50 protein-coding genes (2 of these 50 running past the window's edge) are annotated in these 57444 nt (G+C 65.6%); 29 read left to right on the top strand and 21 right to left on the bottom strand.

Features of this window, described 5'->3' with window-relative positions; all coding sequences use genetic code 11:
• The 3 genes from AN401_RS19040 to rarD form a co-directional block, all read right to left on the bottom strand.
• Positions 1-496, bottom strand: the 5' portion of a protein-coding gene (locus AN401_RS19040) for a LysE family translocator (RefSeq protein ID WP_096780210.1). It extends 134 nt beyond the left edge of the window; only the first 496 of its 630 coding nucleotides appear in the window; it begins with the start codon at positions 494-496; the stop codon falls past the left edge of the window.
• Positions 497-557: 61 nt separating this feature from the next.
• Positions 558-1346: an AraC family transcriptional regulator gene (locus AN401_RS19035; protein WP_096780209.1), complete on the bottom strand. Its 789-nt coding sequence runs from the start codon at positions 1344-1346 to the stop codon at positions 558-560.
• Positions 1347-1350: 4 nt separating this feature from the next.
• Complete coding sequence (gene rarD, locus AN401_RS19030; RefSeq protein WP_094039435.1) at positions 1351-2271, bottom strand: EamA family transporter RarD; 921 nt, start codon at positions 2269-2271, stop codon at positions 1351-1353.
• Positions 2272-2592: 321 nt separating this feature from the next.
• Between rarD and recQ the strand changes: the two genes are divergently transcribed.
• A complete protein-coding gene (gene recQ / locus AN401_RS19025; RefSeq protein ID WP_096780208.1) occupies positions 2593-4419 on the top strand; it encodes a DNA helicase RecQ in 1827 nt (608 codons plus the stop codon).
• A gap of 45 nt (positions 4420-4464) precedes the next feature.
• On the opposite strand, the gene AN401_RS19020 is transcribed toward recQ, so the two are convergent.
• Positions 4465-4764, bottom strand: coding sequence for a c-type cytochrome (locus tag AN401_RS19020; RefSeq protein WP_094039433.1), 300 nt, complete (start codon positions 4762-4764; stop codon positions 4465-4467).
• A 119-nt stretch (positions 4765-4883) separates the two neighbouring features.
• Between AN401_RS19020 and AN401_RS19015 the strand changes: the two genes are divergently transcribed.
• The 3 genes from AN401_RS19015 (at position 4884) to AN401_RS19005 (ending at position 7422) form a co-directional block, all read left to right on the top strand.
• Positions 4884-6317 carry a protein adenylyltransferase SelO gene (locus AN401_RS19015; protein ID WP_096780207.1) on the top strand — a complete coding sequence of 478 codons (1434 nt, stop codon included), beginning with the start codon at positions 4884-4886 and terminating at the stop codon, positions 6315-6317.
• A 2-nt stretch (positions 6318-6319) separates the two neighbouring features.
• Entirely contained in the window at positions 6320-6586 is a 267-nt protein-coding gene (locus AN401_RS19010; RefSeq protein WP_096780412.1) for a DUF3630 family protein, read from the top strand.
• 176 nt (positions 6587-6762) lie between these two features.
• Positions 6763-7422 carry a 7-cyano-7-deazaguanine/7-aminomethyl-7-deazaguanine transporter gene (locus tag AN401_RS19005; RefSeq protein ID WP_094039431.1) on the top strand — a complete coding sequence of 220 codons (660 nt, stop codon included), beginning with the start codon at positions 6763-6765 and terminating at the stop codon, positions 7420-7422.
• A 226-nt stretch (positions 7423-7648) separates the two neighbouring features.
• On the opposite strand, the gene elbB is transcribed toward AN401_RS19005, so the two are convergent.
• Positions 7649-8296 (bottom strand): isoprenoid biosynthesis glyoxalase ElbB, encoded by a 648-nt coding sequence (elbB, locus tag AN401_RS19000; RefSeq protein ID WP_096780206.1) that lies wholly within the window; start codon positions 8294-8296, stop codon positions 7649-7651.
• Positions 8297-8605: 309 nt separating this feature from the next.
• Between elbB and polA the strand changes: the two genes are divergently transcribed.
• From polA to mnhG, 9 genes are all read left to right on the top strand, one after another.
• Entirely contained in the window at positions 8606-11347 is a 2742-nt protein-coding gene (gene polA, locus AN401_RS18995; protein WP_096780205.1) for a DNA polymerase I, read from the top strand.
• Between the two features lie 537 nt (positions 11348-11884).
• Positions 11885-12715 carry a bifunctional hydroxymethylpyrimidine kinase/phosphomethylpyrimidine kinase gene (thiD, locus tag AN401_RS18990; protein WP_096780204.1) on the top strand — a complete coding sequence of 277 codons (831 nt, stop codon included), beginning with the start codon at positions 11885-11887 and terminating at the stop codon, positions 12713-12715.
• Between the two features lie 294 nt (positions 12716-13009).
• On the top strand, positions 13010-15307 hold the full coding sequence (locus AN401_RS18985; protein WP_096780203.1) for a putative monovalent cation/H+ antiporter subunit A: 2298 nt from the start codon (positions 13010-13012) through the stop codon (positions 15305-15307).
• Positions 15304-15747, top strand: coding sequence for a Na+/H+ antiporter subunit B (locus AN401_RS18980; RefSeq protein WP_096780202.1), 444 nt, complete (start codon positions 15304-15306; stop codon positions 15745-15747). The genes AN401_RS18985 and AN401_RS18980 overlap by 4 nt, the downstream gene beginning before the upstream one ends.
• A complete protein-coding gene (locus tag AN401_RS18975; RefSeq protein ID WP_094039425.1) occupies positions 15747-16094 on the top strand; it encodes a Na+/H+ antiporter subunit C in 348 nt (115 codons plus the stop codon). The genes AN401_RS18980 and AN401_RS18975 overlap by 1 nt, the downstream gene beginning before the upstream one ends.
• Positions 16091-17593: a Na+/H+ antiporter subunit D gene (locus AN401_RS18970; protein ID WP_096780201.1), complete on the top strand. Its 1503-nt coding sequence runs from the start codon at positions 16091-16093 to the stop codon at positions 17591-17593. The genes AN401_RS18975 and AN401_RS18970 overlap by 4 nt, the downstream gene beginning before the upstream one ends.
• Complete coding sequence (locus tag AN401_RS18965) at positions 17590-18063, top strand: Na+/H+ antiporter subunit E (RefSeq protein WP_096780200.1); 474 nt, start codon at positions 17590-17592, stop codon at positions 18061-18063. Before AN401_RS18970 ends, AN401_RS18965 begins: the two co-directional genes overlap by 4 nt.
• Before the next feature lie 4 nt (positions 18064-18067).
• Positions 18068-18343, top strand: a complete 276-nt coding sequence (locus AN401_RS18960) for a monovalent cation/H+ antiporter complex subunit F (protein WP_096780199.1) — start codon at positions 18068-18070, stop codon at positions 18341-18343.
• On the top strand, positions 18333-18713 hold the full coding sequence (gene mnhG / locus AN401_RS18955) for a monovalent cation/H(+) antiporter subunit G (protein ID WP_198401775.1): 381 nt from the start codon (positions 18333-18335) through the stop codon (positions 18711-18713). Before AN401_RS18960 ends, mnhG begins: the two co-directional genes overlap by 11 nt.
• Positions 18714-18755: 42 nt before the next feature.
• Here mnhG and AN401_RS18950 read toward each other — a convergent pair whose 3' ends face one another.
• The 3 genes from AN401_RS18950 to yihA form a co-directional block, all read right to left on the bottom strand.
• Positions 18756-19910: an HDOD domain-containing protein gene (locus tag AN401_RS18950; protein WP_096780198.1), complete on the bottom strand. Its 1155-nt coding sequence runs from the start codon at positions 19908-19910 to the stop codon at positions 18756-18758.
• 105 nt (positions 19911-20015) lie between these two features.
• Entirely contained in the window at positions 20016-20702 is a 687-nt protein-coding gene (gene rsuA / locus AN401_RS18945) for a 16S rRNA pseudouridine(516) synthase RsuA (RefSeq protein WP_096780197.1), read from the bottom strand.
• Complete coding sequence (yihA, locus tag AN401_RS18940; RefSeq protein WP_094039419.1) at positions 20702-21352, bottom strand: ribosome biogenesis GTP-binding protein YihA/YsxC; 651 nt, start codon at positions 21350-21352, stop codon at positions 20702-20704. Before yihA ends, rsuA begins: the two co-directional genes overlap by 1 nt.
• Positions 21353-21494: 142 nt before the next feature.
• Between yihA and AN401_RS18935 the strand changes: the two genes are divergently transcribed.
• From AN401_RS18935 to hemN, 5 genes are read left to right on the top strand one after another with little or no spacing between them, the layout of a single operon-like run.
• The gene (locus AN401_RS18935; protein ID WP_094039418.1) at positions 21495-22112 is read left to right on the top strand and encodes a c-type cytochrome; all 618 of its coding nucleotides are present in this window, start codon (positions 21495-21497) and stop codon (positions 22110-22112) included.
• A 50-nt stretch (positions 22113-22162) separates the two neighbouring features.
• Positions 22163-22825 (top strand): class I SAM-dependent methyltransferase, encoded by a 663-nt coding sequence (locus AN401_RS18930; protein WP_096780196.1) that lies wholly within the window; start codon positions 22163-22165, stop codon positions 22823-22825.
• Positions 22822-23358 carry a Der GTPase-activating protein YihI gene (gene yihI / locus AN401_RS18925; RefSeq protein WP_096780195.1) on the top strand — a complete coding sequence of 179 codons (537 nt, stop codon included), beginning with the start codon at positions 22822-22824 and terminating at the stop codon, positions 23356-23358. The genes AN401_RS18930 and yihI overlap by 4 nt, the downstream gene beginning before the upstream one ends.
• 11 nt (positions 23359-23369) lie before the next feature.
• Positions 23370-23813 carry a DUF2489 domain-containing protein gene (locus tag AN401_RS18920; RefSeq protein WP_176442030.1) on the top strand — a complete coding sequence of 148 codons (444 nt, stop codon included), beginning with the start codon at positions 23370-23372 and terminating at the stop codon, positions 23811-23813.
• Positions 23814-23828: 15 nt separating this feature from the next.
• Entirely contained in the window at positions 23829-25199 is a 1371-nt protein-coding gene (hemN, locus tag AN401_RS18915; protein WP_096780194.1) for an oxygen-independent coproporphyrinogen III oxidase, read from the top strand.
• 52 nt (positions 25200-25251) lie between these two features.
• On the opposite strand, the gene AN401_RS18910 is transcribed toward hemN, so the two are convergent.
• Positions 25252-27177, bottom strand: coding sequence for a S8 family serine peptidase (locus AN401_RS18910; RefSeq protein ID WP_096780193.1), 1926 nt, complete (start codon positions 27175-27177; stop codon positions 25252-25254).
• A gap of 90 nt (positions 27178-27267) precedes the next feature.
• Entirely contained in the window at positions 27268-28302 is a 1035-nt protein-coding gene (locus AN401_RS18905) for a LacI family DNA-binding transcriptional regulator (RefSeq protein WP_096780192.1), read from the bottom strand.
• A 340-nt stretch (positions 28303-28642) separates the two neighbouring features.
• Between AN401_RS18905 and AN401_RS18900 the strand changes: the two genes are divergently transcribed.
• Genes AN401_RS18900 through AN401_RS18890 form a run of 3 tightly spaced genes read left to right on the top strand, consistent with a single transcriptional unit; the run spans position 28643 to position 32173 of the window.
• Positions 28643-30001, top strand: coding sequence for a uracil-xanthine permease family protein (locus AN401_RS18900; protein ID WP_094041196.1), 1359 nt, complete (start codon positions 28643-28645; stop codon positions 29999-30001).
• 49 nt (positions 30002-30050) lie between these two features.
• Positions 30051-31469, top strand: a complete 1419-nt coding sequence (locus AN401_RS18895; protein WP_096780191.1) for an amidohydrolase family protein — start codon at positions 30051-30053, stop codon at positions 31467-31469.
• The gene (locus AN401_RS18890) at positions 31466-32173 is read left to right on the top strand and encodes a sulfite exporter TauE/SafE family protein (RefSeq protein ID WP_094041193.1); all 708 of its coding nucleotides are present in this window, start codon (positions 31466-31468) and stop codon (positions 32171-32173) included. The genes AN401_RS18895 and AN401_RS18890 overlap by 4 nt, the downstream gene beginning before the upstream one ends.
• 76 nt (positions 32174-32249) lie before the next feature.
• Here AN401_RS18890 and add read toward each other — a convergent pair whose 3' ends face one another.
• The 3 genes from add to glnL form a co-directional block, all read right to left on the bottom strand.
• Positions 32250-33254, bottom strand: coding sequence for an adenosine deaminase (gene add, locus AN401_RS18885; protein ID WP_096780190.1), 1005 nt, complete (start codon positions 33252-33254; stop codon positions 32250-32252).
• An 83-nt stretch (positions 33255-33337) separates the two neighbouring features.
• Positions 33338-34765, bottom strand: a complete 1428-nt coding sequence (gene glnG / locus AN401_RS18880) for a nitrogen regulation protein NR(I) (protein ID WP_096780189.1) — start codon at positions 34763-34765, stop codon at positions 33338-33340.
• A 9-nt stretch (positions 34766-34774) separates the two neighbouring features.
• A complete protein-coding gene (gene glnL / locus AN401_RS18875; protein ID WP_096780188.1) occupies positions 34775-35812 on the bottom strand; it encodes a nitrogen regulation protein NR(II) in 1038 nt (345 codons plus the stop codon).
• 252 nt (positions 35813-36064) lie between these two features.
• Between glnL and slyA the strand changes: the two genes are divergently transcribed.
• From slyA to AN401_RS18860, 3 genes are read left to right on the top strand one after another with little or no spacing between them, the layout of a single operon-like run.
• Positions 36065-36511, top strand: a complete 447-nt coding sequence (gene slyA, locus AN401_RS18870) for a transcriptional regulator SlyA (RefSeq protein ID WP_094041185.1) — start codon at positions 36065-36067, stop codon at positions 36509-36511.
• Between the two features lie 4 nt (positions 36512-36515).
• Complete coding sequence (locus AN401_RS18865; protein ID WP_096780187.1) at positions 36516-37565, top strand: HlyD family secretion protein; 1050 nt, start codon at positions 36516-36518, stop codon at positions 37563-37565.
• Between the two features lie 10 nt (positions 37566-37575).
• Complete coding sequence (locus AN401_RS18860; protein WP_096780186.1) at positions 37576-38592, top strand: DUF2955 domain-containing protein; 1017 nt, start codon at positions 37576-37578, stop codon at positions 38590-38592.
• Positions 38593-38711: 119 nt separating this feature from the next.
• Here AN401_RS18860 and glnA read toward each other — a convergent pair whose 3' ends face one another.
• Positions 38712-40121: a glutamate--ammonia ligase gene (gene glnA / locus AN401_RS18855; protein WP_094038684.1), complete on the bottom strand. Its 1410-nt coding sequence runs from the start codon at positions 40119-40121 to the stop codon at positions 38712-38714.
• 334 nt (positions 40122-40455) lie between these two features.
• Here glnA and typA point away from each other — a divergent pair, with 334 nt between their 5' ends.
• From typA to AN401_RS18830, 5 genes are all read left to right on the top strand, one after another.
• Positions 40456-42282 carry a translational GTPase TypA gene (gene typA / locus AN401_RS18850; RefSeq protein WP_094038685.1) on the top strand — a complete coding sequence of 609 codons (1827 nt, stop codon included), beginning with the start codon at positions 40456-40458 and terminating at the stop codon, positions 42280-42282.
• A 153-nt stretch (positions 42283-42435) separates the two neighbouring features.
• Positions 42436-43338, top strand: a complete 903-nt coding sequence (locus AN401_RS18845; protein WP_094038686.1) for a virulence factor BrkB family protein — start codon at positions 42436-42438, stop codon at positions 43336-43338.
• On the top strand, positions 43338-44297 hold the full coding sequence (pip, locus tag AN401_RS18840) for a prolyl aminopeptidase (RefSeq protein ID WP_094038687.1): 960 nt from the start codon (positions 43338-43340) through the stop codon (positions 44295-44297). The genes AN401_RS18845 and pip overlap by 1 nt, the downstream gene beginning before the upstream one ends.
• A complete protein-coding gene (gene dtd / locus AN401_RS18835) occupies positions 44294-44731 on the top strand; it encodes a D-aminoacyl-tRNA deacylase (protein ID WP_094038688.1) in 438 nt (145 codons plus the stop codon). The genes pip and dtd overlap by 4 nt, the downstream gene beginning before the upstream one ends.
• Before the next feature lie 69 nt (positions 44732-44800).
• A complete protein-coding gene (locus AN401_RS18830) occupies positions 44801-45691 on the top strand; it encodes a bifunctional GNAT family N-acetyltransferase/hotdog fold thioesterase (RefSeq protein ID WP_096780185.1) in 891 nt (296 codons plus the stop codon).
• A 49-nt stretch (positions 45692-45740) separates the two neighbouring features.
• Here AN401_RS18830 and AN401_RS18825 read toward each other — a convergent pair whose 3' ends face one another.
• From AN401_RS18825 to AN401_RS18795, 7 genes are all read right to left on the bottom strand, one after another.
• A complete protein-coding gene (locus tag AN401_RS18825) occupies positions 45741-47777 on the bottom strand; it encodes an AsmA family protein (RefSeq protein ID WP_096780184.1) in 2037 nt (678 codons plus the stop codon).
• A gap of 67 nt (positions 47778-47844) precedes the next feature.
• Positions 47845-49917 carry an ATP-dependent DNA helicase RecG gene (gene recG / locus AN401_RS18820; protein ID WP_096780183.1) on the bottom strand — a complete coding sequence of 691 codons (2073 nt, stop codon included), beginning with the start codon at positions 49915-49917 and terminating at the stop codon, positions 47845-47847.
• Positions 49918-50033: 116 nt separating this feature from the next.
• On the bottom strand, positions 50034-51383 hold the full coding sequence (gene pssA / locus AN401_RS18815) for a CDP-diacylglycerol--serine O-phosphatidyltransferase (RefSeq protein WP_096780182.1): 1350 nt from the start codon (positions 51381-51383) through the stop codon (positions 50034-50036).
• A 198-nt stretch (positions 51384-51581) separates the two neighbouring features.
• Complete coding sequence (locus AN401_RS18810; RefSeq protein ID WP_096780181.1) at positions 51582-53372, bottom strand: aminopeptidase P family protein; 1791 nt, start codon at positions 53370-53372, stop codon at positions 51582-51584.
• Between the two features lie 164 nt (positions 53373-53536).
• Positions 53537-54445: a DMT family transporter gene (locus tag AN401_RS18805; protein WP_096780180.1), complete on the bottom strand. Its 909-nt coding sequence runs from the start codon at positions 54443-54445 to the stop codon at positions 53537-53539.
• A gap of 75 nt (positions 54446-54520) precedes the next feature.
• A complete protein-coding gene (locus AN401_RS18800) occupies positions 54521-54739 on the bottom strand; it encodes a hypothetical protein (RefSeq protein ID WP_096780179.1) in 219 nt (72 codons plus the stop codon).
• Between the two features lie 102 nt (positions 54740-54841).
• Positions 54842-57444, bottom strand: the 3' portion of a protein-coding gene (locus tag AN401_RS18795; protein WP_096780178.1) for a multidrug efflux RND transporter permease subunit. Its footprint extends 475 nt past the window's final position; only the last 2603 of its 3078 coding nucleotides appear in the window; its start codon lies beyond the right edge, outside the window; its stop codon occupies positions 54842-54844.

The raw sequence follows: 57444 nt of genomic DNA, 5'->3' as shown, positions 1-57444 counted from the left end.
ACCAGGCCAGGGCCAGGAACCACAGCAGGCTGAGCAGGAACAGCTCCAGCACCAGCAGGCCCCGGGTCAGCCAGCCCACCTCGGGCCCGACCAGGGCGGCGAGCAGGCCGATAAAGAACACCAGCGCCTTGGGGTTGAGCAGATTGGTGCTGAAGCCGGCCCAGAAGCCCCGTTCCGGCAGCCCGGACGCAGCGGTGAGCCTGTTCGCTGCCGGTGTCAGGGATGCCTTAAGCGCGCCCCAGCCCAGCCAGCCGAGGTAGGCGGCGCCGGCCAGTCGCACCAGGCTGAACAGCAGCGGCTGGCCCTGGATCAGCAGGCTGATGCCGGTGAGGCTGAGCAGGCTGTGCACCAGTATGCCGGCGGCGATCCCGCTGGCCGCGCCCAGGGCGGCCCGGCGCCGGGCCGAGAAGCGCAGCATCAGCGCCAGGTCCGGCCCCGGGCTGGCCAGCGCCACCAGGTGAATGAATCCTATGGTGAGAAGAAGGGAGGTGTCCATGTGCGGCTCCGGTGAGATGATGCTCACAGCCTAGGGTGCTGGCGGGCCGCCGGCTTGTAACTTATTGCATCTGGGCGCGGAAGCGGGCCGGGGTGATGCGGTAGGCGGCCACGAAGGCGCGGTGGAAGTGGGCCTGATCGAAAAAGCCCACCGCCAGGGCGGTGTCGGCGACGGCGCGGCCCCGGGCCAGCTGTTTCTTGGCGGCTTCCAGCCGCAGCCGCCGGAGGTAGGCGTGGGGTGTCATGCCCACGGCCGCCTTGAACCGGCGCAAAAACTGGAAGCGCGAGAGACCGGCGTCGGCGGCGAGTTGCTCCAGGGGGTGGGGCTGGTCCAGCCCGGCCAGCAGCCGGTCGCGCAGCCGGCCGAGGGCGGCGGCCTCCAGCGGTCGTTGCTCCCGATAGGGGAAGAAGTCGGACAACAGGGCCAGCAGCTGGCTTTCGGCCTCCTCCGGGGCCAGCGCCCCTTGTTCCAGTTGCCGGTGCAGCGCCAGGCTCTGCCGGTAGAGCCGGGGCTGGTGCAGCAGGGGCCGGCCGAAGAAGGGCGGGGCCTGCTCCAGCTCCTCGGCCAGGGTGGCCATCAGCTCCGGGGCGAGGGAAAATACCCGTACCCGAAAGCCCAGCTCGCCGAAGCAGCTGCCGTCGTGGGCGATGTCCGGGTTGAGCAGCGACAACTGGCCCGGCGCCAGCGGCGCCGAGCTGCCCTGGTGGATGAAGTTCTGCGCCCCCAGCTCGACCAGGCCGAGATGGTAGTCGAGGTGGACATGGCGGCCGTAGCGAAAGGCCACATGATCCGCCAGGCACAGTTCCAGGCCGTCCAGGCCCGGGTATTTCCAGTATTTGACGTCGCTCATCCCGTTATTTTAGCGGCTCGGGGCCGCCGCTGTTTTGTAAAAGATTGCGCCGCCGCTGGCGCAGGCCGTCCAGGGTGTAGATCACCAGGGCGGTCCAGATCAGGGCGAAGGTGATCACCTTGTCCCGGGTGAAGGGCTCGTTGTAGAGCAGCACCGCCAGCAGGAACATCAGGCTGGGCCCCAGGTACTGGAAGAAGCCGAGGGTGGACAGCCTAAGCCGCCGGGCGGCGCCGGCGAACAGCAGCAGCGGCGCCGTGGTGACCAGGCCGGCGGAGATCAGCCAGAGGTTGAGGCTGAGCGGGTTCTCGCCCAGGTGGCTGGTGGCGGTGTCGGCAAAGCCCCACAGGTAGAGGGCGGCGGCGGGCAGCAGCACCAGGGTTTCCAGCATCAGGCCGGTAAAGGGATCCACCGGCACCTGCTTGCGGATCAGCCCATAAAGCCCGAAGGACAGCGCCAGCACCAGCGCCACCCAGGGCAGGCTGCCGAACACCAGCACCTGGATGAGCACGCCGGTGCTCGCCAGGCCCACCGCCAGCCACTGCAGGGGACGGAAGCGCTCGCCCAGGAACAGCATGGCCAGCACTATGTTGAACAGCGGGTTGATGTAATAACCCAGGCTGGCATCCAGCATATGGTCGTTGTTGACCGCCCAGATAAACACCAGCCAGTTGAGGCCGATGGTGACCGACGACAGCAGCAGCATCAGCAACTGGCGCGGCGCGCGCAATATGGCCCTGACCCGGGGCCAGTACCCGAGGGCGCTGATCAGCGCCAGCAGCAGCAGGAAGGACCAGATCACCCTGTGGGTGAGGATCTCGAAGGCCGGCACCGCCATCAACTGCTTGAAGTAGAGGGGGGCGATGCCCCACAGGAAATAGGCGCCGAGGGCGAACAGGGCACCCTGGGCGGCTTGGTCTTTTGCCATGGTCAAAAATCGGGTGATAGGATGGAAAACCAGTTTAGCCACAGGATGGGCCGCCTGGCCAGTAGCAAATGTAACTGGTTGGTACTTTCACGCCGGTGATTCAGCCCACCAGGAAGGTGCCGGTGCCAAAGGCGACATGCTCGCCCTGTTCGTTGTGCCGTTCCATGAGGGCCACGGCCAAGCTTGCGGGCAATGGCTTTTATAATGAATCTGGATCTGTTGCACCGGCCATGTCGCTGTATTGTTAACCCGGGCAAGCGCGGTTTATTGTTGCCGCCCCCTGCTTTACAATGCCCGCTTCCTTTCAGCTAGCGGATGCCCATGACTGCCTCGCCCGACCCCTCCGATGCCATCGCCATTCCCGACAGCCCGCTGGCGGTACTGCAGCAGGTGTTCGGCTACCAGTCCTTCCGCGACGGCCAGCAGGAGATTATCGAGGCGGTGATCGCCGGGCGCGATGCCCTGGTGATCAAGCCCACCGGCGGCGGCAAGTCGATCTGCTACCAGATCCCCGCCCTGCTGCGCCCGGGCCTCACCGTGGTGGTGTCGCCGCTGATCTCGCTGATGAAGGATCAGGTGGATACTCTGGTCGCCAACGGCGTGGCCGCCGTCTATATCAACAGTGCGCTGAGCCGGGAGGAGATGCTGCGCCACTTCGCCGCCCTGCGCCGGGGCGAGATCAAGCTGCTCTACGTATCGCCGGAGCGGCTGTTGCAGCACGAGTTCATGGAGCGGCTGGGGGAACTGGATCTCGGCCTGTTTGCCATCGACGAGGCCCACTGCATCTCCCAGTGGGGCCACGACTTCAGGCCCGAGTACGCCGAGCTGGGCCGGCTCAAGCAGTGGTTTCCCCATATTCCGGTGATGGCGCTCACCGCCACCGCCGACGAGGCCACCCGCCGGGACATGCTGGGCCGGCTCGACCTGACCGACCCCCTCATTCATATCGCCAGCTTCGATCGGCCCAATATCCGCTACACCCTGGTGGAAAAATTCAAGGGCATCGACCAGTTGCTGCGCTACGTGGCCGAGCAGAGCGGCCAGTGCGGTATCGTCTACTGCTCCAGCCGCAAGCGGGTGGAGGAGGTGGCCGAGCGGCTGCTGGCCCGGGGCCACCGGGCCGCCAGCTACCACGCCGGCCTGCCGCTGGAACTGCGCCAGTCGGTGCAGGAGCGCTTTATCCGCGACGATCTGGACATTGTCGTGGCCACCGTCGCCTTCGGCATGGGCATCGACAAGCCCAACGTGCGTTACGTGGTGCACTACGACATCCCCAAGAACATCGAGTCCTACTACCAGGAAACCGGCCGGGGCGGACGCGACGGCCTGCCGGCGGAAGCCCTGCTGCTGTACGATCCGGGCGATGTGGGCCGGGTACGGCGGCTGCTGGAAAACAGCGACAACGAGCAGCAGCTGCAGGTGGAGCTGTACAAGCTCAACGTCATGGCCGCCTTCGCCGAGTCGCTCACCTGCCGGCGCCAGGTGCTGCTCAACTACTTCGGCGAGTACCAGCGCGAGCCCTGCGGCAACTGCGATATCTGCCTGGATCCGCCCAAGCGCTACGACGGCACCGAGGACGCCCAGAAGGCGCTGTCCTGTGTCTACCGGGTCGGTCAGGGCTTCGGCGTCATGTACGTGGTGGAGGTGCTGCGCGGTGCGGCCACCCAGCGCATCCGCGATCACGGCCACGACCGGCTGTCCACCTACGGCATCGGCAAGGACAAGAGCCAGGAGCACTGGGTCAGCGTGCTGCGCCAGCTGATCCACTCGGGTTTGCTCACCCAGAACATCACCCGCAACATGGTGCTGCAGCTGACCGAGGCGGCCCGGCCGGTGCTGCGCGGCGAGGTGCGACTGGAACTGGCGGAACCCCGGCTGGCGCGGGTGCGTCAAAAGGACAAGGGCGAAAGCGGACTGAGCCGGGCCGAGGACAGGGCCTTGTTCAAGGAACTGCGGCAGCTGCGCAAGCAACTGGCGGAGGAAGCGGACGTGCCGCCCTATGTGGTGTTCAGCGACGCCACCCTCACCGAGCTGGCCCGCTATCGGCCCAAGACCGAAGCGGAGCTGCTGGGCATCAACGGGGTGGGCATGCGCAAGCTGGAGCGTTTCGGGGCGGCCTTCCTGGCGCTGTTGCGCCGGCAGGCTTGAGCAGTAACGGTGTTAAGGTCCGCGTAAACGCGGACCCGGCAGGCGTTACAGGCCGGCGTAGTAGGCGGCCAGATCCTCGATGTCCTGGTCGGACAGCGGCTTGGCCATGGGGGCCATCACGGGGTCGTTGCGCTCGCCGTCACGGAAGGCTTTCAGCTGCTTGACGGTGTAGGCGGCTTTCTGGCCGGCCAGGTTGGGGTAGATGTCCATGGCGGAAATCCCTTCGGCGCCGTGGCAGGCGGCACAAACGGCGGACTTGGCCTTGCCCGCTTCCGCATCACCGGCGGCAAAGGCAGGAGCACCGATCAAGGCCATCAGGGCGGCGGCTGTCATCAATTTCTTCATCATTGAACTCCGTTATTGTTGGTAGACGAATTGCTTCCGAGCTCCTTTACTGAGCCGAAGCAGTATAAGGTAAGCCAAGGTGAAAAATAAAACACGGCCGACGGCGGCAGGGTGAAAATGTGATATTAAGCAATCAATATGCAACTTTTGACTGGGCCGGCAGCCGGGTCGAACCGACGCCGCTGCAAGCACCCCGGCTGTTGCTGGTGAATTACCCCCTGGCCGAGGCGCTGGGCATGGCCTTGTCCGATCAGCAGTGGCTGGAGGTCACCAGCGGTACCCGGCTGCTGCCGGACATGGCGCCCTTCGCCCAGGTCTATGCCGGCCACCAGTTCGGCGGCTACAGCCCCCGGCTGGGAGACGGCCGTGCCCTGTTGCTGGGCGAGGTGGTGGCGCCCGACGGCCAGCGCTGGGATCTGCACCTCAAGGGGGCGGGCAAGACCCCCTATTCCCGCTTCGGTGATGGCCGGGCGGTGCTGCGTTCCTCCCTGCGCGAATACCTGGCCTCCGAGGCCTTGCATCACCTGGGCATCCCCACCACCCGGGCGCTGTGCCTGGTGGGCAGTGAAGAGCCGGTGTACCGGGAGCAGGTGGAGCCGGGGGCCGCCGTGCTGCGCGTGGCCCAGAGCCACCTGCGCTTCGGCCACTTCGAGTATTTCTATTACAGCGGCGAGGCGGAGCGCATTCCCGCCCTGCTCGACTACCTGATCCAGACCCAGTGGCCGGATCTGAGCCAGGACCAGGCCGGCTACGCCGCCCTGTTCGAGCGGGTGGTGCAGCGTACCGCCACCCTTATTGCCCGGTGGCAGGCGGTGGGCTTCTGCCACGGGGTGATGAATACCGACAACATGTCGATGCTGGGCCTGACCCTGGACTACGGCCCCTACGGTTTCCTCGACGGCTACAATCCCGGCCATATCTGCAACCATTCGGATCATGCGGGCCGCTATGCCTACGATCAGCAGCCCACGGTGGGCTACTGGAACCTGCAGCGGCTGGCCCAGGCGTTGTCGGGGCTGGTGCCGGTGGAGTCGCTGCGCCAGGCCCTGGACGGCTATGAATATGCGCTGTTGTCCAGTTTCTCCGAAGCGATGCGACAGAAACTGGGGCTGGCGGCCTGGGAAGACGAGGATCCCGCCCTGTTCCGGGACATGTTCAATCTGATGGCGGCCCAGCAGGTGGACTACAGCTGCTGGTTCCGCCGGCTGGCGCTGCTGGCGCCGGAAGGGCCGGTTCCCGAGCCGTTGCTCGCCCTGCTGAGCGATGCCGGCGCCTGGGACGACTGGTTCGGCCGCTACCAGGCCCGGCTGGCCCGGGAAGGCCGGGACCACGGCGACAAGGTCGCGCAGATGAACGCGGTCAACCCCAAGTACGTGCTGCGCAACCACCTGGCCCAGCAGGCCATCGAGCGGGCCGAGCGGGGCGACATGAGCGAGGCGGCGCTGCTGCTGCAGGTGCTGTCCCGGCCCTTCGACGAGCAGCCCGAATTCGATTACTACGCCGCCCCGGCCCCCGAGTGGGCCGGACAGATTTGTGTTTCCTGCAGTTCCTGATCATGAAGACATTGACCACCGACATTAGCCTGACCATGGAAAACTTTCCCGACTGGGCCGAGCGCCTGGTGCGGGAGCTGGAGCTCGACCTCGTCGAGCGGGAGGAGGGCGCCGATTACCACCAGTGGCTGGTGGCCTTTGAAGGCAGCCGGCTGCTGCTGTGTTTTCAGCACTACGCGGATGCCGCCTGGCTGCAGCCGCTGGGCGAGCAGGACCAGGAGGCGGCCGACTGGCTGACGGCACAGTGGAACCGGAGCCTTTCCCGTTAGGGAGATTTATCTTTAAATAAAGACAAATTTCCCGCCAGCGATTAAAATGGCGCCGCTTCGCATTCCGGTGCTTAAAAACAAGGCGGTTGTCAATTCACGGCGCGGCCTTATACTGCGGCCTGTCCAACCCGCACCGGGATGGGTTCCCTTACCCCATTGAACAAAAAGGTGAAAAAGTGATTTCTCCCGCTCAATACCAGACGGCGCTGATCCGGCTGTCGCTGTTCCACGTCGCCATCATCGCCGCCAGCAACTACCTGGTGCAGCTGCCCTTTACCCTGTTCGGCTTCCATACCACCTGGGGCGCGCTCAGCTTTCCCTTCATCTACCTGGCCACGGATCTGACGGTACGCATCTTCGGCGCCGGCATGGCCCGGCGCATCATCTTCTACGTGATGCTGCCGGCCCTGGCCACCTCCTATGTGCTGTCGGTGCTGTTCTTCGAGGCCCGCTACCAGGGCCTGGCGGCCCTGTCCGAGTTCAACCTGTTCGTGGCCCGCATCGCCCTGGCCAGCTTTATGGCCTATGTGCTGGGCCAGATCATGGACGTGTCGGTGTTCAACCGGCTGCGCCGGATCAAGGCCTGGTGGGTGGCGCCCACCTGCTCCACCATCTTCGGCAACCTGGTGGATACCCTGGCCTTCTTCAGCCTGGCCTTCTACCGTTCGCCGGATCCCTTTATGGCGGAGCACTGGGTGGAGATCGCCCTGGTCGACTACCTGTTCAAGCTGGTGTTCAGCCTGGCCCTGTTCGTGCCGGCTTACGGCCTGCTGCTCAAATACCTGAGCCGCAAGTTCCTGGGCGAGCAGGAGCCCCGGGTGCAAACCGGCTACTGAGGGCGGCACGGCAAGAACGGGCTCCGGTGACCATCACCGGAGCCCGTTTTATTTGCGGAAAAGCGGAAAAAAGATTTGCAATCACAAATGATAACGATTATCGTTAACTCGCTTTCCGAAGATGACTTCCACTTCTGCTAGGTGTAGGTGAAGACAGCTTGCGAAGGCACGACATTGCTCACATTGCTTCCAGAGTTTTCGGGCCGGCTTTATGCCGGCCCTTTTTTTACATCTCCAGCAGCCGCTTCACCAGCTTGCCGATGCCGGTATCCGCTTCGGCGATGTTCTCGGCCAGCATGTAGGCGGGGGTGGAGATCACCTTGTAGTGGCTGTCTTCCACCACGTCGGTCACGGCACAGCCGATGTGCTCGCCGCCCATGGCGGAGAAGGCCCCGGCCGTGCCCGGATCCGTGCCTATGGTGCCCTTGACCCCGGCCGGGTAGGCGTGGGGGATCAGGACGGGGGCGATGCAGCAGTAGCCGGCGGGCTTGCGGGTGGTGGCGAAGGCCTTGCAGGCGGCCAGCACCTGCGGATCCACCCTGGCCTCGGCACCCTTGAAGGCGAAGTCGCACAGGTTCTTGGCGACACCGAAGCCGCCGGGCAGCAGCAGGGCATCGAAGTCGTCGGCCTTCAGCTCGGACAGGGGCTTGATCTGGCCCCGGGCGATGCGGGCGGCTTCCTCCAGCACGTTGCGGCTGCCGGCCTGGGTTTCGCCGGTGAGGTGGTTCACCACATGATGCTGGGGCTTGTCGGGGGCGAAGCACTGGTAGCGGGCGCCGTGCCGGGACAGGTGCAGCAGGCACAGTACCGCTTCGTGGATTTCCGCTCCGTCATAGACGCCGCAGCCGCTCAAGATAACGGCAACTTTTTTCATATGGCTCTCCTTTTCGGCTTTTGAAATTTGTGATCTGGCTCGGATCGATCCGCTGGAACTATGCTAGCATTAATTCCGGTCAACAATTGTGCAGATCCTCCCCGCTGCCAATTTTCCACATCCCAAGATCACCTTTCCGGATCGATATTTAAATTATAAACCACTGATTAATATATGGTATTTGATTTTATCATGATCCGGCCCGGATCCCGTCTTCACAGAGTTATCCACAGACCTTTCCGGCTCCGCCGTGGTGTCCCCGGCCCGGCTGTGGCATGCTAGCGCCCAACGCATCAAAGAGAAGACGCCATGGTTGCCATTCCTGCCAAACCCCTGATCCTGGTCGATGGATCCTCCTACCTGTATCGTGCCTATTTCGCCTCCCAGCAGGCCGATCTGCGCACCAGCGACGGCCGTCCCACCGGCGCCATCCGGGTGGTCACCAACATGCTGCGCAGCCTGCACAAGCAGTTTCCCGAATCCCGGGTGGCGGTGGTGTTCGACGCCAAGGGCAAGACCTTCCGCAACGACATGTACGCCGACTACAAGGCGCACCGGCCGCCCATGCCCGACGATCTGCGCAGCCAGGTGGAGCCGATCCACGCCATTATCCGCGCCATGGGCCTGCCGCTGCTGATCGAGGATGGGGTGGAGGCGGATGACGTCATCGGTACCCTGGCGCGCCAGGCCACCGAGCAGCGGCTGGACGTGGTGATCAGCACCGGCGACAAGGACATGGCCCAGCTGGTGTCGGATCACGTGCTGCTGATGGACACCATGAAGAACAGCTTTATGGATCGGGACGGGGTGATCGAAAAGTTTGGGGTGCCGCCGGAACTGATCGTGGATCTGCTGGCCCTGGTGGGCGACAAGGTGGACAACATTCCCGGCATGCCAGGGGTGGGCGAGAAGACCGCTCTGGCGCTGCTGCAGGGGCTGGGCTCCATCGAGGATATCGCTGCCAGCCCGGAGCGGATCGCGTCCTTGGGTTTCCGCGGCGCCAAGACCTTCGCCGCCAAGTTCCTCGAGCACCAGGAGATGGTGCGCTTGTCCCGGGAGCTGGCCACCATCAAGACCGACGTGACGCTGGAATTCGGCCCCGCCGAGCTGCAGCCGGGCGAGCCGGATAAGGAGGCCCTGGCGGCCCTCTACCGGGAGTACGAGTTCAAGACCCTGCTGGAAGAGCTGGAGCGGGGGGAAGGCAAGGCCGAGTCCGCCGAGCCGGCGGTGCCGGCCCCGGAAACCGACTATCAGCTGGTGCTGGAGCCAGCCGAGCTGGATGCCTGGATCGAGCGGCTGCAGGCGGCGCCCTATTTTGCCTTCGATACCGAGACCACCAGCCTCAACTACCGGGATGCCCGGGTGGTGGGCGTGTCCTTCGCGGTGGAACCGGGCCGGGCCGCCTACGTGCCCTTCGGCCACGATTACCTGGACGCGCCGGCGCAGCTGAACGAAGCCGCGGTGCTGGGGGCGCTCAAGCCGCTGCTGGAGGACGAACAAAAGGTCAAGCTGGGGCAGAATCTCAAGTACGACATCAATGTGCTGAAGAACCACGGCATTGCGCTGAAGGGGGCCCTGCTCGACACCATGCTCGAATCCTACGTGCTCAACTCGGTGCAGACCCGGCACGACATGGACAGCATGGCGTCCTTCTTCCTCAATCAGGACACCATTTCCTTCGAGTCCATCGCCGGCAAGGGCGCCAAGCAGCTCACCTTCAACCAGATCCCCCTGGAGCAGGCGGGCCCCTATGCGGCGGAAGACGCCGACGTGACCCTGCGGCTGCACCACCACCTGGCGCCGAAACTGGCGGCCGAGCCCGAACTGCAGCGGGTGTTCGAGACCATCGAAATGCCGCTGGTGCCGATACTGGCGCGGATGGAATACACCGGGGTGCGTATCGACAGCCAGCTGCTGGCCATCCAGAGCGACGAGATAGCCAAACGGCTCAAGGAGCTGGAACAGGAGGCCTTCGACCTGGCGGGCGAGCCCTTCAACCTGAGCTCCACCAAGCAGCTGGGCGAGATCCTGTTCAACAAGCTCGAGCTGCCGGTGCTGAAGAAGACCCCCAAGGGGGCGCCGTCCACCGCCGAGGAAGTACTGCAGGAGCTGGCGCTGGACTATCCGCTGCCCAAACTGTTGATGGAATACCGTGGCTTAAGCAAGCTCAAGTCCACCTATACCGACAAGCTGCCGCTGATGGTCAACGAGCACAGCGGCCGCATCCACACCTCCTACCACCAAGCCAACGCCGCCACCGGCCGGTTGTCGTCGTCCGACCCCAACCTGCAGAACATCCCCATCCGCACCCCCGAAGGGCGGCGCATCCGCCAGGCCTTCGTGGCCGAACCCGGCTACAAGCTGGTGGCGGCGGACTACTCCCAGATCGAGCTGCGCATCATGGCCCACCTGTCCCGGGACCAGGGCCTGCTCGACGCCTTCGCCAGGGGGCTGGATATCCACAAGGCCACCGCCGCCGAGGTGTTCGGAGTGGCGGTGGAGCAGGTGACCGGCGAGCAGCGACGCCGGGCCAAGGCCATCAACTTCGGCCTGATCTACGGCATGAGCGCCTTCGGCCTGTCGCGCCAGCTGGGTATTCCCCGGGCCGAGTCCCAGGCCTACATGGACATCTACTTCGAGCGTTACCCGGGCGTGCTGCGCTATATGGAGGAAACCCGCACCCAGGCCGCCGAACAGGGCTATGTGTCCACCCTGTTCGGCCGCCGGCTGTACCTGCCGGAGATCAACGCCAAGAACGGTGCCCGCCGCAAGGGCGCCGAGCGGGCCGCCATCAACGCTCCCATGCAGGGTACCGCCGCCGACATCATCAAGCAGGCGATGATCCGGGTGGACGCCTGGGTCGCCGGTCTGCCGGCGGACGAGGTGCGCATGCTGATGCAGGTGCACGACGAACTGGTGTTCGAGATCCGCGAGGACAGGGTGGACGCCTACAAGGACGAAATCCGTACCCTGATGGAGCAGGCGGCGACCCTGGACGTGCCGCTGCTGGTGGAGGCCGGGGTGGGTGAGAACTGGGATCAGGCTCACTAAAATGACAGCTGACCAACAAAAATGTAAATATATTACGAAAGGCGCTTTTTTTATCCGCTCAGCTGATGTACAGTTGTCGGCGTAGGGTACAGAGGTAAGGCGTTATGTCTTACAGACCTTTTATTTCACGTAATTGAATATGGCTGGCTAGGCCGCCCCTGGGCATTCCCGGGGGCATTTTTTTATCCGCAATCCGTCGGCTTCCCCTGTTCACCCTCAAGGTCCTGGATGAAGATCCCGCACTTTTTGCCCGGCAGCCAAAGCGCCGGCTGCCTATGCGGGGTGCCGCTCCCGCGTCGAACATTGTATACAGGCAAACGTTTTATGTTGCTTAGTTACGTTTTTCTACCCTGATCCTTTCGTGCCCCTTTGTGGCTGGCATTTGCCGGTGGCCGTCGTTATTATCGGTCGGAGTCAGCTGGAAGCCCCGGAGCCGAGACGGCCTCGCCGGCCCCGCTGCACCTGTCAATGCCGGCGCAGGAAACCGACGGGCGGATCCCGTCCGGGTCTTTCGCGCCACGGGAGGACCATAAGGACATGCACAGCACCAAGCCCGTCATTCTCACCATCGCCGGCTCCGACAGCAGCGGCGGGGCCGGCATCCAGGCCGACATCAAGGCCATTTCCGCTACCGGCGGCTACGCCTGCTCGGTGATCACCGCCCTCACCGCCCAGAACACCCGTGGCGTCAGCGCCGTGCATCCGGTGCCGCAGCAGATGATCCGCGACCAGCTGGAGGCGGTGTTCTCGGACTTGCCGGTGGCGGCGGTCAAGGTGGGCATGCTCGGCGACGCCGCCACCATCCGTACCCTGGCCGAGGCGCTGCGCCGCCACGGTCCCGCCCATCTGGTGGTGGATCCGGTGATGGTGAGCGCCAACGGCGATCCCCTGCTGGCCGAGGAGGCGGTGGCCGCGTTGTGCGAGGAGCTGCTGCCCCTGGCGGAGGTGATCACCCCCAACCTGCCCGAGGCGGCCCGCCTCGCCAACTGTGCCCTGCCGACCCGGCTGGCCGAGGTGGAGTCCCTGTTCGCCGGCCTGGCCGAGCTGCACTGCGCCGCCGTGCTGCTCAAGGGTGGTTTTCTGCAGCGGGAGCCGCGCAGCCCCGACTGGCTGCTGAGCGGGGGCGAGGTGCGTTGTTTTGATGCGCCCCGGGTGATGACCCCCAACACCCACGGCACCGGCTGTACCCTGTCGGCGGCCCTGGCCTGCTACCTGGCCCAGGGGCTGCCCCTGGAGCTGGCGGTGGCCTCCGCCAAGCACTATATCGACAGGGCCATCGCCGCCGGCGCCGGGCTCCGGGTGGGCCATGGCCGGGGCCCGGTGGAGCATTTCTTCCGCGGCCTCGCTTCTGCCGAGGGTTCAGCCTGAAGCCGGTACCGGCGGCTTGTCGACGCGGCGCGGGCTGTCTCAAATGGGCAAGGTCCAGGCTCGGCAGGAAGGGCGAAAGCCGCGGCCTTCCCGGCTCTAGTCGGCCCGCCTTTGCTTGCCTTTTGCCTTGGCGGCTTGTAGTATCGGTCGCCGTGAAAACCCAAAAATAATCAATTAACTTCTTGAAAGTTAATCCAAAAACTTCCTTACTATAGCCTGCGTACAGTGTCGTTTCTCCCCTCTTTTAGCTGATCCTGTCGCCTGGAAAAGGCATTGAAAGGAGGCTTTTTGCCTATGCTTGTTGCAGTTATAGCGGGTTTTATCCTGGCCGCCCTGGTCCCCAGCCTGACACCCATCGCCGGTCGTCGCATCGGCTGGGTACTGGCCCTGTTGCCGGCCACGCTATTCGGATATTTCATCGGCTTCTGGCCCGAGGTGACCGACGGCGAGGCGGTGCTGATCGCCTACCCCTGGATCCCCAGCCTGGATATCAGCCTCAACTTCCTGGTGGATGGCCTGAGCCTGATGTTCGCCCTGCTGATCACCGGCATCGGCACCTTTATCCTGATCTACGCCGGCAGCTACCTCGAGGGCCACAAGGACATCCACAAGCTGCTGATGTACCTGCTGGCCTTTATGGCCTCCATGCTCGGCCTGGTGCTGTCCAACAACCTGATTTCCCTGTTCGTGTTCTGGGAGCTGACCAGCATCACCTCCTACCTGCTGATCGGCTTCAACCACGAGCAGGAGAAGGCGCGCAAGGCGGCCTTGCAGGGGCTCTTCATCACCGTGGGCGGCGGCCTGGCACTGATGACCGGCCTGATCATGCTGGGCTACCTGGGCGGCAGCTTCGAGCTCCACGAACTGCTGACCCAGGGCGATGTGCTGCAGAGCCACCCCCTGTTCCTGCTGATGATGATCCTCATCCTGGCGGGCACCTTCACCAAGTCGGCCCAAACCCCCTTCCATTTCTGGCTGCCCAACGCCATGGCGGCGCCGACCCCGGTCAGCGCCTACCTGCACTCGGCCACCATGGTCAAGGCCGGGGTCTACCTGATGGCCCGGCTGCAACCGACCATGGCCGGCAGCGAGGCCTGGCTCTACGCCCTGTCCCTGTTCGGCGGCGTCACCATGACGGTGGGGGCGGTGATGGCGGTGTGCAGCACCGATCTCAAGCGCATCCTGGCCTATTCCACCGTCATGGCCCTGGGTACCCTGACCATGCTGATCGGCATCGGTACTCCCTATGCGCTCAAGGCGGCCATGGTGTTCCTGCTGGCCCACGCCCTGTACAAGGGGGCGCTGTTTATGGCGGCCGGCACCATCGATCATGAAACCGGCACCAAGGACGTGCGTGAACTGGGCGGCCTGCGTGGCCTGATGCCCTGGACTGCCGCCTTCACCTGGGTGGCGGCCCTGGCCCTGGCGGGCATTCCGCCCCTGTTCGGCTTTATCGCCAAGGAGCTGATGTTCGAGGCGGCCCTGGGGGCGCCGGTGCTGTCCGGCCTGTTGGCCGGCCTGGCGCTGATCACCGCCGTCTGCATAGTGGCGGCCACCGGTCTGGTGGCAGTGAGGCCCTTCTTCGGCGCCCTCAAGCCGACGCCGAAAAAGCCCCATGAGGCGCCCCTGGCGATGCGCCTGGGCTTCAGCGTGCTGGCCTCTCTCGGCCTGCTGCTGGGGCTGCTGCCGTTCCTCGCCGAGCCCCTGCTGCGGGCGGCGGTGTCCGCCGTGACCGGCGCGCCCGTGCCCGATCTGGAGCTGGCCCTGTGGCACGGCATCAACCTGCCGCTGCTGCTGAGCCTCACCGCCCTCATCGTCGGTGCCCTGCTGTTCCGTCAGTGGGCGACCCTGCGCGCGCGGCTGGCCGCCCTGGCGGCGCTGCCGGGCTATGGCCCGGAGCGGGGCTACGACAAGATGATGGACGGCCTGGTGCGGTTGGCCAGGTGGCAGACCCGGGTGCTGCAGAACGGCTACATGACCAACTACATCCTGACCATACTGCTCACCACCATAGCCCTGCTGGCCTACGCCTTCTGGAGCCGGGATGCCTTCGTCTACGAGCTGTCGTTCGAGGGGGTGCGTTTCTACGAGGTCATCATCAGCCTGCTGATGCTGGGGGCCGTGGTGTACGCCAGCGCCACCCGGCTGCGCCTGGGCGCGGTGGCGGCGGTGGGGGTGCTGGGCTTCGCCATGGCGATGATCTACGTGTTCTTCAGCGCGCCGGATCTGGCCATCACCCAGGTGTTGATTGAAACCCTGACCGTGATCCTGCTGGTGCTGGTGCTGTTCCGCCTGCCCGGTTTCCAGGGCCTGTCCAGCGTGCGGGTGCGTCTGCGCGACGCCTCTGTGGCGGGGGCCTTCGGCATACTGGTGGCCATGATGGTGCTCACCGTCAACCAGTCGTCCCTGGGGGGAGGGATCAGCGACTACCTGATTGCCGCCAGTTACCCCGAGGCCCACGGCCGCAATATCGTCAACGTCATCCTGGTGGACTTCCGGGCCCTGGACACCCTGGGCGAGATCTTCGTGCTGGCGCTGGCGGCCATCGGGGTGAACGCCATGATCCGCTTCCGCTGGGAGGACCAGAGATGAAAACCGAACTGAGATCGGACGCCTCGCTTATCCTGCAGACCGCCACCCGTTTCCTGGTGCCGCTGTTGCTGCTGTTTTCGGTGTTCCTGCTGTTGCGCGGCCATAACGAGCCGGGCGGCGGTTTTATCGCCGGCCTGGTGGCGTCCAGCGCCTTCGCCCTGTACCTGTTCGCCTTCGATGCCAGCAGCACCAAGCGGCTGCTGAAGGTGGAAACCCAGCTGCTGATGGGCCTGGGCCTGCTGCTGGCGCTGTTGAGCGGCATTATCGGCATGGTGCTGCACGGCCAACCCTTTCTCACCAGCCAGTGGTGGACCCTGTATGTGCCGGGCATCGGCGAGCTCAAGTTGAGCACGCCGCTGCTGTTCGATGTGGGCGTCTACCTGGTGGTGATCGGGGTGGTGTCGACCATATTGCTGTCGCTGGCCAAAGTGGAGGAATAATGGAAAACCTGTTTGCCTTTGTGATCGGTGGCCTCTACGCCACCGCCCTGTTTATGATGCTGCGGCGCAGCATCGTCAAGCTGGTGATCGGCCTGATGATCCTCTCCAACGCCGCCAACCTGCTGATTTTCACCGGTGGCGGCCTGGTGCGGGGCGCGCCGCCCCTGATCCCGGAAGGCCTCTACCATCCGGTCGGGCCCATCGCCGACCCGCTGCCCCAGGCGCTGATCCTGACGGCCATCGTCATCAGCTTCGGGGTGCTGGCCTTTGCGGTAGTACTGATCCACCGGGCCTATGAAGTCATAGGCGCCGATGACATGAACGAGATGAAGAGCACAGATTCGTGAAAGCAGAAGTCATCATTCCCATCCTCATCCCCATGCTGGCCGGGGCCCTGACCCTGATTTGCTGGCGCTGGCGGCTGGTGCAGCGCTGGATCTCGGTCTTCTCCGGCGCCGGCCTGCTGTTGGCCGGCCTGCACCTGCTGCTGCAGGTGCAGGAAAAAGGCATACTGGTCAGCACCATGGGCGCCTGGCCAGCCCCCTACGGCATCACCCTGGTGGCGGATCTGCTCAGTGCCATCATGGTGTTGGTGGCCGGCGTCATCGGCCTGGCGGTGGCGGTCTATTCGCTCGCCACCATGAGCCGCAACCACGAGGCCTTCGGCTACTACCCGCTGCTGCACCTGATGCTGTGCGGGGTGGTGGGCGCCTTCCTCACCGGCGACATCTTCAACCTCTACGTCTGGTTCGAGATCATGCTGGTGGCCTCCTTCGGCCTGTTGATCCTGGGGGGCGAACGTTCCCAGATGGAAGGGGCGCTCAAGTACGTGACCCTCAACCTGATCTCCTCGGCGCTGTTCCTTACCGCCGTGGGCCTGTTGTACGGCTACGCCGGCACCCTCAACATGGCGGATCTGGCGGTGCGCCTGGCCAACGGCAGCCAGCCCGGCCTGGTGACGGTGATCGCCATGCTGTTCCTGGTGGCCTTCGGCATCAAGGCGGCGGCCTTTCCGCTGTTCTTCTGGCTGCCGGCGTCCTACCACACGCCGCCGGTGGCGATTTCGGCGGTGTTCGCCGGCCTGCTCACCAAGGTGGGGGTCTATGCCCTGTACCGGGTGTTCAGCCTGATCTTCGTGCAGGATCTGGACTTCACCCACCATACGGTACTGATGTGGATGGGCATTTTCACCATGCTCACCGGGGTACTGGGGGCGGCGGCCCAGTTCGAGGTGCGCCGCATCCTTTCTTTCCATATCGTCAGCCAGATAGGCTACATGCTGGTGGGGCTGGCGCTGTTCACCCCCCTGGCCATCGCCGGCGGTGTCTTCTACATCTTCCACCACATCATAGTGAAGACCAACCTGTTCCTGATCAGCGGCGTCATGTACCGCTACCATGGCAGTTACGATCTGGCCAGGCTGGGCGGGCTCTACCGCTCCGCGCCCTGGCTGGCGCTGCTGTTCCTGATCCCGGCCATGTCCCTGGCGGGGCTGCCGCCCCTGTCCGGATTTTTCGCCAAATATACGGTGATCAAGGCGGGCGTGCTGGCCGAGTCCTGGTTTATGGTCGCCATCGCCCTGGTGGTGGGCTTGCTGACCCTGTACTCGATGATCAAAATTTGGGCCGAGGCGTTCTGGAAGCCATTGCCGGAGGATGCCAAACCCCTGCGCGGCGGCGGCGATCCGCACCGATACTTGTTGTATCTGCCGGTGGTGGGCCTGGCGCTGATCACCCTGGTCATCGGTTTCGGGGCCGAGTGGTTCGTGCAACTGGCGATGGACACGGCGGCGCAGCTGCTGTCGCCGGAGCTGTATATTGAAGCGGTACTGGGGGGTAGCCAATGAGAGCCTTTGGTTGGAATATGCTGCTGGCCCTGGCCTGGGTCATCCTCTCCGGCACCTATACCATCAGCAACCTGGTGGTAGGCATGCTGCTGAGCTACCTGGTGCTGGCCTATGTGGCGCGGGACAAGCCCATGTTTGCCCGCTACTTCGGCAAGCTGCCCAAGATAGTCGGCTTTATCCTGTTTTTCATCTGGGATCTGATCAAGGCCAACGCCCGGGTGGCCTACGACGTGCTCACGCCCACCCACCTGATGCGGCCGGGGGTGATCGCCATTCCCCTGGATGTAAAGGACGACGGCGCCATCACCATGTTCGCCAACCTGATCACCGCCACCCCGGGCTCATTGGCGCTGGACGTGTCCAGCGACCGGCGGGTGCTCTATGTGCACCTGATGTACCTGGACGACGAGGCCCGCCAGCTGGCGGAATTCAAGGCCCTGGAGGCCCGTGTTATCGACTTGCTGGGATAAGCCTATGTTTGACCTTGCTATCTTATTGTCTTTCCTGTTTTTGAGCCTGGGGCTGGTGCTGGCGGCGGTGCGGCTGCTGATCGGCCCAACCCTGCCGGACCGGGTGGTGGCGCTGGAAGTGATCGCCTCCATGACCGTGGGCTACATCCTGCTGTACAGCGTGGCCTACGACACGCCGCAGTTTATCGACGTGGCCATCGTACTGGCGCTGACCTCCTTTATGGCGGCGGTGGGCTTTGCCCGTTACCTGGAGCGGGGAGGCCATCGCGATGATGACTGAACTCGTTACCGGCCTGCTGATGCTGCTGGGCTCCTTTCTGATGCTGCTGGCCGGCATCGGCATCATCCGCATGCCGGATCTGCTGACCCGGATGCACGCCACCAGCAAGGCCGGCGCCCTGGGCGCCGGCCTGATGGCGGTGGGTTTTGCGGTGTTCTTTTTTGCCGATACCAGCGTGGTGGTGCGGGCCCTGGCGGTGGTGGTGTTCGTGATCATGACCGCGCCCATCGCCGCCCATGTGATGGCCCGGGCCGGTTATTTCGTGGGCATCAAGCTGTGGGAGGGCACGGTGAAGGACGTGATCAAGGAACGCTACGATCTCAAGACCCACCAGCTCGGCAGCTCTTCGCGCAAGCGGGAAGAAGACTGAACAAGGGCAGGGGAGGCGGAATGCCTCCCCTGTTGCTTTATCTCAGGGGTGGAGGGGCGGGCGCTGCCAGCGCTCCGGCTCCAGTCCTACCCGCCGCATCAGGCGCCGGACTTCATCCTGCTGCTGTTGCCCCGCTACCGTCATGGCCGCCAGGTACATCAGCAGGGGGCCCCGGTCTGTGCTGTTTTTCTTCAGCAGATGGACGGCGCCGATCAGTTCGCGCAGGGGCAGGGGCAGACGCCATTGTATCTTGACCCTGTTGCCGTAATCGGCGGCCCAGCGGCCCAGGCTGTCTTCTATCTGTTGCTCCGATAGCGTGCCCCCCTGCCGGATAAAATCCTGCAGGGTGCGGATCACACCCAGTTCGCCCACCCGGCTCAGCAACCCCGCCGTATGGAAGGCGCCGCCCTCCAGCCCCAGGCTGATCGCCATGGCCCGGGCGATGGCGGCCACCTGCTCGGCCTGCTGCAGATAAAAGCCGGCGCGTTCGGCCAGGCGGGGATCGGTGAGGGAGCGGGAAATGTCCAGGGACAGGGCGAAGGCCTGGCTGAGCGCCATCTCCACGCCCATGGCGGCGATGGCGGCCTCCAGCTTGTCGATGGGCTTGCCGGCCCGGCCCAGGGAGGCGCTGTTGGCGATATCCAGCAGCCTGGCCGAGAGCGTGGCCTGGCCTCGCCAGTGCCGGGCCAGCTCGGCCGGAGACAGCTCCTGGCGCCGTTCCATCAGGGCCAGAACGTCCTCCTGCTCCAGATCCGTGGGTAGTCGTATGGTGCCCTCTGCCGCCTCGGCCAGGTGGCGGTCGAGGGACGGCGGGACGGCGCGGCCGGAGGGGGCTTCCGTCTTCAGCAAGGGCTGTAGCCGCTGGTGCAGCAGGGCCACGTCGAAGGGCTTGGCGATAAAGCCGTTGATGCCGAGGCGGGCGGCGGCGAGCACCGTTTCCTTGTCGGAACGGGCGCTGATCATCAGTATGGGCAGGTGCTTGTCCTGGGTGCGGATGCGGCGGACCAGGGTCAGTCCCGGGCCGTCGGGCAGGCTCCATTCGCTGATCACCAGGGCCGGGGAATAACGGTGCCAGGCCTGGACGGCCTCTGCGATGGTGCCGCAGAGCTGCACCCCGAGGCCCGGTGCCAGCCCCATGACCACGGTTTCCAGCAGCTCCGCCGTGGGGGCATGGTGTTCAAGGATCAGTACGTTCATTCGGGTTCGCCGTAATATGCAGCGCCGGTCGGGCTCAGTCTATTGCCCGGTGGGAGATGGTGCCATACCTCCAAGGTCGCAAGGGCGGTTGCCCGCCCCCTCGCCTCACACCGAGGCGATTTCTTCCTCGGTCAGGTGGCGCCATTCGCCTTCCGCCAGGTTGTCGTCCAGACGGATGGTGCCGACCTGCAGCCGGTGCAGGCCCACCACCCTGTTGTTGAGTGCGGCAAACATGCGCTTTACCTGGTGGTATTTGCCTTCCTGTATGGTCAGCAGCACCCGGGTGGGGGCGAGTACTTCCAGGGTGGCGGGCAGGGTGGGTTTGGGTTCGCCGTGCAGTTGCACGCCTTCCTGGAAGCGGGCGGCGGCGTCCCCGGCCAGGGGCTCGGCCAGCTCGACCCGATAAGTCTTGCCGCAGGCCTTTTTCGGCGAGCGGATCCGGTGGGACCACTGGCCGTCGTCGGTGAGCAGCAGCAGCCCGGTGGTGTCCAGATCCAGCCGGCCGGCGTACTGCAGGCCGTCACGCAGTTCGGTCGGCAGCAGGGTCAGCACGCTGGGGTGGTCTTCATCCCGGGCGGCGCTGATATAGCCCTTGGGCTTGTGCAGCAGGATATAGCGGGGTGGGCGCAGGCGCAGCAGGCGGCCTTCCAGGCGAACCTCCTGCTCCTGGACATGCAGATCGCCTTTTTTGACGATGATGCCATCCACCGTGACTTCGCCCCGGTGCAGGGCCTTCTTGGCCAGGGAGCGGGTCAGGCCGGTGCTCTCGCACAGGAAACGATCGAGGCGCATCAGGCTTGGTCACCTTTATCGGTGACGGGTTCGGCCGCCACTTCGCCCTGCAGCAGCCATTCGCTGAGGATGGCCCTGGCCTGGTCGAGGCCGGTGCCCTTGAGGGAGCTGAAGGCTTCCACCCGGATATCGCCACCGAAGATGGCCACGGCTTCGCGCACCTTGAGTACTTCCGCCTTGCGGGCGCCGGACTTGAGCTTGTCGCACTTGGTCAGCAACGCCAGCACCGGCAGCTCGCAATCGCTGGCCCACTGCAGCAGCTGCTGGTCGATGTCCTTCAGCGGATGGCGGATGTCCATCAGCACCACCAGGCCCTTGAGGCTGTCCCTTTTCTGCAGGTATTCCGACAGCGCCGCCTGCCACTTCAGCTTCATCTCTTCCGGCACCTTGGCGTAGCCGTAGCCGGGCAGGTCGATCAGCCGCTTGCCTTCGCTCAGCTCGAACACGTTGATCAGCTGGGTGCGGCCCGGGGTTTTACTGGTCCGTGCCAGGCTTTTCTGCTGGGTGATGGTGTTGAGGGCGGACGATTTGCCGGCGTTGGAGCGACCGGCAAAGGCTATCTCTACGCCGGTGTCGGCCGGCATCTGGTTGATGTTGGGCGCGCTGGTAATAAAGCGGGCGGTATTAAAATTTATCTGCTTGTTATCCAATATGAAATCCCCGGGGTTCTGAACCCGCCTTGCTTACTTTCTCGCAAAATCGTGTAGAATGGTGCCGTTTTTTAAGTCGCATTGTAACATGCCCTCGCCGGTATGTGATCTGGAAGCTCTTACAACGAGAAGTCGGAACGTCATGAAAAAAATTGTTTTCACGCTAGCCTTAATGCTCGGAGTGGTCGGCACAGCGCAGGCCCAGGGCGATGCCGAAGCCGGCAAAGCCAAAGCCGCCACCTGTGTGGCCTGTCATGGTAACGATGGCAACAGCCCGACCGATATGTACCCTAAAATCGCCGGTCAGCACGCTTCCTACCTGGAAAAGCAGCTGGTTGAATTCAAGGCCGCCGCCACCGGTGGTGTGGGCCGTGCCAACGCCATCATGGCCGGCATGGTGATGGGCCTGTCCGAGCAGGACATGGCCGACCTGGCCGCCTACTACGCCAGCGAAGCCATTACCCCGGTCGCCACCCCCGAAGAGGTGATCGAGGCCGGTGAGGCCCTGTACCGCGGTGGCGACCTGGAGCGCGGCATTACCGCCTGCATCGCCTGCCACAGCCCGCGCGGGGAGGGCCTGGAGTCCGCCAAGTTCCCGCGCCTGTCCGGCCAGCACCCGGCCTACATCAAGGCCCAGTTGCAAGCCTTCCGCAGCGGCGAGCGCGACAACGATCCCAACGGCATGATGCGCGACATCGCCAAGAAGCTGACCGACGCAGACATCGAAGTCCTGTCCCAGTACGTGGCGGGCCTGCGCTAAGCGCTTATCATCCAGGGGGGCCCGTGCCCCCCGGTTTTTCCGGTTCCTGCATGTCCGTTCGGTCGCAAGACGTTTCCTGCCCCCTCTGTGAGCATCCCCATACCTTTCCCTTCTGGGAGGACAAACAGCGCCGTTATGCCCGCTGCGAACGCTGCCGGCTGATCTTCGTCGAGCCTGGCTACCGGCTGGACGCGGCGGCGGAAAAAGCCATCTACGATCGGCATGAGAACCGGGTGGACGATGCCGGTTACCGGCGCTTTCTGAGCCGGCTGGCCGCCCCCCTGGTGGAGCGGCTCAGGCCCGGAAGCACCGGGCTGGACTTTGGTTGCGGGCCGGGGCCGGCCCTGGCCGCCATGCTGTACGAGGCGGGCTTTGCCACCACCACCTATGATCCCTACTATGCGGATTATCCCGAGCGGTTGGCGCAATGTTACGACTTTGTCACCTGTACCGAGGCGATAGAGCACTTTTACCAACCGGGGCGGGAATGGCGGCAACTGCTGGCCATGCTCGCACCCGGCGGCTGGCTGGGGCTGATGACCAAGCTGGCCCGCGACCAGGCGGCCTTCGCCAACTGGCATTACAAACAGGATCCCACCCATGTCAGCTTTTTCAGCCGGGACACCTTTCTCTGGCTGGCGGCACGGGACGGGCTCGGCATCGAATTCATCGGTGCCGATGTGATACTTCTGCACAAACCGGAGTCTGTATGACACGTATGAAAAAGACCCGCACCCCGGGTCAACTCGGTGCCCGCAAGGAAAGTCGGGAAAATGCCGAGCAAAGCAGGGAGCGCAAGCGCAAGGCCAAGCGCAAGGGGCTGGCCCCCGGCTCCCGCCACAATCAGAGCGGTGAATCCGGTGGCGGCGGTGCCGCCAGGGTGCAGAAGGATCCGCGCCTGGGCTCCAAAAAACCGGTGGCGTTGATCAAGGACGAGGCCAAGGCGGCGGCGGTCGCCAAGGTCGCCAAGCTCAAGGCCCTGACTCCGGAGCAGGAACTGGAGCAACTGGAGAATAACGAGCGGCTCAACACCCTGCTGGATCGGGTCGATGCCGGCGAAAAATTGGGCAAGGACGACGCGGCCTGGCTGGATCAGACCCTGGCCCGCCATCAGCAGCTGCTGGAGCAGCTCGGCCTGCTCGACGACGAGGACGAGGAGCCGGAAGAAGGCGAGGACCTCTGGACCCGCTTTATGGACGCGGACCTTGATCCCGCGCAATACCAGGATAAGGAAGATAAGTCATGATCTCACCCTGGCTGATGGCCGCCCTGTTGGGCGGCGTCATCATAGTGGGTCTGGCGGTGTACGCGGGAATCCTGCTGGCCCGGCTGAAGCAGCAGACGCAAAAGCGCGAACAGGCCATCCACCGGCGCAACGAGCGCATTCTCGACAGCATCCGGACCATCGCCATGGCGGTGCGCGACGATCAGTGCAACCTGTCGGAAGGGGCCATTCGCCTGACCAACCTGCTCAACACCCTGCAATTCAGCCGGCCGAAGGATTTTGCCCAGGACTATCCCGGCCTCTACGATCTCTATGACAGGGTCAAGGAGATGCCGACCCACGAGGCGCGCAAGCAGCTCAAGCGCAACGAACGCATGCGCCAGGATCTGCAGCGCGCCGGTTTCGAACAGGAGCTTGAGGCTCAGATAAAAATTGAGGTCGAACGGCTGGCCAGCCTGGAGCTGCCCGGTCGCTGACCCGGGGAGGAGGCAATGTCAGCAAGCATCGAGTGGGATCAGTCCCTCATCGAGAAATACAACTATTCGGGGCCCAGGTACACGTCCTACCCCACGGCCCTGGAATTCAACGAATCCTTCGGCATGGCCGAGTTCGAGGCCGCCGCCGGGCGCTATCCCGAGCGACCCCTGTCGCTCTACGTGCACGTGCCCTTCTGCCACAAGCTGTGCTACTACTGCGGCTGCAACAAGGTGATCACCCGCCACCAGGGCAAGGCCGACGTCTACCTGGACTACCTGGAGCGGGAAGTCGAGCGCCTGGCGCCGCTGTTCGCCGGCCGCACCGTGACCCAGCTGCACTGGGGCGGCGGCACCCCCACCTTTCTCACCGAACCGCAAATCCGCCGGCTGAACGGCCTGCTGCGCCGCCATTTCCGCTTCGCCGAGCGGGGCGAGTTCAGCATCGAGATCGACCCGCGGGAAATCGAACTGTCGGTGCTGGAGGTACTGAAGGAAGAAGGCTTCAACCGCATCAGCCTGGGGGTACAGGACTTCGACAAGGCGGTGCAGAAGGTGGTGAACCGGGAGCAGGACAACGACTTTATCAAGGCCCTGGTCAAACGCGCGGCCGAACTCGGCTTCGAGTCCACCAACCTGGACCTGATCTACGGCCTGCCGCTGCAGACCCCGGCCAGCTTCCACCACACCCTGGAGCAGGTGGCGGCCATGAAGCCGGCCCGGTTGTCGGTGTTCAACTACGCCCACCTGCCCAGCCGCTTCGCCGCCCAGCGCAAGCTGAACGAGGCGGATATGCCCAGGCCCGCCCAGAAACTGGCCATGCTGCAGGACACCATCGGCTACCTTACCGGCCAGGGCTACCAGTTTATCGGCATGGACCACTTCGCCCTGCCGGACGACAGCCTGGCGGTGGCCCAGCGCCGGGGCGAGCTGCACCGCAACTTCCAGGGTTACACCACCCAGGGCGACTGCGACCTGCTGGGGCTGGGGGTGTCCGCCATCAGCATGATCGGCGACGCCTATTCCCAGAACCACAAGGATCTCAAGCGCTACTATGGCCAGCTCGATCAACTGGGCCATGCCCAGAGGGTGGGCTACGCCCTGAATGAAGACGACCGGCTGCGCCGGGATCTGATCAAGACCCTGATCTGCAACTTCGAGCTGGAGGCCGCGCCCCTGGAGCGGGAGTACGGCATCCGCTTCGCCGACTACTTCGCCGAGGATATCGCGCTGCTGCAGACCTTCGTGGACGACGGCCTGGTGACGGTGGAGCCGGACGCCATCCGGGTGGCGCCCAAGGGCCGGCTGCTGATCCGCAACATCTGCATGTGCTTCGACGTCCACCTGCGCCGCCAGGCCCGGATGCAGCAGTTCTCCCGGGTGATCTGAGCCCGATCGTGACCGGGTTGACGCCCGGTCACGGCGGTTCCGTCCCTGATCATCAGCATTTGCCCTTGGCGGCCTTGGCCGGCGGGCAATTGGTCTCGCCGCCGCTGTCGCCGCCTCCCTCTCCGCCTCCCTCTCCGCCTCCCTCTCCGCCTCCCTCTCCGCCGCCATCGGCGCTGCCGCCGCTGGAGCCGGGGCCCCTGGTGCTGACGCTCACCGTGGCCAGGGCGGGAACGGATGCCTGGCCGGCGGTGTCCTCGACCACCAGGGTGACGGGGTAGCTGCCCGCGCCGCCATAGTCATGGCTGGTCAGCGGCTGGTTGGTGGTGAGGGTGGTGCCATCGCCGAAAGTCCAGTGATATTGGTCGATGCCGTGGTCGTCGGTGCTGGCGCTGGCATCGAAGCTGCAGCTCAGCTTCCTGCAGCTGTAGCCGAAGGTCGCCTGGGGCGGCTGATCGGTACCTGGGCCGGGCGGTTCGGGTTCGGTGATCTCGGCGGCCAGGGCGCCGGCCAGGTTGAGCCGGCCGTGGCGGGTCCAGCCCAGCAGGTCCTGTCCCTTGGCGCCGCTCTTGTCGGCGCCTTGTTCCAGCCTGGCGCGCACCAGTTGCTGGCAGGGTATATCGCCGCACAGTGGGGCTGCGCCCTCGGCCTCGGTAACCATGCCCTGGGCATGGAGATCGGCCCAGACCAGCGCCGCCCCGGCGGCCACCAGGGGCGAGGCCATGGAGGTGCCGCTCCACCAGTCGACGCAGCTGTCCTGGCCCGAGGGCAGGCCGCAGTGGGCATCGGGCAGTATGCCGATGATGTCCTTGCCCGGCGCGCTCAGGCTGACCCAGTCACCATAGGTGGAGAAGGCAGCCCTGTCGTCATTATGGTCGGTGGCGGCCACCGCCATCACCAGGGATGCGCCGTCGTCACGGGCGCAGGCGGCGGGGTACATCTTCTCGCTGTCGCCGTTGTTGCCGGCTCCGGCCACCAGCACCACCCCCTTGTTCCAGGCATATTCAACGGCATCGCACTCGGCGTTGGAGGCGTCGGTGGGGGTGATGACGCCGGCACTGTCGATCATGTCGCTGCCGTAGCTCATGTTGATCACCCGGTAGCCCAGGTCGGCGGCCCTGGTGATGGCCTCGGCCGAGGCCGACACCGGACAGAGGCCGACAAAGAAGTAGCTCAGGCCGTCGGTGACCAGCTCCTGGTAGCAGGCCTTGAAGATGCCCAGGCCGACGTTCCAGCCGGCACCGGCGATGCCTTCGCCGTTGTCGGTGTTGGCACCGATCTCCGAGGCGACAAAGGTGCCGTGTCCCAGGCTATCGCAGGCGGTGCTGTCGGTGCAGCCCCACAGTTCGGCGGCCTGCACCACGTCTTCCTTGTGCAGGCACTTGCCCTGCAGTTCCAGGGTGTTGCAGTCGGCGCCGCTGTCCAGCACCGCCACCGCCGGCATGGCGGCGGTGGGCTGCCCGAGGAGGTCGCCCAGCCGATCCCAGGCCTCGGGGGCGTCGATGTCGGCGTCGGCGGTGCCCCAGGTCGTTCTCAGCTCGGCGCCGAAGGGGGTGCGATGCACATAGCTATGGGCCTGGCCGGTGTTGTGCAGGTACCACTGCTCCTCGAAATAGTTGCCACCGCCGGCCGGGGTGGGGCCCTCTTCCTCGTTCGGGATCACCAGCAGCCGGTGATAATCGGGCTCGGCGTACTGCACATTGGGGTTGGCGGCATAGCCGGCGACCATGGCGGGCACCGAGCCGGCGGGCACCGCGACCAGGGTCACGTCTATGCCGGGAATGGTCTTCAGTGGCCGGCCGCCCAGCCGTTGGTGCACCAGGGCGGCGTCGGCCGCCGCCGTGCCGGGCGCGAACCTGACCAGGATGCGATCGGGAGCGAGGGTGCTGAGTGGCCTGGCCTGGGCGGGCTCCGGGACCGCGGCGGCGGTGACAGTGGCAGGCAAGAGCCCGGCCAGGGTGACTAAAAGTATCCTTAACATCTGAACCTTCCTTAGTACCCGCTGGATGGGGGTACCGTTAAGGTTAGTCCTCCCGGGGCGGAAGCTTCGGCGGCTGGCTAAAAAATAACCTCAAGAACGACTGGACGAGGCCCTGACGATCAGCTCCGGGGTGGGGCCACGGACGATATCCGGGGCCGCCTTGCCGTTGATGTGCGCCAGCAGCAGGGATATGGCCCGGGCCGACACTTCTTCCAGGTGCAGGTTGACCGCGGTCAGCGGCGGCTGGCATTTCTGCGCCCGCAGGCCATCGTAGCGGGTCACCACCTTCACCTCTTCCGGCACCCGGCGGCCGGCCTGCTGCAGCGCCCGGATGGCGCCCACGGCGAAGGCATCCACCGGGGCGCAGATGGCGTCCAGCGCCGGGTGTTCGGCCAGCAGCCGGCGGCAGGCCTCGGCGCCGGCCTCTTCGCCGCCGGCTTCCTCGGCCTTGGCGATCAGGCAGGGCAGGCCGCGGGCAGCGGTGAAGTCGCGGTAGGCCTGCTCCACGTCCACGTAGGAGTGGCGCCGCTGCTGGCCGATCAGCAGGGCGATGTGGCGGGCCCCCTGGGCCGCCAGGTGTTCCAGCAACAGCCGGCCGGTGGCCCCGGCCTGCAGGTCCACGTAGGGCAGGGGGGGATCCGCCTCCGGCTGGCGGCCGATGGACACCACCGTGATGCCGCGCCGCCGCAGCTGGGTGACCTGGGGATCCTGGGCCACCGGCTCGATGATGATGGCGCCGTCCACGTCCAGCTCGTCCAGCAGCCCCCTGGCTTCCGCCAGCGGCGGTACCAGCACCAGGGCCAGGCCCTGCTTCAGTGCCGCTTCCGCCGCGGTGGCGGCGATCTCCATCATAAAGCCCAGGCGGGAAGGGCCGCCGGCCACCGCGAAGGGCATGGAGGAGAGCAGGGCGATGGAGTTGGTGCGGCCGGTGCGCAGGCGCTGGGCCCGCAGGTTGGGGCTGTAGCCCAGCAGTCGGGCCACTTCCTTGACCCGGGCCCGGGTCTGGGGATCCACCTGCCCCCGGTCGTTGAGGGCGTGGGAGACGGTGGTGCGGGACACGCCCGCCGCCTCGGCGACATCGGCGATGGTGAGGCGGCGCGGGCCGCCGTGCTTGGCTGAACTCATGGGGTCTCTGCGGGCTGATCGCGTATGCCGTCGAGTATACCCCCGGCCCCGGCCGGGACCAAATCGATTCGGGTGCCGGCCCGGTCTCGGCCGGCCTGGCGAAAAAACCGGCTTGACAGGGAGCTGGACCTGGCATAACTTTTAACCAAATCGATTTGGGTTGGTCGATTGAGCGACCAAATCGATTCATCTCTGGAAACGTTGGCGAGAGATGGGGAACCCGCGCCGGACATCATGGCGACGGGTTGTTTTTCACCCACCACCCAAATCGATTTGGGTGGTGGGCTCAAGGAGCCGCCGGTGTCCGCTGCCGGCGGCATATGGATGCAAGGAGAAGATCATGTCGGAAGTACACAAGGACGTCACCGCCCCGGTCGACGAAAAGCTGCCCCTGAAGACGCTGCTGGCGTTCGGGTTGCAGCATGTATTGGTGATGGCGGCCTCGCCCATCGCCTCGGTGTTCCTGATGGCCACGGCGCTGGGCTTTCCCCCGGAGCTGACCATCAACCTGCTGAGCGCCACTTTTATCATCTGCGGTATCGGCACCCTGCTGCAGTCCATCGGCTGGCGCGGCTTCGGCGCCCGGCTGCCGTTCATCATGCTGCCGGGCGGCGCGCCCATAGTGCTGTTCATCCTCATCGCCCAGCAGACCGACGTGGCCACCGCCTCGGGGGCGGTGATCCTGACGGCGCTGTTCTATTTCCTGGTGTTGCCCGTGTTCAAGAAGTTTTTGCGCTTCTTCCCCTCGGTGGTGGTGGGCACCATGCTGTTGCTGGTGGCCATCAACCTGGTGAAGATCTCGGGCTTCCTGATCGTCGGCAAGCCCGGCACCGAGGGCTTCGCCGCCCCGCTCAACCTGCTGCTGGCCTTCGCCACCATCGGCTTCACCGTGCTGTTCGCCCGGGTGCTGAGCGGCATGATGGGCCAGTTGGCGATACTGCTGGGCCTGCTGGGCGGCACCCTGGTGGCGGTGCTGTTCGGCGCCTTCCATGCCGAGCACCTGTCGTTGTTTCCCCTGTTCAGCCTGCCGTCGCTGCTGCCCTTCGGCATGCCCAAGTTCGATCTGCTGGCCTCGCTGCCGCTGATGATCTTCTGCATCATCTCCATGGTGGAGGCCACCGGCCAGACCATCGCCATCGGCGAGGTGGTGGACAAGAAGCTGGACCCGGAGAACGACGTGGCCAAGACCATCCGCGGCGACGCCGCCGTGTCCCTGCTCGGCGGCCTGTTCGGCACTTCGCTGATCATCACCAGCGGCGAGAACATCGGCGTGGTGCGGGCCACCGGCATCCGCTCCCGCTACGTCACCCTGGTCTCCGGCCTGATGCTGATCCTGTTCGCCCTGCTCGCGCCCCTGGCGCGGGTGATCCACGGCGTGCCCGAGGCGGTGGTCGGCGGTACCGGCCTGGTGGTGTTCGCCATCGTCGGCACCATGGGCATCGACATGCTGCGGCGGGTCGATCTGCGCCAGCACGCCAACATGTACGTGGTGTCGGTGGCGCTGGCGGTGGGCCTGTTTCCGATACTGGTGCCCGGCGTCTACAGCCAGTTCCCCTCCGGGCTGGCCTCCCTGCTGGGCAACGGCGTCGCCATGGGCGCCATCACCGCCGCCCTGATGAACGCCCTGTTCCACTACCTGGGCAAGGGGCCGGCACCGGTCGCCGCGGCCGAAGACCACTCCCGGCTGCAGAGCCGCTGATCTACCCGGGCAGGCCCCGCGGCCTGCCCCTGCCAATAAAAGGACCATCATGAAGACGCAACTCAATCCCTCCCAGTTCGAACAACGCTGCCTGCTGGCGCCCGACTGGCTGTTGCTGGCGGACGGACCGGTGCGGGAGCATGCCATCCTGCTGGACGGCGAGCGCTTCGGCGCCGTCGGCCCCCTGGCCGAGCTGCAGGCGGCCCACCCGGAGCTGGCGGTGACCGCCCTGCCCGGCAAGCTGATCATGCCCGGCTTCGTCGATACCCACCACCACCTGACCCAGGCCTTCGGCAAGGCGCTGGTGTTCGGCGAGCCGTCGGAGATCTTCCGCCGGTTGTGGGTGCCCATGGAATCCGGCCTGAGCCCGGACATCCTCTACCTGACCGCCAAGCTGGCGGCGCTGGAGGCCCTGCGCGGCGGCTTCACCACCGTCTGCGACGCCGGCACCCGGGCCAGCGAGGGGCTGGACGCCATCGCCCGCGCCACCACCGAGGCGGGACTGCGCTGCGTGCTGGGGCTGGTGTGCAACGACAAACGCGGCAGCGAGGAACTGGCGCCGGGGCCCATACTGGCGCGGGCCGAGCAACATATCGCCGGCTGGCAGGGCCAGCCGCTAGTGACCCCCTCGCTGGCGATTCCCATCCCGGAGATCGCCACCGATGCCATGCTGCACCGGGTGTCGGCGCTCTGCGCCGAGGCCGGCATCCTGTTTCAGACCCACGTCAACGAACACCTGGTGGCGGTGGAGCGCTCCCTGGAGCAGCGCGGCCTGCGCCCGGTGGAGCACCTGCACCGGGCCGGGGCCCTGGGGCCCCAGGCGCTGCTTGCCCACGCCACCCTGCTCACGCCCGATGAGCTGATGCTGCTGCGCGACTCCGACAGCGCGGTCAGCTACAACCCGGTGGCCAGCGCCTGGAAGGGCAACGCCGTGGCCCAGGCCCAGCTGATGCACAGCCTGGGGATCCGCCTCGGCCTGGGCACCGACGGCACCCGCAGCGACGGTTTCCGGCTGCTGGACTATGCCGAGGCGGCCCAGCGCTTCGCCTTCGGCCTGGCGGTGGGGGATTCCTCCTGCGGCGGCGGCTGGCCCTGGCTGGAGCAGGGCACCCGCGGCGGGGCCAGGGTGCTGGGGCTGAACACCGGCGAGATCGCGCCCGGCCGGGCGGCCGACTTCCTGCTGGTGGATCTGGAGGTGCCCGAACTGCTGCCGTCCTGGGACCTGTGCTGGGAGCTGGTGCGGCTGGCCAACCGGGATCAGATCCTGGGGGTGTTCGTGGCCGGCCGCCTGCGGCTGTGGCAGGGCTGGCCGCTGGACTGGGACGCCCGGGCCCTGATGCGGGAGGTGGACGAGCACGCCAAGGCGGTGGTGGCGCGGGCGCCGATCCAGAAAATCCATCCCGACTCGGGCCGGCACCGGCGGCAGTGGGAGGCGCAACGCCCGGGCCCCGGCGGACGCGCGTCATGAGCCCGGATGTTTTCGCCTGGGTCGCCCTGGCGGTGGCGGCGGGTGCCTTTGTCCAGGGCGCCACCGGCATGGGCTTTGCCCTGGTGGTGGCGCCGGTGCTGGGGTTGCTGGCGCCGGCGTTGCTGCCGATCAGCCTGCTGGTGCTGATGTTGCCGCTCAATGCCCTGATCGCCTGGCGGGAGCGCCACGCCATCGATCTGCGGGGCACCAAGTGGATATCCCTGGGCCGGGTGCTGGGCACCTTCGGCGGGCTCTGGGTGCTGGTGGTGCTGCCCCTGAACCAGCTCAACATCCTGATCGGGGTGTCCACCATAGCGGCGGTGCTGGTCAGCTGGCTGGCGCCGGCCTTTGCGCCGGGGCGCAAGGCCTTCGTGTCCACCGGGGTGATCACCGGCATCACCGAAACCGCCACCGGCATCGGCGGGCCGCCCCTGGCCCTGGTGTACCAGCATATGCCGGTGGCGACCCTGCGCGCCTCGGTGGCCCTGTGTTTCCTGATCGGCGAGCTGGTCTCGCTGCTGGTGCTGGCGCTCGACGGCCGGCTGCAGGCCGAACTGCTGCTGCCGGTGGGCTGGATGTTGCCGGCGCTGGCGGCGGGGCTGATCCTGAGCCAGCTGGTGCACCGCACCATCAACGCCCGTTTCCTGCGCCAGTTCGTGCTGGTGTTCGCCCTGGTGTCGGGCGTCCTGGTGCTGTGGCAGTAAGATGAAAGGCCTTGCCCGACGGGCAAGGCCTTTGCGGTCCGATGCGTCGGCTAACAGGGCCTTGACTCTGCGCTTGTCACTCCCGCTCGGCGCTGGCGGTGAGCAGGGCGGCCCTTTCCGCGGGGCTGATAAAGGCCATCTGCAGGGCGTTTTCCTGGCACTGGCGGGTCTGGGCGGCACTGAGGCCGGCGCGGGCCGCCGCGTCCGTGTATTCGTGGCGCAGCTCTATGCCTTCCACCGCCGGGTCGTCGGTGTTGAGGCAGGCGAGCACGCCTTTTGCCAGGAAGCGGTGGATGGGATGGGCGGCGATATCCGCCACCGTGCTGGTCTGCAGGTTGGAGGTGAGGCAGGATTCGATGCCGATGCGGTGTTCGGCCAGGTAGTCGAGCAGGCGTTCGTCCTCCACCGCCTTGACGCCGTGGCCGATGCGCTCGGCGCCGAGCTCGCGGATGGCCTGCCAGATGCTGTCGCTGCCGGCCGCCTCGCCGGCATGCACCGTGATGCGCAGGCCGGCGTCACGTACCCGTTTGAAATGGTCGTTGAACAGTTCGCCGGGAAAGCCCAGCTCGTCACCGGCCAGATCCATGGCCACCAGCTTGTCCTGGTGGGCCAGGCAGGCGGCCAGCTCCCGCTCGCAGGCGGCCTGGCCGAAGGTGCGGCTCATGATGCCGATCAGTTTCACCGGAATGCCGAAGTCGCGCTGGCCGGCGGCCACCCCGTCGATCACCGCTTCCACCACCCCCTGGGGATCCAGGTTATGGCTCATGGCCATGTAGCCGGGGCTGAAGCGCAGCTCGGCGTAATCGATGCCGGCGGTCTGCAGATCCTCGACGTTCTCGTAGGCGACCCGGCGGCAGGCGTCGTAGCTGCCCAGCACCTTGACGCCCCAGTCCAGCTTGGCGAGGAAGGACACCAGGTCCGGGGCGTTGTCCAGCACCTGCATATGGGGGCGCAGCCCTTCCAGGGTGGTGGCGGGCAGCACCATGTTGAAGGCCTGGCCCAGATCGAGAATGGTGGCGGGCCTGATGTTGCCGTCCAGGTGGCGGTGCAGGTCGAGCAGGGGCAGGCTGGGATCTATCATGGTGTCTTCCTTATCTGGTCAGTGCCCCTTGCCGGGACCGCCGGGGCGGCCATCGGCAAGGGTCAACGGGGATTAACTGAATGCTAATCCTCTACCAGGCTGTCGTCACCATGCAACTCTTTTAACTTCCGGGTCAAGGTATTGCGGCCCCAGCCCAGCAGTCGTGCCGCCTCCTGCTTGTGGCCCTGGGTGTGGGCGAGGGCGCAGTCGAGCAGGATGCGCTCGAACTCGGGCTGGGCGTCGGCCAGCAGATCCTGTTTGCCCTTGGCCAGGGACTGCCGGGCCCAGTCCTGCAGGGCCTGGCGCCAGTCCTGGCTGCCGGCGTCCCTTTCCTTCTCCCGCTCCTTCTGCATCAGCTCCGGCGGCAGGTCGGCGATCAGCACCTCCTGGCCCGAGGCCATCACCGTCAGCCAGCGGCAGACGTTTTCCAGTTGGCGCACGTTGCCCGGCCAGGACAGGGACTGCAGGTAGGCCTGGGTGTCCGGGTGCAGGCTCTTGGCCTCCACCGCCAGCTCCTTGGCGGCCCGGCCCAGGAAATGGCGGGCCAGCTTGGGGATGTCCTCGCGGCGATCCTTCAGCGCCGGCATATGGATGCGGATCACGTTGAGCCGGTGGAACAGGTCTTCGCGGAAGTCGCCGTCTTCCACCTTTTTCTCCAGATCCTGGTGGGTGGCGGCGATGATGCGTACGTCCACCTTGATCGGCTGGTGGCCACCCACCCGGTAGAACTGGCCGTCGGCCAGCACCCTGAGCAGCCGGGTCTGGATATCCAGCGGCATGTCGCCGATCTCGTCGAGGAAGAGGGTGCCGCCGTCGGCCTGCTCGAAGCGGCCCTGGCGCACGCTGTTGGCGCCGGTGAAGGCGCCCTTCTCGTGGCCGAACAGTTCCGATTCGATCAGATCCTTGGGGATGGCGGCCATGTTCAGCGCGATAAAGGGATTCTGGGCGCGCGGGCTGTGCTTGTGCAGGGCGTGGGCCACCAGTTCCTTGCCGGTGCCGCTCTGGCCGTTGATCAACACCGAGATGGAGGAACGGGCCAGGCGGCCGATGGCGCGGAACACCTCCTGCATGGCCTGGGCCTCGCCGATGATCTCGGGGGTGTTGAGGCTGTCCACCAGCGGGGCCTTGTCCTTGCTCCTGCTCTCCTTGATGTGGGCCACGGCCCGTTGCACCAGGGCCACGGCGTCGTCGATGTCGAACGGCTTGGGCAGGTATTCGAAGGCGCCGTGCTGGTAGGCGCTGACCGCGCTGTCCAGATCCGAGTGGGCGGTCATGATGATGATCGGCAGTTGCGGTGCCTGCTTGTGGATGGCGTTGAGCAGGGTCAGGCCGTCCATGCCGCCCATGCGGATGTCGGACACCACCACACTCGGCTTGCCCTGCGGCAGGGCCGCCAGCACGCTCTCGCCGTCGGCAAAACTCTGGCAGCGGAAGCCCGCCTGGCCCAGTGCCCGCTCCAAAACCCAGCGGATAGAGCTGTCGTCATCGACTATCCATACCAGTTCAGCCATAAAGGTCTCCTATCGTCGTAACGGCAGATAGATAATAAATTCGGTGTGCCCGGGGCGGCTCTGGCTTTCGATCCGCCCCTTGTGTTGGTGGATCAGATCCTGGGCGATGGACAGCCCCAGGCCGGTGCCGCCCTCCTTGCCCGTGACCATGGGGTAGAACAGGGTGTCGCGCAGCTGCTCGGGGATGCCGGGGCCGTCGTCGATGATGCGGATCTCGGCTGCCAGCCGGTAGCGGCGCCCCTGCAGCATCACCTGGAAGGCGGTGCGGGTCCGGATCTGGATATGGCCCTTGTCGCCCAGGGCTTCGGCGGCGTTGCGCACTATGTTGAGGAAGGCCTGCTGCAACTGCTCCGGATCCATCTCGAAGTCGGGGATGCTGGGGTCGTAGTCGCGGCTGAGCTTGATGTCCTGGGGGATTTCCATCGCCACCAGCTGGCGCACCTGCTCCAGCACCGAGTGCAGGTTGGTGATCTGGCGCAGGCCGGGCCGCTGCGGGCCCAGCAGCCGGTCCACCAGGTTGCGCAGCCGATCCGCCTGGGCGATGATCAGCTGGGTGAATTCCTTGAGTTCTTCCTGGGCCAGTTCCCGCTCCAGCAACTGGGCCGCGCCGCGCAGGCCGCCGAGCGGGTTCTTGATCTCATGGGCCAGGCCGCGCACCAGCTCCCGGGCCGCCTGCTGCTGGGCCCGCTGCTGCAGCTCCTGGCTGATCTTCTTCTGCTGGTCGATAAGGCGCAGCTCGATCAGCGCCATGGTCTTGCCTTCGAGGCTGAAGGGGCTGACGCTGACGTCGACCCAGCGCGGGGCGCCGTCGATCACCAGCTGCACCTCGCTGTCGGTAAAGCCCTGCTCGCTCTCGATGCAACGCTTGATGCGGCGGGTATCGAGGGAAATGTCCTCCACCACCTGATCGAGCTGCGCCTCCTGCAGCCGGCGCTTGCTCAGGGTGAGCAACTGCTCGGCGGCGGTATTGGCGAAATGCACCAGCAGGTTACCGTCGACCACCAGCACGGCGGTCAGCAGGTTGTCGATGATCGTCTTGGTGCTCATCTGGGATTCCAACACCTTTTGCCCTCGCTTCGGTGAATTGCACCATGGTGGTGCATTGATTCTATCCTATCCGGCTCGCCTTGCCGCCTGATGGTGCGTGCTGAGCGGCATGCCCTGCTCCGGTGCACCTGGATCAAGCTTACTGCATTAAATACTGCAAGAAGCTTGCCGACTTGAAAAAGTTCGGAAATGCCTTGAGTGATTTAGTTAGCGAGAGCATAATTAGCATGCTAATTAATTGTCGAGGTGATTATGAAAACCTTAGGGATGGCGCTGGCCTGCCTGGTGCGGCAATGGCGCTGGGTGAACGACGAACGGCTCAAGCCCCTGGGGCTGACCCAGAGCCGCTGGATTACCCTCTCTTACCTCAAACTGGAAGACGGCATACTGCAGCACCAGTTGGCGCGGCGGGTGGGGGTGGAGCAGCCCTCCCTGGTGCGCACCCTGGACGGGCTGGAGCAGATGGGGCTGGTGGAGCGCCGGCCCTGCCCCAGCGATCGGCGGGGCAAGCGGGTCTATCTCACCGCCGCGGCCGGCCCCGTGCTGGCGCAGATGGACGAGGTGCTGGACGAAACCCGCCAGCAGGTGCTGGCCGGCCTCAGCGAGCAGGAAATACGGGAGTTCAACCGGATGATTGAGCATCTCACCCAGAATCTGCAAGGGATCGGCAAGGACATTTCCGCAGCAACGACGGGGTAAGCCAGTGACGCCGGAGCAAAGTTTCAGCCGTTGGGTCCGGGTGGCCCTGGGCATTTTTATCCTCGCTTTCGGCTACTTCGTGCTGGCCGACAACTATGCGCCCATGACGCCCCAGGCCCAGGTGCAGCGCTATGTGGTGCCGGTGGCGCCGAGGGTGGCGGGCCAGGTCAGCCGGGTGTGGGTCGAAAACAACCAGCCGGTGGCGGTCGGCGATCTGCTGTTCGAGCTGGACGACAGCGACTACCGGCTGGCGCTGGAGCGGACCGAGCTGGCCCTGGGGCTGGCCGAGACCGAGCTGGCACGGCAGCGGGCCGCGGTGCGGGCGGCCGGATCCCTGCTCGAGCAGCAACGGCTGCAGGCGCAGGAGCTGGAACGGGAAGCGGCACGACTGGGCCGGTTGCGGCGAGACGGTCATCTGTCTATCCAGCAGCTGGAGCAGGCCCAGAACCTGGCGGCCCAGGCCCAGAGCGGGTTGGCGTCCGCCGAGGCCCGGCTGCAGGAGGCCCGGCAGGGCGCGCGGGCGGCCGAGGTCGGGCTGCGCCAGGCGGAAAACGCCCGGGCCCAGGCGCGGCTGGCGCTGTCCCGCACCCGGGTAAGGGCGGAACTGGCGGGGCGCGTCGGCAACCTGCAACTGAAGGAAGGCATCTATGCCCAGGCCGGCGGCCCGCTGCTGGCGCTGGTGTCGGAGCAGGCCTGGGTGACCGCGGATCTGCGCGAGAAGAGCCTGCGCCACGTGGCCACCGGCACCCCGGTGGGCATCGTCTTCGACGCATTGCCGGGTGAGGTGTTCCGGGGCCGTGTCGAGAGCATCGACAGCGGGGTGCGGGAGGGACAGCAGGCGGCCGACGGCCAGCTGGCCCAGCCGGTGAACTCGGATCGTTGGGTGCGGGATGCCCAGCGGTTGCGCATACAGATCGGCCTGGAGGAACCCCTGCCGGCCCTGGCCACCGGCGCCAAGGCCACGGTGCAGCTGTTCCCGGCCAACAACTGGCTGTTCCGTGCCATGGGCCGGATCCAGCTGTGGCTGGCGAGCCAGTTGCGCTATCTCTATTAGGGGGAGGACCATGGAGCTGAGCGGAGACAGGCTGCGCGGCTGCCTGCGCATCGCCTTCGGCAGTGCCGCCGGCATGCTGGTGGCCAAGGTGATGGGCTGGAACTTCGGGGTCTTCTTTACCGTCTACCCCATGCTGTTGCTGGGCATGGTGCCGGTGCTGAACCGCTTTGTGGTGCTGCAGTTCGTCGGTTCGGCCCTGCTGAGTTCGCTGGAGATCATGCTGTTGCCGGGCCTGCTCGGGCACTGGCCGCCGGCCTATACGGCCGTGGTGTTCTGCCTCTTTTTGGGGCGTTTCCTGCTAATGGCCAGGGGGCCGCTGATGCTGTTCGGCGCCTCGGGCTGCGTCAGCCTGAGCATCATGCTGCACTTTGCCAGCTACCGGCAGTTCGATCTGGCGGACATGGCGGCGAGCAACATCGTGGCCGCGCTGCTGTCGGTGGCGCTGGCCTATGTGGCCTACGCTCTGTTGCCCAACCGGGCGCCGCCCCAGCCCAGGGCGCTGCCCGCCAAGAGCGACAATGTCATTCGCCACCAGGCGTTGCTGGGCGCGACGGTGGCGACCCTGAGCTTTGTGGTGTTCCAGAGCCTCGATCTGGTGGACTCCCTCTCGGCCCAGGTGGCGACGGTGCTGATCCTCTTTCCCATGAGCTTCGCCGGGGCGGTGCAGTCCGGCCGCCAGCGCTGCGTCGGCACCCTGCTCGGCTGCGCCCTGGGCATGCTGTTCCAGCTGCTGCTCTACGACCATTACCACAACCTGCTGCTGCTGGGGCTGGCATTCTGGATCTGCGCCATGCTGTTCGCCCGGCTGCACGCCCGGGAGCCGATGCCGGGCGTCGGTTTTGCCGGCCTCACCACCATCGGCATCCTGTTCGGCCAGTACGTGACCCCCGAGCACGATCTTATGTTCAGCGCCCTCTACCGCTTCACTTCCATGACGGTGGCCATCTTGCTGACCCTGTGCTGCATCTATTTGGTGCACAAGCTGCTGAACCTGTTTCCTTCGACCCGGCATGAGATTCTGGGGTAGCCTGGCGTGAGGGGTGAGGGGTGAGGGGTGTTCACGCTTCTCTCCTCACGCCTCACAAAACAAAAAGGCCCGGTTTCCCGGGCCTTTTCACTTCTGGCTTCCAGCTTATCGCTTCAAGCTTAGACGGAGTAGTACAGGTCGAACTCCAGCGGGTGCACGGCCATGTTGATCATCTCGGTCTCTTTACGCTTCAGCTTGATATAAGCGTCGATGAACTCGTCGCTGAACACGCCGCCGCGGGTCAGGAACTCGCGATCCTTGTCCAGGCAGTCCAGGGCCTGATCCAGGGAGGTGGCCACGGTCGGGATCTCGGCGGCTTCTTCGGCCGGCAGATCGTACAGGTCCTTGTCCATGGCATCGCCCGGGTGGATCTTGTTCTGGATGCCGTCCAGGCCGGCCATCAGCAGGGCAGAGAAGGCCAGGTAGGGGTTGGCGGCCGGATCCGGGAAGCGGGTCTCGATACGGCGGGCCTTGGGTGAACCCACCAGCGGGATGCGGATGGACGCGGAGCGGTTGCGGGCGGAGTAGGCCAGCATGACCGGGGCTTCGTAGCCGGGCACCAGACGCTTGTAGGAGTTGGTGGACGGGTTGGTGATGGCGTTCAGGGCACGGGCGTGCTTGATGATACCGCCGATGTAGTACAGGGCCAGTTCTGACAGGCCGCCGTACAGGTCGCCGGCGAACAGGTTTTCACCGTTCTTGGCCAGGGACTGGTGTACGTGCATGCCGGAGCCGTTGTCGCCAACCAGGGGCTTGGGCATGAAGGTGGCGGTCTTGTTGAAGGCGTGGGCCACGTTGTGAACCACGTACTTGTAGATCTGGATCTCGTCGGCCTTCAGGGTCAGGGTGTTGAACTTGCAGGCGATTTCGTTCTGGCCGGCGGTGGCCACCTCGTGGTGGTGCGCTTCGACCACCAGGCCCATCTCTTCCATGATCAGACACATGGCGGAGCGGATGTCCTGGGAGGAGTCAACCGGGGCAACCGGGAAATAACCACCCTTCACGCCCGGACGGTGGGCCTTGTTGCCTTCCTCGTAGTCACGGCCAGAGTTCCACTTGGCTTCTACGTCGTCGATCTTGAAGAAGCTGCCGGACATGTCGGTATGGAAGCGGACGTCGTCGAACATGAAGAATTCGGGCTCGGGACCAACCAGCACGGTGTCGGCGATGCCGGTGGACACCAGGTATTCCTCGGCGCGACGGGCGATGGAGCGCGGGTCGCGGTCGTAGCCCTGCATGGTGGACGGCTCGAGCACGTCACAGCGGATGTTCAGGGTGGCGTCTTCGGTGAAGGGGTCCATCACGGCGGTGGAGGGATCCGGCATCAGCACCATGTCAGACTCGTTGATGGTCTTCCAGCCGCCGATGGAGGAACCATCGAACATCTTGCCGTCTTCAAAGAAATCTTCGTTGATCTGGTTGACCGGAATGCTCACGTGCTGCTCTTTACCTTTGGTATCGGTAAAACGCAGATCGATGAATTTGACATCGTGTTCCTTGATCATGGCCAGTACGTTTTCTGCTGACATGGATTTCGACCTCCAAAAATAATCATCCTAGGGTCTGATGAACAAATTCATCAGTTGCCAAAATATAAAGCGAAAACTGTGCCAGAATGCCAAATGCTTGTCACAGTTGTGTTTTATCCTGCCATGGCAGGGCCATCAGGGGGTGTGTTGCACTGTATTGGTGCACATCCGGATCTTTTTGGTGCATCCTGCCGCCAGCGCCCACCATCATGGTGCATCGGTTGCCCCTTGGGAAGCCACCCGGCAGTAATTTTCAAATCTGCTAGGCAGATCCGGGGTGGCCGAGTAAAATGACCGACCATTTTTTACCCACCCCGGTATTTTTGAGGCAGGAATGTTAGAAAATCTACGTAATATCGCCATCATCGCGCACGTTGACCATGGCAAAACCACCCTGGTGGACAAGCTGCTGCAGCAGTCCGGCACCCTGGAAACCCGTGGTGAAGCCGAAGAGCGGGTCATGGACTCCAATGATCTCGAGCGGGAGCGCGGCATTACCATTCTTGCCAAAAACACCGCCATCCGCTGGACCTCCCCCGAGGGTCAGGAATACCGCATCAACATCGTCGACACCCCCGGACACGCCGATTTCGGTGGTGAGGTAGAGCGGGTGATGTCAATGGTGGACTCGGTGCTGCTGCTGGTGGACGCCCAGGAAGGCCCCATGCCGCAGACCCGCTTCGTGACCCAGAAGGCGTTCGCCCAGGGGCTCAAGCCGATCGTGGTGATCAACAAGGTCGACAAGCCCGGTGCCCGTCCCGACTGGGTGATGGATCAGGTGTTCGACCTGTTCGACAACCTGGGTGCCACCGACGACCAGCTCGACTTCCAGGTGGTCTACGCCTCCGGCCTGAACGGCTGGGCCTCTCTCGACGCCGATACCCCGGCCGAGGACATGACCGCCCTGTTCCAGACCGTCATCGATCAGGTGCCGGCCCCCGACGCGGATCTGGAAGGCCCGCTGCAGATGCAGATCTCCCAGCTCGACTACTCCTCCTATGTGGGCGTCATCGGTATCGGCCGCATCAAGCGCGGCACCGTCAAGGTCAACCAGCAGGTCACCGTGGTGGGTGCCGACGGCAAGACCCGCAACGGCAAGGTCGGCCAGGTAATGGGTTACCTGGGCCTCAAGCGTCATGACGTGACCGAAGGCAACGCCGGCGACATCGTCGCCGTCACCGGCCTGGGCGAACTGAAGATCTCCGACACCATCTGCGCCGCGGGCGCGGTCGAGGCGCTGCCGCCGCTGTCGGTGGACGAGCCCACCGTGACCATGACTTTCCAGGTCAACACCTCGCCCTTCTCCGGCCAGGACGGCAAGTTCGTCACCTCGCGCAACATCCTGGAGCGGCTGAAGCAGGAGCTGGTGCACAACGTGGCACTGCGGGTGGAAGAAACCGGCGATCCCGACAAGTTCCGGGTATCCGGCCGGGGTGAACTGCACCTGGGCATCCTCATCGAGAACATGCGCCGGGAAGGCTTCGAACTGGCCGTATCCCGCCCCGAGGTCATCATCAAGGAAGAGAATGGCGTTAAGATGGAGCCCTTCGAAACCCTTACTGTCGACGTGGAAGAAGGCAGCCAGGGCTCGGTGATGGAGAAGCTGGGTGAGCGCAAGGCCGAGATGACCAACATGGTGCCGGACGGCAAGGGCCGGGTGCGCATCGACTTTATCGTGCCGGCGCGGGGCCTGATCGGCTTCCAGACCGAGTTCATGACCCTGACCTCGGGCACCGGCCTGATGTACCACAGCTTCGACCATTACGGTCCGCACAAGGGCGGCAACATCGGCCAGCGCATCAACGGCGTGCTGATCTCCAACGCCACCGGCAAGGCCCTGGCCTACGCCCTGTTCAACCTGCAGGAGCGTGGCCGCCTGTTTATCGAACATGCCACCGAGGTATACGAGGGCATGGTGATCGGTATTCACAACCGCTCCAACGACCTGACCGTGAACTGCCTCAAGGGCAAGCAGCTGACCAACATCCGTGCCGCCGGCACCGACGAGGCACTGACCCTGACTCCGCCGATCAAGATGACCCTGGAGCGGGCGCTGGAGTTCATCGATGACGACGAGCTGGTGGAAGTGACCCCCAACCACATCCGTATCCGCAAGAAACTGCTGACCGAGAACGACCGCAAGCGCGCCAGCCGCGCCTGATGGCCGTCATCGCAATCAATAAGAAAGGGCGCCGCGGCGCCCTTTTTGTTCGCTGTCGTGCTGTCCCGCCCCGGGATGGAGCATATCCGACTGGCACTGTCCCCGCCTGATTTGCCACAATACCCCTTTGTACTCAGCGAAACAGGATCATCCATGAGCAATGTTGTCGCGCGCATCGCCCACCGGCTGCGTTTTATCCGGGATCATGGCTTCGACTTCGGCCGCTTCGTGCTGAAACGGGCCCGCCAGGATCGGCTGACGGTCACCGCCGGTTACCTGGCCTACATTACCCTGCTGTCACTGGTGCCCCTGATCGCCGTGGTGTTCGCCATGATGTCGGCCTTCCCCATGTTCGCCGAGCTGCGGGACAGCATCCAGAATTTCGTGTTCGCCAACTTCGTGCCCGCCGCCGGCGACGTGGTGCAGCAGCATATCCAGGGCTTTGTGGAGAATGCCTCGCGCATGACGGCGGTGGGGGTGGCGGCGCTGGCGGTGACCGCCATGCTGCTGATCTCCGCCATCGATCAGAATTTCAACCATATCTGGCGGGTGACCCAGAAGCGGCGCTGGTCGGTGGCCTTTTCCACCTACTGGATGATACTGACCCTGGGCCCCATCCTGGCCGGGGCCAGCCTGGCGGTAAGCTCCTACGTCACCTCTATGCGCTTCTTTCAGGGCGACGACTTTCTCGGCCTGGGGGCCCGGCTGCTGGGCGCGCTGCCGTTCTTTTTGTCCACCCTGATGTTCGTGGTGTTCTACATGGTGGTGCCCAATACCCGGGTACGTTTCAGTCACGCCATCTGCGGCGCCCTGGTGGCGGCGCTGCTGTTCGAGCTGGCCAAACGCGGCTTCGCCTTCTATATCACCCGTTTTCCGTCTTACGAAGCCATCTACGGCGCCCTGGCCACCATCCCCATCCTGTTCGTCTGGGTCTACCTGAGCTGGCTTATCTCGCTGCTGGGGGCGGAACTGACCGCCAGCCTCGGTGACTACGAGCACCGCCTGGGGCTAAGCTTTAAGGCAGACGACAGCGATCCGGAAGAGGACAAGGCCTGATGCGAACCCTGTACCCTCCCATTGCCGCCAACCGGCAGCAGTGGCTGCAGGTGTCCGAGCGACACCGGCTCTATGTGGAAGAAAGCGGCAACCCCCTCGGCATCCCGGTGGTGCTGGTGCACGGCGGCCCCGGCGCCGGCACCAGCCCGGAGCACCGGCGTTTCTTCGATCCCGAGCGCTACCGCATCATCCTGTTCGACCAGCGCGGCGCCGGGCAATCCGAGCCCCACGCGGAGCTGGCAGACAACCACACCCAGGCCCTGGTTGCCGACATGGAGCAGATCCGCGAACATCTGGGCGTGGCATCCTGGCTGCTGTTCGGCGGCTCCTGGGGCTCGACCCTGGCCCTGTGCTACGCCATCGCCCACCCCGAGCGGGTACGGGGCCTGGTGCTGCGCGGCCTCTTCCTGGGACGGGAGCAGGATCTGCACTGGCTGTACCAGCCCGAGGGTGGCGCCGCCCAGTTGTTTCCCGACTATTACCGGGACTTTCTCGCTCCCCTGGAAGGCGATGCCCGCCACCTGCTGAGCCGCTACTACCGGCTGCTGACCAGCCCCAACGAGCTGGCCCGGCTCAACGCCGCCCGGGCCTGGGCGGTGTGGGAAGGACGGATCAGCACCCTGCTGCCCCGGCCCGATGCGGAAAGTCACTACGGCGAGGCCCACAGCGCCCTGGCGCTGGCGCGCATCGAATGCCACTACTTCGTCAATCACTGTTTTATCGAAGAAAACCACATCATCAGGGAGCTGGAGCGGATCCGTCATCTGCCGGCGGTGCTGGTGCACGGCCGTTACGATGCCATCTGCAAGCCCGCCGCCGCCCTCAGCCTGAGCGAGCACTGGCCCGGGCTGGCGCTGCAAATTGTGCCCGGGGCCGGACATTCCGCCTTCGAACCGGGTATGATAGACGCCCTGGTGAAAGCCACCGATCATATGGCGAAGGAGTTGACGCAGGCATGATAGCCCTGATCCAGAGAGTCAGTTCGGCCGCGGTGACCGTGGCCGGCGAACGGGTGGGCGCCATCGGCCCAGGCCTGCTGGTGCTGCTCGGCGTCGAGCGGGACGACGACCGGGCCAAGGCCGACAAGCTGCTGAACAAGGTGCTGAGCTACCGGGTGTTCGGCGACGAGCAGGGCAGGATGAACCTCAACCTGCGCCAGGCCGGGGGCAGCCTGCTGGTGGTGTCCCAGTTCACCCTGGCGGCGGACACCAACAGCGGCCTGCGGCCCAGTTTTTCCCGCGGCGCGGCGCCGGCGGACGCCGAGCGCTGGTACGACTATTTCGTGATGGCGGCGCGGGATCAGGGGGTGGCCACCGAGTCGGGCCGCTTCGCCGCCGACATGCAGGTGAGCCTGACCAACGACGGCCCCGTCACCTTCTGGCTGCAGGTCTGAGCCGGCCAAATTGCACTCTGCCGCGGCAAGCGGCAAGATATCCGAAGATAACCATAACAGGAGCAGACCATGTATCGTGTGGTCACCCCGCAAACGGAAGCGGAACTGGAAGCCTATTACCAACTGCGCTGGCAACTGCTGCGCAAACCCTGGCAGCAGCCCAGGGGCTCGGAGCGGGACGAGTTCGACGAATACGCCCACCACCGCATGATGGTCGACAAGGACGGCAAGCTGGTGGCCGTGGGCCGGCTCTATGTGAGCGGCGACGAAGCCCAGATCCGCTTTATGGCGGTGGTGCCCGAGTGCCGGGACAAGGGCCTGGGCACCCGCATGGTGCAGGCCCTGGAGCAGGTGGCCCGCCAGGAAGGGGTGCGCCGCCTGGTGATGAATGCCCGGGAGGAGGCGGTGGCCTTCTACGGCCGCTGCGGCTTTACCGTGGTGGGCGAGGGGCCCATCAGCTTCGGCAAGATACCGCACCGGCAGATGATCAAGGCGCTCACCCCCATCCACCAGATCCGCCACTGCCCCGAGCTGTGTGACGAGCTGCAGCGCCAGTGGCACCGGCGCATCCCCATCAGCGAGAAGATGGGCGTCAAGATCACCCAGTACACCGGCACCAAGTTCAAGACCAGGGCCAACCTGACCGCCAACCTCAACCTGCACGAGTCCATGTTCGCCGGCAGTATCTACAGCCAGTGCGTGCTCACCGGCTGGGGTCTGATCTGGCTGCAGATGCAGGAATACGGCGTGAGCGGCGACATCGTCCAGGGCAGCGGCGAGATCAAGTACCTGACCCCGGTGTGGGACGAGCCCACCGCCGAGGTGCAGGGCCGGCTGCGCGAACAGCTGCTGCCGCTGAAAAACGGCGAGCGGGTGCGGGTGGAGCTGAACGTGACCCTGTACAGCGGCGACACCAAGGCCGCCACCTTCAGCGGCCGTTATGTGATACTGCCGCACTAAAGCTGGAAGCGATAAGCCGGAAGCTGGATGTTATGCTCCAGCTTCCAGCTTATGGCTCCTGTGGCAGGTTGCGCACCGCTTCGGTCAGCCGGCCGGGCAGGCCGGCGGCGGGGTAGGGGACGGGGCCCCGGTACCAGGGCTGGCAGGGCTCGGCCAGCGCCGGCTGGTGCAGCCGGAGTTTGGGCGAGCGCCAGCTTTCTTCCAGGTGGATGGCCAGCTCCCGGCAGCCCTGGTCGTTGACTGCACCCAGCTCCAGATCCCAGCCGCCCGTCAGATCCAGCTCGCCCCGCAGGGCCAGCAGGTGGCGCACGCTCTGCACGGCGCTGCCGTCCAGTTGCCAGCGGCCCTGGCGGACCGGCCCCTTCAGCTCGGCACGGTAGATAAAGCCGTCGCCCTGTTCCAGATCCAGGGCGGCCAGCGCCGGGTCGACGCCCTTGGCCTCGCGGTAATCCTCGCCGAGGCGCCGCCGCAGCCAGTCGTCCAGCCCCAGCCGCTCCACGAAGATATCCTCGCCCTCGAGGCGCAGTTCACCGTCCCAACTGGCACGGTTGTGGAGCTCGCCCTCGAGTGCGGCGCTCAGGTTCAGCCTGCCGGAAAAGCCGCGCTCCTTGCGCAGCCAGCTGCTCAGCCGGCGCAGGGCCAGGTCCTGGGCCTCCAGCCGCAGGCTGGCCTGGTGCGGCGGATAGACCGCCAGGCTGCCCTCGAGGCGGGCCCGGCCGTCGAGGACATCCCCGGCGAGTTCGTCCATGATCAGCCGGGTATCGTCCAGCCGGGCCTTGAAGCCGCCCTGTCGGCTGATCAGGCTGTCGTAGGCCAGCTCGCTCCAGCCGCCTTCCAGCCGGGCCTGCTCGCTGAGCGGGCGCCACTGCTCGGCGGACCAGGCCAGGTCGGCCACGAACAGCTGGCCCCCGTGCAGGGACAGGGGCAGGCCGGGATCCATGGACAGCAGCTCGGCCTGGCTCAGGTTCAGCTTGTGGATGCGCAGATCGGGTACCGGCCAGTGCATGTCGGGCAGCCATTCCAGCTTGCTGCCCGTCAGTTGCAGGTTGTCGATATCCAGTCGGCCCTGCTGCGGAAACCAGCCCAGCTCGGCCTCCAGGCTGCCCTGGTAGGCCTTGCCCTGCAGGCTGAGCCCCAGCCGTTCCCGGGTGCCGAGCAGCTGGCCCTGGTGGGCGTCGAGCCGCAGCCAGTCCAGCACCGCCTCGTCGGCCTGCCAGTCGCCGCGGGCCTCGGGCAGGCCCTGGCCCGGCCATTCCACATAGCGGAAGTCGCCGTCGATGCCGTTGGCGGTGAGCCAGGGGCTGGTGATGCTCAGATCCTGGAGGCTGGCGCGGTTGAGCAGCAGGGTCCAGCCCTCGGGCAGGGGCGGCGCCTGGTCGAATTGCAGCCTGGTGTGGCTGAACCTGGGCTCATCCAGGGTCAGCTCCCGGCTGGCCGGATCCAGGCTGAGGCCGGCCTCGAACAGGCCGTCGAACAGCCGGCTGCGCAGGCCGTCGAGCTCCAGCCGGCCGCGGTGGATGCGGCCCTCCAGGCCGATGCGCGACATCTCCAGCCAGGGGTGGGACAACTGGCGGACCTGGCCGCTCAGGGCCATGTCCGACCACCAGCGCCACTGCCCGTCGCGCCTGGGCTGCCAGTCGTTCAGCTTGAGGTTGACGCCCTGGGCCTCCCAGCCGTCCCAGGCCAGGGTCAGGTTCTTGGTGTTGAGTTCGTCGACGGTGATGGTGGCCAGGTTGTCCGGCAGGGCCGCCAGCTCGGTGGCCCGATCGAGCCGGATGCGGGCGTCGTTCAGGTCGAGCACGGCGATGCGGGTCTGGCCCGCCAGGGGCGACAGCCGCGCCAGCTCCAGGTAGAGCTGTTTCGCTTCGAGCCAGTCGCCCAGGCGCACGTCTTCCGCCAGCAGCTTGTAGGGATGCAGGGGGTTGAACTCCAGCCGGCCGATGGAAATATCCAGCTCGGTGTGTTCGTTAAGCCACTCCAGTACCGGTTTTTTCAGCTGGTTGGCATCGAAAAAGCTGAGCAGCAGCCAGCCGGCGGCTCCCAGCAGCAACAGGGCGAGCAACAGCTTCCTGGCCAGCTTTCTCATGGAACATTCCTTAAAAATCCGGGACTTGTATCATACATTGCTTGAGCCTGGGCGGGAATGTTCCGGCTCACACCTTGCCGTAATGATCACGCAGGCCGAGCCAGCGGCGGATCAGCGGGTCCACCACCTCGGGGTGGCGATCGGCCAGGTAACGGGCCAGCCGCTGCACCTCGGGCAGCAGCGCCTGATCCCGCACCAGATCGGCAATCCTGAGGTCGGCCAGCCCGGTCTGGCGGGTGCCGAGCAGCTCGCCCGGGCCGCGGATTTCCAGGTCCTTCTGGGCGATGACGAAACCGTCGTTGGTGTCGCGCAGCACTCCCAGCCGCTGGCCGGCGGTCTTCGACAGGGGCGCGTGGTAGAGCAGCACGCAGTGGGAGGCGGTCGCCCCCCGGCCGACCCGGCCGCGCAGCTGGTGCAACTGGGCCAGGCCGAGGCGCTCGGGGTTTTCGATGATCATCAGCGAGGCGTTGGGCACGTCCACCCCCACCTCGATGACGGTGGTGGCCACCAGCAGGTCGAGGCGGCCGTCCTTGAAGTCGGCCATCACCGCCTGCTTCTCCGCCGCCTTCATCCGGCCGTGCACCAGCCCTACCCTCAGTTCCGGCAACTGGGCGGAGAGGGCGGCGGCGGTGTCCTCCGCCGCCTGGCATTCCAGCACCTCCGACTCCTCGATCAGGGTGCACACCCAGTAGGCCTGGCGGCCCTGCTCCCGGCACAGCTGCCGTACCCGCGCCACCACCTCGTCGCGGCGGCCGTCGGGAATGGCCACGGTGGTGACCGGGGTGCGGCCCGGCGGCAGTTCGTCGATGACGGAGGTATCCAGATCCGCGTAGGCGGTCATCGCCAGGGTGCGGGGGATGGGGGTGGCGGTCATGATCAACTGGTGCGGGTAATAATCTCCCTGGCTGCCCTTTTCGCGCAGGGCCAGGCGCTGGTGCACCCCGAAGCGGTGCTGCTCGTCGATGATCACCAGCTCCAGGGCGTTGAACTGCACCTGCTCCTGGAACAGGGCGTGGGTGCCGACCACCATGGCCAGCTCGCCGCTGGCGAGCCGTTCCAGTTGCTCGGCCCGGGCCTTGCCCTTGACCTTGCCCGCCAGCCAGCCCACCTGGATGCCGAGCGGCGCCAGCCAGGCGGCGAAGTTGTTGGCGTGCTGCTCGGCCAGCAGCTCGGTGGGCGCCATCAGCGCCACCTGGCCCTGGTTGCCGATCACCTGCAACGCCGCCAGGGCGGCCACCAGGGTCTTGCCCGAGCCCACGTCGCCCTGCACCAGCCGCATCATGGGCACGGTTTTCTGCAGGTCGGCGCCGATCTCCGCCACCACCCGGCGCTGGGCACCGGTGGGGGAAAAGGGCAACTGGCCGAGGAAGCGGTCGAGCAGCGCTTGCGGGCAGGGCAGTGGCCGGGCGCGATGGGCCTGGCTCTGCTCCCGCACCTTGAGCACCGACAGGTTGTGGGCCAGCAGCTCTTCCAGCACCAGCCGGCGCTGGGCCGGGTGCTGGCCCTGCTCGAGCTGGGGCAGGGCCACGTCGGGCGGCGGCCGGTGCAGCAGGCGCACCGCCTCGTTCAGGCCGAGCTGGTGGTGGTAGAGGCCCTCGGGCAGCAGTTCCCGCAGCGGCTGCTGCTCGAGCAGGGCCAGGGCCTGGTCGCTGAGCTGGCGCAGGGTCAGCTGGCGCAGCCCTTCGGTGGTGCCGTACACCGGGGTCAGGCTGGTCTCGGCGGCAATGGGCTGCTCGCCCTGCTGCAGGCTGTATTCCGGGTGGATGATCTCCAGGCCGTGGTGGCCGGGGCGGATCTCGCCGAAGGCGCGGATGCGGGTACCGGCGGCCAGGCTGTTCTTCTGGGCGGCGGCGAAGTTGAAGAAGCGCAGGGTCAGGGTGCCGCTGGGGTCGCGCAGCCGGCAGATCAGCATGCGCTTGCGGCCGTAGCTGATGTGGTTGTCGACGATCTCGCCCAGCACCGAAACGTGCATGCCCGGCCTGAGTTCGGCGATGGGCAGGACGCGGGTGCGATCCTCGTAGCGCAGGGGCAGGTGGAACAGCAGATCCTGCACCGTCTCCAGGCCCAGGCGGTGCAGCTTCTCCAGCATCTTGTCGCCCACTCCCTTGAGCAGGCTGAGGGACATGTGGTCCAGGTTCATGGCGGCCCCGTACTGTAAATATTTACAGAGGATAGCAACAAGGGCCGGAAGCTGGAAGCGCGAAGCCGGAAGATGAACGGGGCCGGCTTCCAGCTTCTGGCTTCCGGCTTCCAGCGTCAGAGCAGCCGCTTCAGCAGCACATTGGCGCGGGTGCGGGCCACCCGCTTCAGCAGCTTCTGCACCGGGGCCGGGTAGTCTTCCAGCTCCTCGATTTCGGAGAAGTGCTCCAGCCGACGGCAGTGTTCCAGGATACTGGCCTTCTCCGCCTCGAAGCGGGCCTGCAGCAGTCGCTCCGGATCCTGCAGCAGCAGGCCGTTTTCCAGATCCAGCCCCCAGGCGCGGGGGTTGAGGTTGTTGCCGGTGATCATGGCCAGGTCGTCGTCCACGAACAGCCCCTTGAGGTGGTAGGAGTTGCGTTCGTGGTGCCAGAGCATGATGTTGAGCCGGCCCTGGTAGATGAAGGTCTGGTTGGCGCGGGCGAAGCGGCGCAGGTTGGTCTCGTACAGGTAGGGCAGGCCGCCTATGGTACGGAAGGGCTCCTCCGGCGGAATGTAGAAGTCGTTGGCGGTCTTGTCGCCGATCACCAGGGTGACCTCCACCCCTTTCTTCAGCAGGGTCCGGATATCCTTGGCCAGGGGTTTGGGCAAATTGAAGTAGGGCGTGCAGATGAACAGCTTCTCCCGGGTGCCGCGCAGCAGGTGGCGGATGGCGCGGTTGAGCCGGTTGCCGAACTTGCCCAGGCCCGCCAGCGGGGTGACGGCCACCTGGCCGGACCGGCGGGTGACGTCGTCGAACTCGTAGCTGGCCCGGCGCATCTGGTGTTTGAACTGGCGGATGGCATGGCGCAGCTGGCGGGCGCGGGGGATCTCGGGCCGGCTCAGCAGCGGGACCGCCGGGTTGTTGCCAAACAGCCGGTCGATGTAGTCGACCATGCAGTCCGCCAGTTTGGCGTCGGTGATCTGGTGGTAGCGGTCGAAACGATACCTGTCCTGCTGGTGCAGGTAGATGTCGTTGAGGCTGGCGCCGGAGTAGAGCACCACGTCGTCGAACACGAAGCCCTTGAGGTGCAGCACCCCCAGCAGTTCCCGGCCCTTGACCGGCACGCCGTAGACGGGGATGGGGTGTTCATGGCGGGCGGCGAATTCCTGGTACATCAGGTGGTTGCCGCCCTGGCCGCGGTGACCGATAAGCCCCCGCTGGGCGCGGTGGAAGTCCACGTAGAGGCGCACGTCCAGCGCCGGATTATCCTGTTTGGCCTGGTAGAGGGCGCCGAGGATTTCCCGGCCGGCCTCGTCGTCCTGCAGGTAGAGGGCCACCAGGCAGATGCGGGTTTGGGCGGCGGCGATCAGCTCCAGCAGCCGTTGCTTGAAGGCCCGGGCGGAGTACAGCACCTCCACCCGCTCGGCATCCACCGCCAGGGTGGGCAGGTGCTCCAGCAATGTTCGGTAGTAATTGGCTAGCGGCATAGAAAAACCCGGTTGATAAGGTTGCCGTTTAAGACCGTGTCTCAACGACAAAATTCGGGGCAGTGTACCGAATTTAGGGGAAGGGCGGCAAATTACCGACGCTGTAAGCTGGCTGTAGTGCCTATTTCAATGGGCCATATCTGCAGCGGGGCCGTGGTTTGGTCGAATAAATTCGACCCTACAGCCCCGCCGTTCGTCTTACAGCGGCCGGGTGGCCTGTTCCAGCCAGGCCAGATCGTCCCCGGCGAGGTTGGGGCCGACCTTTTCCCACACCTGGGCGTGGTAGTGATTCAGCCACTGCACATGCTTGGGTTCGAGCCAGGCCAGGTCGATCAGGCGGCGGTCGAAGGGCACCCAGGTGAGGTTTTCGAACTCGAACACCGGGATGTCGCCGTTGGTGTCGGCCGGGCGCACCACCTCGAGGTTTTCGCAACGGATGCCGAAGGCGTCTTCCCGGTAGTAGCCGGGTTCGTTGGAGACGATCATGCCGGTGGTGAGGGGCACCATGCTGCCCTTGGGCGAAATGCGTTGCGGCCCCTCGTGCACGCTGAGGAAGTGGCCCACGCCGTGGCCGGTGCCGTGGTCGAAGTTGTAGCCCTGCTGCCACAGGGGCAGGCGCGCCAGGGCGTCCAGCTGCAGGCCACCGGTGCCGGCGGGGAAGCGGGCGCAGGCCAGGTCGATATGGCCGCGCAGCACCAGGGTGAACAGCTTAGCGATCTCGGCATCGGGCTCGCCCACCGCCACGGTACGGGTGATGTCGGTGGTGCCGTCCAGATACTGGCCGCCCGAGTCCACCAGGTAGATGGCGTCCTGCCCCAGTTGGCGCGGGGTGCCGTTGCTGTGCCGGTAGTGGCACATGGCGGCGTTGGGCCCCAGCGCCGAGATGGTGCTGAAGCTCGGCTCCACGAATTCGGGCAGCTCGGCGCGGAAGGCCTCCAGCCGGTCGGCCAGGGTGCCTTCGTCCTCCCGCTCCGGGTGGGGCTCGGCCAGGCGCCGGTCCAGCCAGGCCAGGAAGCGGCACACCGCCACGGCGTCGCGCAGGTGGGCGGCGCGGCTGCCGTGCACCTCCACCGGGTTCTTGCAGGCCTTGGGCAGCATGCAGGGATCCTCGGCCGGTACCAGTTCGGCGCCGGCCCGTTCCAGCACCAGGGCGCTCCAGGCGTTGGCGGTGGCGGGATCGAGCTGGACCCGGGCGCCGTTGGCGCCGAGGCTGTTCAGCGCCTGCTCCAGTTCGTCCATGGGCGCGAGGGTCACGTCCTTGCCGCTGTGGCCGGCCAGGTCGAGGCCCTCGAACTTGGCGGGGTCGGCGAACAGCTGCACGGCACCGTTCTGGTGCAGCAGGGCGAAGCTCAGTACCGCCGGCAGGCAGGGGATGTCGCGGCCGCGGATGTTGAGCAGCCAGTTGATGGGCTCGGCCTGGGTCAGCAACTGGGCGTCCACCCCCCTGGCCTTGAGGGTTTCGGCGATGCGGTGGCGCTTGGCCTCGCTGTGCTGGCCGCTGTATTCCTGGTCGAGCAGCAGGGCGGGGCGGCGTTCCGGTGCCGGCCGGTCGTGCCAGTGCCGGTCGATGGGGTTCTCGGCCAGCGGCACCAGCTGGATGCCTTTTTCCGCCAGCCGGGTCTCGGCCGTCTGGTGCCAGCCCCGGCTGTGCAGTTTGGGATCGAAGCCGACCCGGCTGCCCGCCTTCAGGTGCTCCGCTATCCAGTCGAGGAAGGGGTCGCTTATCAGGTGGCGGAACTCGAACAGTGCCGGATCGCACTGGTGGCGCACCTGCACCGTGTAGCGGCCGTCCACGAAGATGGCCGCCTTGTCGGCCAGCACCACGGCGGCGCCGGCGGAGCCGTTGAAACCGCTGATCCAGTCGAGCCGTTCGGCATGGGGCGGTATGTACTCGCCCAGGTGCTCGTCGTCGTGGGGCACGATAAAGGCATCCAGGCCCTGTTGCTTCAGGCTGTCCCGGACGGCGGCAAGGCGAGTGGCATAAGTCATGGCGATTCCTTAACGCGAAGTGAATAGTTGCTTGATGGACTGGCCCGCCGGCACCGACGGCACCCGAGGGTGCGGGCGCGGAGCGCGTCGGCCACCGACCGGGCCGGGGGTGGGCAGGGAGTCCGGTTCATCCGAAATCGTACAGGGTTTGCTGTCCGTTCACTCTACTTCGCCCGGGATGGCTTGGCAAACCGGGGCCCGAGCCGGAGCTGCTGGATCAGCAGGGCCGCCACTATCATCACCAGCCCCACTACGGTGGCCGGGTAGATGGCCTCGCCCACCAGAAAACGCAGCAGCAGCAGGGAGGCGAAGGGCGAAATAAAGATAAGGTTGGAAATGCGGGCGGTGTTTTCCGCGTGTTTCATGGCCAGCAGCCACATCACGAAGGCGAAGCCCATCTCGAACAGGCCCACGTAGACGGCGCCCACCCAGCCCTGCCAGGCGGTGAGGGCGAAATCCGACCACAGGGCGGTGGCCAGCAGGATAAAGGGCAATGCCAGCAGGAAGCTCAGGGTCAGCGCCACCAGGGGATCGCCCTGGTTGCGGGTATTGAGTATCCAGTAGCCGGCCCAGATCAGGGTGGATACCAACGCCAGGGCCACCCCCAGGGGATCCTCGAAGCTCAGGCCGAGCAGGTCGCCCCGGGTGGCGATGACCATGGCGCCCAGGTAGCCGAGCACGATGGCCACCCAATCCTGGCCGCGGATCTTCTGGCCGAGGAAGGGCACCGCCAGCAGGGTGAGGGTGATGGCCCAGGTGTAGTTGAGGGTCTGCGCCTGCTGGGCCGGCAGCCGGTCGTAGGCCTGGAACAGAATAAGATAATAGAGCGCCGGGTTGAGCAGCCCCAGCAGCAGGTAGTAGCCGGGCCGGTCGCGCAGATAGCGGCCCAGGTACCTCAGTTTGCCCTGCACCGCCAGCAGGCCGAGCAGCAGCACCAGCGAGGTGGCGGTGGCCACCAGCAGCAGCTGGGCCGGGGAAAAGTAGCCGAGGGAGAGCTTGAAGGCGGTGGCCACGGTGGACCAGCAGGCCACGGCCCCCAGTCCGAACAGGTAGGCTTTTTTCTGATCTTTCATCTTGTGGTCAGGCCCGAGGGAGACTCAAGCCCCCAGTGTAGGCAATTAATGCCGGCAGGAGAAGAGGCGGCGCTTTCAGTCCTGGTCGGGATTTTTGGCCATGTCCTCGAAGGGACGGCGCTTTTCCCGCTCCAGCACCAGCTCTTCCAGGGTGTTTATCCGCTCGCGTAACTGCCGGTTGTCCGCCTCCAGCGTCCGTATCCGCTCTTCCAGCTCCCCCTGGGCCCGGCCCTGGTTGACCAGCAGCGAAGTGACCAGCAGCCCCGCCCCCAACAGCAGTATCCACAGCAGCATGGCGCCCCCCTTGGTTTGAAAAGGCCAGCTTACTATTTAAGGGCGACGGGAAAAAGAAAAGGGCTGCGCGAGGCAGCCCTTTGGTCATAGGCCGTTATCCGGTCAGTGGTTGCCCAGCGCCTTGGGGGCCAGCTCTTCGTCGAACACCGGCAGCGGCTTGTGGCGGGAGGCCAGGAAGGTGTAGATCACCGGCAGCACGAACAGGGTGAACAGGGTGCCGATACTCAGGCCGGAGACGATGACGATGCCCATGCCGAAGCGGGAATAGGCGCCGGCGCCCACCGCGAACAGCAGGGGTATCAGGCCCGCCACCATGGCGGCGGTGGTCATCAGAATGGCGCGCAGGCGGATGCGGGCGGCGATGCGGATCGCCTCGGTCCTGTCCCGGCCCCGGTGCAGCTGCTCTTCCTTGGCCACCTCGCACATCAGTATGCCGTGCTTGGTGATGATGCCGACCAGGGTGATCAGGCCCACCTGGGTATAGATGTTCATGGTGGCCAGGCCCCAGGCCAGGGCGATCAGGGCGCCGGAAATGGCCAGGGGCACCGACACCATGATCACCAGGGGATCGCGCACGCTCTCGAACTGGGACGCCAGCACCAGGAAGATGATGAACAGCGCCAGCAGGAAGGTCATGTACAGGGCATTGCCCTCGGTCACGAACTGGCGGGCACCGCCCAGGTAGTCGTGGTTATAGCCGGTGGGCAACTGGGCGGTGACCTCCTGCTCCAGGAAGCCGATGGCGTCGCCCATGGATACCCCCGGCGTCAGCACGGCGCCGATGGTGGCCGAGTTCAGCTGGTTGTAGTGGGGCAGGGCGCGGGGCTGGGCCTCCATGGTGATGGACAGCAGGTTGGCCAGGGGCACCATGTCGCCGTTGTGGGCGCGCACATGGTAGTCCTTGATGGAGTCCGGGTTCAGCCGGTGCTCGCGGGTCACCTGGGGGATCACCTCGTAGCTGCGGCCGTCCAGATCCACCCGGTTGACGTAGGCATCGCTCATCATGGTGGACAGGGTGACGGCGATGTCCTGCATGGTCACCCCGTAGGCACCGGCCTTGTCCCGGTTCACTTCTATTTTCATGGTGCCGGAGTCGAACGCCAGATCCAGTTCGCTGTAGATGAACAGCGGGCTCTGGCTCACCTTCTGCAGCACGTCCGCCGCCACTTCATACAGGCTTTCGAAGTTATTGGGGGTGGTCAGCACATACTGCACCGGCAGGCCGCTGGAAGCGCCGGGCAGTTCGGGGAATTCGAAGGCGCTGATGGCCACCGCCGGGATCTCCTGCAGCGGCGGGGTCAGGCGCTCGATCACCGCTTTCTGGGCGTCACGCTGGCTCCAGGGCTTGAGCACCGCCACCGCCAGGCCCTGGTTGGCATTGGGCACGCCGGAAATGGTGAGCGAGGTGCTCATGGCGTCGTCCTGGTTCAGCACCTCCACCGCCTTGCGCATGTTGTTCTCGATGTAGTCGAGGTTGGCGGTATTGGGCGCCTTGGCCATCATCAGGAAGGCGCCGCGGTCTTCGTTGGGCGCCAGTTCGCTGGGGATGAAGCTGAACAGCACCGGCAGCGAGCCGAACACCAGCACCGCGAAGGCGATCACCACCGGGCGCTTGCCCAGCACCGCGTCCAGCATGGCCGAATAGCGCTCGGTCAGCTTCTCCAGGGTGTTCTCCACCCCGCGCTCGAAGCGGTTGGGGTTGAGGTGGGGCTTGAGCAGCTTGGAGCACATCATGGGCGACAGGGTCAGCGCCACTATGCCGGAGATGAACACCGCGCCGGCCAGGGTGAGGGCGAACTCCTTGAACAAGGACCCGGTAATGCCGCTCATCAGGGCGATGGGGGCGTAGACCGCCGCCAGGGTGATGGTCATGGTGATCACCGGCAGGGCGATTTCCCGGGTGCCGAGAATGGCGGCCCGGTAGGGATCTTCCCCGGCCTTGATATGGCGGTCGACGTTTTCCACCACCACGATGGCGTCGTCCACCACCAGGCCGATGGCCAGCACCATGGCCAGCAGCGTCATCAGGTTGATGCTGAAGCCGAACAGGTTCATCAGTATGGCTACCCCGATCAGCGACAGGGGAATGGTGATGATGGGGATCAGCACCGCCCTGAGCGAGCCCAGGAACAGGGTGATCACCACCACCACGATCAGCGAGGCCTCGAGGATGGTCTTGACCACCTCGAAGATGGACTCGTTGATGGCGTCGGTGGCGTCGTACAGCAGTTTCATCTTGATGGTGTCGGGCATGTTGCGCTCGAGATCCGGCAGCATCTCGCGCACGTTGGCGGCCACGTCCAGCGGGTTGGCGGAGGGCGTGGGATCCACCCCGATGATCACCGCCGACTCGCCGTCGGCCAGGGCGCGCACCACATCACGGCTCTTCTCCAGGGATACCTGGGCCAGATCGCGCAGCCGCACCACGGCGTCGTCCCGGGTGGCGATGATCAGGGATTCCAGCGCCTCCGGGCTGTCGACCTGGGAGTTGATGTCGCTGTTGTAGAGCATGTAATAGCCGGTGGACTGGCCGGCGGCGGCCTGGTAGTTGTTGGCCTGCAGCACCGAGAGGATCTCGGTGGCGGTGAGCTGGTAGGCGGCCATGCGCAGCGGGTCCAGCCAGATGCGCAGGGCGAACTTGGAGCCGCCGAACAGGTTGAGTTTGGCTACTCCGTCCACCGAGTAGAACTGGGGCCGGACCACCC

The sequence above is a fragment of the Zobellella denitrificans genome, from assembly GCF_002407485.1.
In the GTDB taxonomy this organism is placed as follows: domain Bacteria; phylum Pseudomonadota; class Gammaproteobacteria; order Enterobacterales; family Aeromonadaceae; genus Oceanimonas; species Oceanimonas denitrificans.
Note: the sequence above shows the minus strand (reverse complement) of the source record. Positions and strands in the feature narration are given on the sequence as shown.

Coding starts and splice junctions, on each gene's coding strand:
- AN401_RS19035 (WP_096780209.1), bottom strand. CDS start 1,346: ATGAGCGACGTCAAATACTGGAAATACCCGGGCCTGGACGGCCTGGAA.
- rarD (WP_094039435.1), bottom strand. CDS start 2,271: ATGGCAAAAGACCAAGCCGCCCAGGGTGCCCTGTTCGCCCTCGGCGCC.
- recQ (WP_096780208.1), top strand. CDS start 2,593: ATGACTGCCTCGCCCGACCCCTCCGATGCCATCGCCATTCCCGACAGC.
- AN401_RS19020 (WP_094039433.1), bottom strand. CDS start 4,764: ATGAAGAAATTGATGACAGCCGCCGCCCTGATGGCCTTGATCGGTGCT.
- AN401_RS19010 (WP_096780412.1), top strand. CDS start 6,320: ATGAAGACATTGACCACCGACATTAGCCTGACCATGGAAAACTTTCCC.
- elbB (WP_096780206.1), bottom strand. CDS start 8,296: ATGAAAAAAGTTGCCGTTATCTTGAGCGGCTGCGGCGTCTATGACGGA.
- polA (WP_096780205.1), top strand. CDS start 8,606: ATGGTTGCCATTCCTGCCAAACCCCTGATCCTGGTCGATGGATCCTCC.
- thiD (WP_096780204.1), top strand. CDS start 11,885: ATGCACAGCACCAAGCCCGTCATTCTCACCATCGCCGGCTCCGACAGC.
- AN401_RS18985 (WP_096780203.1), top strand. CDS start 13,010: ATGCTTGTTGCAGTTATAGCGGGTTTTATCCTGGCCGCCCTGGTCCCC.
- AN401_RS18980 (WP_096780202.1), top strand. CDS start 15,304: ATGAAAACCGAACTGAGATCGGACGCCTCGCTTATCCTGCAGACCGCC.
- AN401_RS18975 (WP_094039425.1), top strand. CDS start 15,747: ATGGAAAACCTGTTTGCCTTTGTGATCGGTGGCCTCTACGCCACCGCC.
- AN401_RS18965 (WP_096780200.1), top strand. CDS start 17,590: ATGAGAGCCTTTGGTTGGAATATGCTGCTGGCCCTGGCCTGGGTCATC.
- AN401_RS18960 (WP_096780199.1), top strand. CDS start 18,068: ATGTTTGACCTTGCTATCTTATTGTCTTTCCTGTTTTTGAGCCTGGGG.
- mnhG (WP_198401775.1), top strand. CDS start 18,333: ATGATGACTGAACTCGTTACCGGCCTGCTGATGCTGCTGGGCTCCTTT.
- AN401_RS18950 (WP_096780198.1), bottom strand. CDS start 19,910: ATGAACGTACTGATCCTTGAACACCATGCCCCCACGGCGGAGCTGCTG.
- rsuA (WP_096780197.1), bottom strand. CDS start 20,702: ATGCGCCTCGATCGTTTCCTGTGCGAGAGCACCGGCCTGACCCGCTCC.
- AN401_RS18935 (WP_094039418.1), top strand. CDS start 21,495: ATGAAAAAAATTGTTTTCACGCTAGCCTTAATGCTCGGAGTGGTCGGC.
- AN401_RS18930 (WP_096780196.1), top strand. CDS start 22,163: ATGTCCGTTCGGTCGCAAGACGTTTCCTGCCCCCTCTGTGAGCATCCC.
- yihI (WP_096780195.1), top strand. CDS start 22,822: ATGACACGTATGAAAAAGACCCGCACCCCGGGTCAACTCGGTGCCCGC.
- hemN (WP_096780194.1), top strand. CDS start 23,829: ATGTCAGCAAGCATCGAGTGGGATCAGTCCCTCATCGAGAAATACAAC.
- AN401_RS18910 (WP_096780193.1), bottom strand. CDS start 27,177: ATGTTAAGGATACTTTTAGTCACCCTGGCCGGGCTCTTGCCTGCCACT.
- AN401_RS18905 (WP_096780192.1), bottom strand. CDS start 28,302: ATGAGTTCAGCCAAGCACGGCGGCCCGCGCCGCCTCACCATCGCCGAT.
- AN401_RS18900 (WP_094041196.1), top strand. CDS start 28,643: ATGTCGGAAGTACACAAGGACGTCACCGCCCCGGTCGACGAAAAGCTG.
- AN401_RS18895 (WP_096780191.1), top strand. CDS start 30,051: ATGAAGACGCAACTCAATCCCTCCCAGTTCGAACAACGCTGCCTGCTG.
- AN401_RS18890 (WP_094041193.1), top strand. CDS start 31,466: ATGAGCCCGGATGTTTTCGCCTGGGTCGCCCTGGCGGTGGCGGCGGGT.
- add (WP_096780190.1), bottom strand. CDS start 33,254: ATGATAGATCCCAGCCTGCCCCTGCTCGACCTGCACCGCCACCTGGAC.
- glnG (WP_096780189.1), bottom strand. CDS start 34,765: ATGGCTGAACTGGTATGGATAGTCGATGACGACAGCTCTATCCGCTGG.
- glnL (WP_096780188.1), bottom strand. CDS start 35,812: ATGAGCACCAAGACGATCATCGACAACCTGCTGACCGCCGTGCTGGTG.
- slyA (WP_094041185.1), top strand. CDS start 36,065: ATGAAAACCTTAGGGATGGCGCTGGCCTGCCTGGTGCGGCAATGGCGC.
- AN401_RS18860 (WP_096780186.1), top strand. CDS start 37,576: ATGGAGCTGAGCGGAGACAGGCTGCGCGGCTGCCTGCGCATCGCCTTC.
- glnA (WP_094038684.1), bottom strand. CDS start 40,121: ATGTCAGCAGAAAACGTACTGGCCATGATCAAGGAACACGATGTCAAA.
- typA (WP_094038685.1), top strand. CDS start 40,456: ATGTTAGAAAATCTACGTAATATCGCCATCATCGCGCACGTTGACCAT.
- AN401_RS18845 (WP_094038686.1), top strand. CDS start 42,436: ATGAGCAATGTTGTCGCGCGCATCGCCCACCGGCTGCGTTTTATCCGG.
- pip (WP_094038687.1), top strand. CDS start 43,338: ATGCGAACCCTGTACCCTCCCATTGCCGCCAACCGGCAGCAGTGGCTG.
- dtd (WP_094038688.1), top strand. CDS start 44,294: ATGATAGCCCTGATCCAGAGAGTCAGTTCGGCCGCGGTGACCGTGGCC.
- AN401_RS18830 (WP_096780185.1), top strand. CDS start 44,801: ATGTATCGTGTGGTCACCCCGCAAACGGAAGCGGAACTGGAAGCCTAT.
- AN401_RS18825 (WP_096780184.1), bottom strand. CDS start 47,777: ATGAGAAAGCTGGCCAGGAAGCTGTTGCTCGCCCTGTTGCTGCTGGGA.
- recG (WP_096780183.1), bottom strand. CDS start 49,917: ATGAACCTGGACCACATGTCCCTCAGCCTGCTCAAGGGAGTGGGCGAC.
- pssA (WP_096780182.1), bottom strand. CDS start 51,383: ATGCCGCTAGCCAATTACTACCGAACATTGCTGGAGCACCTGCCCACC.
- AN401_RS18810 (WP_096780181.1), bottom strand. CDS start 53,372: ATGACTTATGCCACTCGCCTTGCCGCCGTCCGGGACAGCCTGAAGCAA.
- AN401_RS18805 (WP_096780180.1), bottom strand. CDS start 54,445: ATGAAAGATCAGAAAAAAGCCTACCTGTTCGGACTGGGGGCCGTGGCC.
- AN401_RS18800 (WP_096780179.1), bottom strand. CDS start 54,739: ATGCTGCTGTGGATACTGCTGTTGGGGGCGGGGCTGCTGGTCACTTCG.